54 protein-coding genes and 1 other RNA gene (1 of these 55 only partly in view) are annotated in these 55,839 nt (G+C 62.5%); 42 read left to right on the top strand and 13 right to left on the bottom strand.

Features of this window, described 5'->3' with window-relative positions; genetic code table 11:
* The 3 genes in view from lptC to N5J71_RS03400 are tightly spaced (at most 8 nt apart) and all read right to left on the bottom strand, a layout consistent with a single transcriptional unit that may run on beyond the window.
* A protein-coding gene (gene lptC, locus N5J71_RS03410; protein ID WP_003459241.1) for an LPS export ABC transporter periplasmic protein LptC crosses the window boundary here: on the bottom strand, positions 1–301 show its 5' portion. 266 nt of this gene lie to the left of the window's left edge; the window shows 301 of its 567 coding nt (coding positions 1–301); it begins with the start codon at positions 299–301; its stop codon lies off the left edge, out of view.
* A gap of 8 nt (positions 302–309) precedes the next feature.
* Complete coding sequence (locus N5J71_RS03405) at positions 310–831, bottom strand: KdsC family phosphatase (protein WP_278618948.1); 522 nt, start codon at positions 829–831, stop codon at positions 310–312.
* A complete protein-coding gene (locus N5J71_RS03400; RefSeq protein WP_279916292.1) occupies positions 831–1,805 on the bottom strand; it encodes a KpsF/GutQ family sugar-phosphate isomerase in 975 nt (324 codons plus the stop codon). Before N5J71_RS03400 ends, N5J71_RS03405 begins: the two co-directional genes overlap by 1 nt.
* 296 nt (positions 1,806–2,101) lie before the next feature.
* On the opposite strand from N5J71_RS03400, the gene N5J71_RS03395 reads away from it, so the two are divergent.
* The 10 genes from N5J71_RS03395 (at position 2,102) to hisC (ending at position 10,076) form a co-directional block, all read left to right on the top strand.
* On the top strand, positions 2,102–2,911 hold the full coding sequence (locus N5J71_RS03395) for an ATP-binding cassette domain-containing protein (protein ID WP_279916291.1): 810 nt from the start codon (positions 2,102–2,104) through the stop codon (positions 2,909–2,911).
* On the top strand, positions 2,911–3,708 hold the full coding sequence (gene mlaE, locus N5J71_RS03390; RefSeq protein WP_003459255.1) for a lipid asymmetry maintenance ABC transporter permease subunit MlaE: 798 nt from the start codon (positions 2,911–2,913) through the stop codon (positions 3,706–3,708). The genes N5J71_RS03395 and mlaE overlap by 1 nt, the downstream gene beginning before the upstream one ends.
* A complete protein-coding gene (gene mlaD, locus N5J71_RS03385) occupies positions 3,708–4,178 on the top strand; it encodes an outer membrane lipid asymmetry maintenance protein MlaD (RefSeq protein WP_017678927.1) in 471 nt (156 codons plus the stop codon). Before mlaE ends, mlaD begins: the two co-directional genes overlap by 1 nt.
* Positions 4,179–4,192: 14 nt before the next feature.
* Positions 4,193–4,825 carry an MlaC/ttg2D family ABC transporter substrate-binding protein gene (locus tag N5J71_RS03380; protein WP_279916289.1) on the top strand — a complete coding sequence of 211 codons (633 nt, stop codon included), beginning with the start codon at positions 4,193–4,195 and terminating at the stop codon, positions 4,823–4,825.
* On the top strand, positions 4,822–5,130 hold the full coding sequence (locus N5J71_RS03375; RefSeq protein WP_003459265.1) for an STAS domain-containing protein: 309 nt from the start codon (positions 4,822–4,824) through the stop codon (positions 5,128–5,130). The genes N5J71_RS03380 and N5J71_RS03375 overlap by 4 nt, the downstream gene beginning before the upstream one ends.
* 118 nt (positions 5,131–5,248) lie before the next feature.
* Positions 5,249–5,488, top strand: a complete 240-nt coding sequence (locus N5J71_RS03370; RefSeq protein WP_003459267.1) for a BolA family protein — start codon at positions 5,249–5,251, stop codon at positions 5,486–5,488.
* A 22-nt stretch (positions 5,489–5,510) separates the two neighbouring features.
* Positions 5,511–6,776 carry a UDP-N-acetylglucosamine 1-carboxyvinyltransferase gene (gene murA, locus N5J71_RS03365; RefSeq protein ID WP_279916288.1) on the top strand — a complete coding sequence of 422 codons (1,266 nt, stop codon included), beginning with the start codon at positions 5,511–5,513 and terminating at the stop codon, positions 6,774–6,776.
* Positions 6,777–6,838: 62 nt separating this feature from the next.
* A complete protein-coding gene (hisG, locus tag N5J71_RS03360) occupies positions 6,839–7,474 on the top strand; it encodes an ATP phosphoribosyltransferase (protein WP_061240588.1) in 636 nt (211 codons plus the stop codon).
* Between the two features lie 126 nt (positions 7,475–7,600).
* The gene (gene hisD, locus N5J71_RS03355) at positions 7,601–8,911 is read left to right on the top strand and encodes a histidinol dehydrogenase (RefSeq protein ID WP_074675872.1); all 1,311 of its coding nucleotides are present in this window, start codon (positions 7,601–7,603) and stop codon (positions 8,909–8,911) included.
* A 112-nt stretch (positions 8,912–9,023) separates the two neighbouring features.
* Positions 9,024–10,076, top strand: coding sequence for a histidinol-phosphate transaminase (gene hisC / locus N5J71_RS03350; RefSeq protein WP_279916287.1), 1,053 nt, complete (start codon positions 9,024–9,026; stop codon positions 10,074–10,076).
* Between the two features lie 324 nt (positions 10,077–10,400).
* On the opposite strand, the gene algW is transcribed toward hisC, so the two are convergent.
* A complete protein-coding gene (gene algW, locus N5J71_RS03345; RefSeq protein WP_279916286.1) occupies positions 10,401–11,543 on the bottom strand; it encodes a Do family serine endopeptidase AlgW in 1,143 nt (380 codons plus the stop codon).
* A gap of 110 nt (positions 11,544–11,653) precedes the next feature.
* On the opposite strand from algW, the gene N5J71_RS03340 reads away from it, so the two are divergent.
* On the top strand, positions 11,654–12,412 hold the full coding sequence (locus N5J71_RS03340) for a Nif3-like dinuclear metal center hexameric protein (RefSeq protein ID WP_125873829.1): 759 nt from the start codon (positions 11,654–11,656) through the stop codon (positions 12,410–12,412).
* A 31-nt stretch (positions 12,413–12,443) separates the two neighbouring features.
* On the opposite strand, the gene N5J71_RS03335 is transcribed toward N5J71_RS03340, so the two are convergent.
* Positions 12,444–13,244 carry an alpha/beta hydrolase gene (locus tag N5J71_RS03335; RefSeq protein ID WP_279916285.1) on the bottom strand — a complete coding sequence of 267 codons (801 nt, stop codon included), beginning with the start codon at positions 13,242–13,244 and terminating at the stop codon, positions 12,444–12,446.
* A gap of 118 nt (positions 13,245–13,362) precedes the next feature.
* The gene (locus N5J71_RS03330) at positions 13,363–16,602 is read right to left on the bottom strand and encodes an autotransporter family protein (RefSeq protein WP_279916284.1); all 3,240 of its coding nucleotides are present in this window, start codon (positions 16,600–16,602) and stop codon (positions 13,363–13,365) included.
* A gap of 433 nt (positions 16,603–17,035) precedes the next feature.
* On the opposite strand from N5J71_RS03330, the gene cysD reads away from it, so the two are divergent.
* Positions 17,036–17,953, top strand: a complete 918-nt coding sequence (cysD, locus tag N5J71_RS03325) for a sulfate adenylyltransferase subunit CysD (protein ID WP_279916283.1) — start codon at positions 17,036–17,038, stop codon at positions 17,951–17,953.
* Positions 17,954–17,965: 12 nt separating this feature from the next.
* Entirely contained in the window at positions 17,966–19,861 is a 1,896-nt protein-coding gene (gene cysN, locus N5J71_RS03320; RefSeq protein ID WP_279916282.1) for a sulfate adenylyltransferase subunit CysN, read from the top strand.
* 199 nt (positions 19,862–20,060) lie between these two features.
* Here the strand turns inward: cysN and N5J71_RS03315 are convergent, their stop codons facing one another.
* Entirely contained in the window at positions 20,061–20,492 is a 432-nt protein-coding gene (locus tag N5J71_RS03315) for a Z-ring associated ZapG family protein (protein WP_003459282.1), read from the bottom strand.
* A gap of 121 nt (positions 20,493–20,613) precedes the next feature.
* On the opposite strand from N5J71_RS03315, the gene N5J71_RS03310 reads away from it, so the two are divergent.
* The 3 genes from N5J71_RS03310 to zapE all read left to right on the top strand — a co-directional run bounded on the left by N5J71_RS03310 (position 20,614) and on the right by zapE (position 24,007).
* Entirely contained in the window at positions 20,614–21,243 is a 630-nt protein-coding gene (locus tag N5J71_RS03310; RefSeq protein WP_108233531.1) for an alpha/beta hydrolase, read from the top strand.
* Between the two features lie 121 nt (positions 21,244–21,364).
* Positions 21,365–22,711, top strand: coding sequence for a tryptophan--tRNA ligase (locus tag N5J71_RS03305; RefSeq protein ID WP_279916281.1), 1,347 nt, complete (start codon positions 21,365–21,367; stop codon positions 22,709–22,711).
* 201 nt (positions 22,712–22,912) lie between these two features.
* Complete coding sequence (zapE, locus tag N5J71_RS03300) at positions 22,913–24,007, top strand: cell division protein ZapE (RefSeq protein ID WP_099522468.1); 1,095 nt, start codon at positions 22,913–22,915, stop codon at positions 24,005–24,007.
* 78 nt (positions 24,008–24,085) lie between these two features.
* Here zapE and N5J71_RS03295 read toward each other — a convergent pair whose 3' ends face one another.
* Complete coding sequence (locus N5J71_RS03295) at positions 24,086–25,093, bottom strand: GlxA family transcriptional regulator (RefSeq protein ID WP_003459287.1); 1,008 nt, start codon at positions 25,091–25,093, stop codon at positions 24,086–24,088.
* Between the two features lie 142 nt (positions 25,094–25,235).
* Between N5J71_RS03295 and N5J71_RS03290 the strand changes: the two genes are divergently transcribed.
* Positions 25,236–26,375 (top strand): acyl-CoA dehydrogenase family protein, encoded by a 1,140-nt coding sequence (locus N5J71_RS03290; protein ID WP_279916280.1) that lies wholly within the window; start codon positions 25,236–25,238, stop codon positions 26,373–26,375.
* A gap of 247 nt (positions 26,376–26,622) precedes the next feature.
* On the opposite strand, the gene N5J71_RS03285 is transcribed toward N5J71_RS03290, so the two are convergent.
* The gene (locus N5J71_RS03285; protein ID WP_279916279.1) at positions 26,623–27,660 is read right to left on the bottom strand and encodes an NADP(H)-dependent aldo-keto reductase; all 1,038 of its coding nucleotides are present in this window, start codon (positions 27,658–27,660) and stop codon (positions 26,623–26,625) included.
* A gap of 247 nt (positions 27,661–27,907) precedes the next feature.
* Between N5J71_RS03285 and rplM the strand changes: the two genes are divergently transcribed.
* From rplM to N5J71_RS03250, 7 genes are all read left to right on the top strand, one after another.
* Positions 27,908–28,336 carry a 50S ribosomal protein L13 gene (gene rplM / locus N5J71_RS03280; RefSeq protein ID WP_017678951.1) on the top strand — a complete coding sequence of 143 codons (429 nt, stop codon included), beginning with the start codon at positions 27,908–27,910 and terminating at the stop codon, positions 28,334–28,336.
* 14 nt (positions 28,337–28,350) lie between these two features.
* Entirely contained in the window at positions 28,351–28,743 is a 393-nt protein-coding gene (gene rpsI, locus N5J71_RS03275) for a 30S ribosomal protein S9 (RefSeq protein WP_003459292.1), read from the top strand.
* Positions 28,744–28,997: 254 nt separating this feature from the next.
* Positions 28,998–29,591 carry a ubiquinol-cytochrome c reductase iron-sulfur subunit gene (petA, locus tag N5J71_RS03270; protein WP_074855467.1) on the top strand — a complete coding sequence of 198 codons (594 nt, stop codon included), beginning with the start codon at positions 28,998–29,000 and terminating at the stop codon, positions 29,589–29,591.
* Positions 29,591–30,802, top strand: a complete 1,212-nt coding sequence (locus tag N5J71_RS03265; protein WP_003459296.1) for a cytochrome b — start codon at positions 29,591–29,593, stop codon at positions 30,800–30,802. The genes petA and N5J71_RS03265 overlap by 1 nt, the downstream gene beginning before the upstream one ends.
* Complete coding sequence (locus N5J71_RS03260; RefSeq protein WP_003459299.1) at positions 30,802–31,581, top strand: cytochrome c1; 780 nt, start codon at positions 30,802–30,804, stop codon at positions 31,579–31,581. Before N5J71_RS03265 ends, N5J71_RS03260 begins: the two co-directional genes overlap by 1 nt.
* Positions 31,582–31,740: 159 nt before the next feature.
* Positions 31,741–32,358: a glutathione S-transferase N-terminal domain-containing protein gene (locus tag N5J71_RS03255; RefSeq protein ID WP_003459301.1), complete on the top strand. Its 618-nt coding sequence runs from the start codon at positions 31,741–31,743 to the stop codon at positions 32,356–32,358.
* Positions 32,359–32,371: 13 nt separating this feature from the next.
* A complete protein-coding gene (locus N5J71_RS03250) occupies positions 32,372–32,785 on the top strand; it encodes a ClpXP protease specificity-enhancing factor (protein ID WP_003459302.1) in 414 nt (137 codons plus the stop codon).
* A 64-nt stretch (positions 32,786–32,849) separates the two neighbouring features.
* Here the strand turns inward: N5J71_RS03250 and N5J71_RS03245 are convergent, their stop codons facing one another.
* From N5J71_RS03245 to N5J71_RS03230, 4 genes are read right to left on the bottom strand one after another with little or no spacing between them, the layout of a single operon-like run.
* Positions 32,850–33,383, bottom strand: coding sequence for a BON domain-containing protein (locus N5J71_RS03245; protein ID WP_003459305.1), 534 nt, complete (start codon positions 33,381–33,383; stop codon positions 32,850–32,852).
* A complete protein-coding gene (locus N5J71_RS03240; protein WP_003459307.1) occupies positions 33,380–33,973 on the bottom strand; it encodes a phosphoheptose isomerase in 594 nt (197 codons plus the stop codon). The genes N5J71_RS03245 and N5J71_RS03240 overlap by 4 nt, the downstream gene beginning before the upstream one ends.
* Before the next feature lie 25 nt (positions 33,974–33,998).
* Positions 33,999–34,358, bottom strand: a complete 360-nt coding sequence (locus N5J71_RS03235) for a YraN family protein (protein WP_003459309.1) — start codon at positions 34,356–34,358, stop codon at positions 33,999–34,001.
* Positions 34,355–36,163 (bottom strand): penicillin-binding protein activator, encoded by a 1,809-nt coding sequence (locus N5J71_RS03230; RefSeq protein ID WP_279916278.1) that lies wholly within the window; start codon positions 36,161–36,163, stop codon positions 34,355–34,357. Before N5J71_RS03230 ends, N5J71_RS03235 begins: the two co-directional genes overlap by 4 nt.
* A gap of 89 nt (positions 36,164–36,252) precedes the next feature.
* On the opposite strand from N5J71_RS03230, the gene rsmI reads away from it, so the two are divergent.
* From rsmI to lpxC, 18 genes are all read left to right on the top strand, one after another.
* Positions 36,253–37,152, top strand: a complete 900-nt coding sequence (rsmI, locus tag N5J71_RS03225; protein ID WP_104728256.1) for a 16S rRNA (cytidine(1402)-2'-O)-methyltransferase — start codon at positions 36,253–36,255, stop codon at positions 37,150–37,152.
* A 255-nt stretch (positions 37,153–37,407) separates the two neighbouring features.
* An RNA gene (rnpB, locus tag N5J71_RS03220) (RNase P RNA component class A) lies at positions 37,408–37,755 on the top strand.
* A gap of 308 nt (positions 37,756–38,063) precedes the next feature.
* Entirely contained in the window at positions 38,064–38,519 is a 456-nt protein-coding gene (gene mraZ, locus N5J71_RS03215) for a division/cell wall cluster transcriptional repressor MraZ (protein ID WP_003459315.1), read from the top strand.
* A gap of 2 nt (positions 38,520–38,521) precedes the next feature.
* Entirely contained in the window at positions 38,522–39,466 is a 945-nt protein-coding gene (gene rsmH / locus N5J71_RS03210) for a 16S rRNA (cytosine(1402)-N(4))-methyltransferase RsmH (RefSeq protein ID WP_003459317.1), read from the top strand.
* Positions 39,463–39,756 (top strand): cell division protein FtsL, encoded by a 294-nt coding sequence (gene ftsL, locus N5J71_RS03205; protein ID WP_003459318.1) that lies wholly within the window; start codon positions 39,463–39,465, stop codon positions 39,754–39,756. Before rsmH ends, ftsL begins: the two co-directional genes overlap by 4 nt.
* Positions 39,753–41,480 (top strand): peptidoglycan D,D-transpeptidase FtsI family protein, encoded by a 1,728-nt coding sequence (locus N5J71_RS03200; protein ID WP_003459319.1) that lies wholly within the window; start codon positions 39,753–39,755, stop codon positions 41,478–41,480. The genes ftsL and N5J71_RS03200 overlap by 4 nt, the downstream gene beginning before the upstream one ends.
* Positions 41,480–42,943 carry a UDP-N-acetylmuramoyl-L-alanyl-D-glutamate--2,6-diaminopimelate ligase gene (murE, locus tag N5J71_RS03195; RefSeq protein WP_003459320.1) on the top strand — a complete coding sequence of 488 codons (1,464 nt, stop codon included), beginning with the start codon at positions 41,480–41,482 and terminating at the stop codon, positions 42,941–42,943. Before N5J71_RS03200 ends, murE begins: the two co-directional genes overlap by 1 nt.
* On the top strand, positions 42,936–44,306 hold the full coding sequence (locus N5J71_RS03190; RefSeq protein WP_003459321.1) for a UDP-N-acetylmuramoyl-tripeptide--D-alanyl-D-alanine ligase: 1,371 nt from the start codon (positions 42,936–42,938) through the stop codon (positions 44,304–44,306). Before murE ends, N5J71_RS03190 begins: the two co-directional genes overlap by 8 nt.
* A complete protein-coding gene (mraY, locus tag N5J71_RS03185) occupies positions 44,307–45,389 on the top strand; it encodes a phospho-N-acetylmuramoyl-pentapeptide-transferase (protein ID WP_003459322.1) in 1,083 nt (360 codons plus the stop codon). It begins immediately after the preceding gene.
* Between the two features lie 6 nt (positions 45,390–45,395).
* Positions 45,396–46,745, top strand: coding sequence for a UDP-N-acetylmuramoyl-L-alanine--D-glutamate ligase (gene murD, locus N5J71_RS03180; RefSeq protein ID WP_206408398.1), 1,350 nt, complete (start codon positions 45,396–45,398; stop codon positions 46,743–46,745).
* Entirely contained in the window at positions 46,739–47,959 is a 1,221-nt protein-coding gene (gene ftsW / locus N5J71_RS03175) for a putative lipid II flippase FtsW (protein ID WP_084341762.1), read from the top strand. The genes murD and ftsW overlap by 7 nt, the downstream gene beginning before the upstream one ends.
* Positions 47,949–49,019 carry an undecaprenyldiphospho-muramoylpentapeptide beta-N-acetylglucosaminyltransferase gene (gene murG, locus N5J71_RS03170; RefSeq protein WP_279916277.1) on the top strand — a complete coding sequence of 357 codons (1,071 nt, stop codon included), beginning with the start codon at positions 47,949–47,951 and terminating at the stop codon, positions 49,017–49,019. Before ftsW ends, murG begins: the two co-directional genes overlap by 11 nt.
* Positions 49,020–49,053: 34 nt before the next feature.
* On the top strand, positions 49,054–50,454 hold the full coding sequence (murC, locus tag N5J71_RS03165; protein ID WP_279916340.1) for a UDP-N-acetylmuramate--L-alanine ligase: 1,401 nt from the start codon (positions 49,054–49,056) through the stop codon (positions 50,452–50,454).
* Positions 50,451–51,392: a D-alanine--D-alanine ligase gene (locus N5J71_RS03160; protein WP_279916276.1), complete on the top strand. Its 942-nt coding sequence runs from the start codon at positions 50,451–50,453 to the stop codon at positions 51,390–51,392. Before murC ends, N5J71_RS03160 begins: the two co-directional genes overlap by 4 nt.
* Positions 51,393–51,395: 3 nt before the next feature.
* Positions 51,396–52,262, top strand: a complete 867-nt coding sequence (locus N5J71_RS03155; RefSeq protein WP_084341759.1) for a cell division protein FtsQ/DivIB — start codon at positions 51,396–51,398, stop codon at positions 52,260–52,262.
* A 15-nt stretch (positions 52,263–52,277) separates the two neighbouring features.
* Positions 52,278–53,525 (top strand): cell division protein FtsA, encoded by a 1,248-nt coding sequence (ftsA, locus tag N5J71_RS03150; RefSeq protein ID WP_003459336.1) that lies wholly within the window; start codon positions 52,278–52,280, stop codon positions 53,523–53,525.
* A gap of 45 nt (positions 53,526–53,570) precedes the next feature.
* Entirely contained in the window at positions 53,571–54,764 is a 1,194-nt protein-coding gene (ftsZ, locus tag N5J71_RS03145; protein ID WP_003459339.1) for a cell division protein FtsZ, read from the top strand.
* Between the two features lie 111 nt (positions 54,765–54,875).
* Entirely contained in the window at positions 54,876–55,787 is a 912-nt protein-coding gene (gene lpxC / locus N5J71_RS03140) for a UDP-3-O-acyl-N-acetylglucosamine deacetylase (protein ID WP_108233555.1), read from the top strand.
* Positions 55,788–55,839 lie beyond the last annotated feature (52 nt).

The raw sequence follows: 55,839 nt of genomic DNA, 5'->3' as shown, positions 1-55,839 counted from the left end.
GGCTGGTGACTTCCCAGGGCAGCTCGGTGCCGCGATAGAGCTCCAGCTTGGGGGCGTCGATCAGGGTGATGTCGGTGCTTTTGATGTGCTCGAGCTTGTCCGCGGTCATGCGGTAGTGCAGTTTGCCGTCATCCTGGAACTGCACGGTGCGCGCGCCCACTGCATAGAAGTCAACGACGTTGTTGTCGCTGGCCCGCTGGGCTTGGCGTGCGCTGTCCGGGGCAAGGTTCCAGTAGCCGAGTGCGGCCACGACGACTGCAATCAGAGCAAAGATCAGAGTGTTGAGGATTTTACGCGGCATGCTGTTCTCTACAGGTAGGCGGCCTGGGCCGCATCCAGTGTGCCCTGGGCACGCATGATCAGTTCGCAGAATTCCCGTGCCGCGCCGTCGCCGCCGCGCGCCTGGGTGACGCCATGGGCGTGCTGACGCACGAAGCTGGCGGCGCTGGCTACGGCCATGCCCAATCCGACCCGGCGAATCACCGGAAGGTCTGGTAGGTCGTCACCAAGATAGGCGACCTGTTCATAGCTTAGGCCGAGTTCGGCGAGCAGGCCGTCGAGTACCACGAGTTTGTCTTCACGACCCTGGAACAGGTGCTGGATACCCAGGTTATTGGCGCGGCGCTCGACCACCGGGGTTTTGCGCCCGCTGATGATGGCGGTGCGCACACCTGAGTTGATCAGCATTTTGATGCCGTGACCGTCGAGTGTGTTGAAGGTCTTGAACTCGCTGCCGTCTTCGAGAAAGTACAGGCGGCCGTCGGTCAACACACCATCGACGTCGAAGATCGCCAGTTTCACGGCGCGTGCGCGTTGCAGCAGTTCGTTCATCACATCACTCCCGCACGCAGCAGATCGCCGAGGTTGAACGCGCCGATCGGGCGATCATTGCCGTCGACTACCACCAGGGCGCTGATCTTGTTGTCTTCCATGATCTTCAGGGCTTCGGCGGCGAGCATCTCGGCGCGAATGGTCTTGCCGTGCGGCGTCATCACGTCGTCGATCCGGGCATCGCGTACATCGATGCCCTTGTCCAGTGCGCGGCGCAGGTCGCCATCGGTGAAGATCCCGGCCAGATGGCCATCAGCCTCCAGGACGGTGGTCATGCCCAGGCCCTTCTGGGTCATTTCCAGCAGGGCGTCACGCAGGCTGGTGCCGCGGGTGACTTGAGGCAGGCTCTCGCCGCTGTGCATCACGTTCTCTACCTTGAGCAGCAGGCGCCGGCCAAGGGCGCCGCCCGGATGGGAAAACGCGAAGTCTTCGGCGGTGAAGCCGCGCGCTTCCAGCAGGGCGATGGCCAGTGCGTCGCCCAGTACCAGGCTGGCGGTGGTCGAGGAGGTCGGCGCCAGGTTGAGTGGGCAGGCTTCCTGCGAGACGCGCGCATCGAGATTGACATCGGCGGCCTTGGCCAATGGAGAATCCGGGTTGCCGGTCATGCTGATCAGGCCGATGCCGAGGCGTTTGATCAGCGGCAGCAGGGTGATGATCTCGGCGGTCGAGCCCGAGTTCGACAGCGCCAGGACGATGTCGTCCTTGGTGATCATGCCCATGTCGCCATGGCTGGCTTCTGCCGGGTGGACGAAGAAAGAGGGGGTGCCGGTGCTGGCCAGGGTCGCAGCGATTTTGTTGCCGATATGCCCGGACTTGCCCATGCCGACTACTACCACGCGTCCCTTGCAACTGAGAATCAGCTCGCAGGCCTTGATGAAATCGGCATTGATGCGGGGCAATAGCTCCTGTACCGCTTCAAGTTCGAGGCGGATGGTGCGCTGCGCGGAATCAATCAGGTCACGGGTCTGGTTCATGCTGGGCAAGGCTGTCGGGCGAAAAAAGACGAGGATTATAACGGGAAAAGCTTGTCGTGCTCACCTTTGCCGTATGCAGGGCAGTGCCGAAGCTGTCGCAAGTCTGAACGCTGCGCCGTGGTGCTATTGGGCGAGATGTTCGGCAAATGCTATAGTTCGCGGCCATTTTGGCCCGATAGGGTCTGTTCCCGTTTCGCTCGCGGCTCGCGATGAAGCGGGAGCAGACCCTAACTGGCGCGTGTCCTCGCTTCTGGAGGCGGCGTCTGCCAGGAAGGCCTGATTTTCAAGGAGTTCAGATGAGCGCCGAGCACGAGTACGCGATCGAGTTGCAGGGCGTGAGCTTTCAGCGCGGCGCGCGGTCGATTTTCGACCAGGTCGATATCCGCATACCGCGCGGCAAGGTGACCGGCATCATGGGGCCGTCCGGCTGCGGCAAGACCACGCTGCTGCGTCTGATCGCTGCCGAGCTGCGTCCTTCGGCCGGTGATGTTCGTGTAGCGGGCGTCAGCCTGCCGAAGCTGTCGCGCGACGAGCTGTTCGACATGCGCAAGCAGATGGGCGTGCTGTTTCAGAGCGGTGCACTGTTCATCGACCTCGATGTGTTCGAGAACGTGGCCTTTCCCCTGCGTGTGCATACCCAACTGCCGGAAGAAATGATCCGCGACATCGTCCTGATGAAGTTGCAGGCCGTTGGCCTGCGCGGAGCGCTGGAGCTGATGCCGGACGAGTTGTCTGGCGGCATGAAGCGCCGTGTCGCGCTGGCCCGAGCCATTGCGCTCGATCCGCAGATTCTGCTGTATGACGAGCCTTTCGTCGGTCAGGACCCCATCGCCATGGGCGTCCTGGTGCGCCTGATCCGCCTGCTCAACGATGCGCTGGGGATCACCAGTGTGGTGGTTTCTCACGATCTTGCAGAAACCGCCAGTATCGCCGACTACATCTATGTCGTCGGTGATGCACAGGTGCTGGGGCAGGGCACACCGGCCGAGTTGATGGAGTCGGATAACCCGCGCATTCGCCAGTTCATGAAGGGCATTCCGGATGGGCCGGTGCCGTTTCATTTTCCGGCGCCGGACTACCGCGAAGATCTGTTGGGGAGAGGTTGATGCGCAGAATTTCACCGCTCGAACGGCTGCGCCTGTTCGGTCGTGCGGGTATCGATGTGGTCGCGACCCTGGGGCGCTCTGTCCTGTTTCTGGTCAACGCTCTGTTCGGGCGCAGCCGCGCCGGCAAGCCTTTTCAACTGTTGATCAAGCAATTGTTCGCGGTTGGCGTGATGTCGCTGGCGATCATCGTCGTGTCCGGCATTTTCATCGGTATGGTGTTGGCCCTGCAGGGCTACAACATTCTGGTCAGCTATGGCTCCGAGCAGGCTGTGGGGCAGATGGTCGCCCTGACCCTGCTGCGTGAACTTGGCCCGGTGGTGACCGCGCTGCTGTTCGCCGGTCGCGCCGGTTCCGCGTTGACCGCCGAAATCGGCAACATGAAGTCCACCGAGCAGCTCTCCAGTCTGGAGATGATCGGCGTCGACCCGCTCAAGTACATCGTCGCGCCGCGGCTGTGGGCCGGCTTCATCTCCATGCCGCTGCTGGCGATGATCTTCTGCGTGGTCGGTATCTGGGGTGCGGCCATGGTCGCCGTGGATTGGCTGGGCGTCTACGAGGGCTCGTTCTGGGCCAACATGCAGAACAGTGTTTCCTTTTATGACGACGTGCTCAATGGCGTGATCAAGAGCATCGTCTTCGCCTTCGTGGTGACCTGGATCGCCGTGTTCCAGGGCTACGACTGTGAACCCACTTCCGAAGGCATCAGCCGTGCGACCACGCGCACCGTGGTGTACGCCTCGCTGGCCGTGCTTGGCCTGGATTTCATTCTGACCGCTTTGATGTTTGGAGATTTCTGATGCAAAACCGCACGCTGGAGATTGGTGTCGGCCTGTTCCTCATGGCCGGTGTGCTGGCCCTGCTGTTGCTGGCCCTGCGCGTCAGCGGCCTGAGCGTCGGCAGTGCTGGCGATACCTACAAGGTCTACGCCTATTTCGACAACATCGCCGGGCTGACCGTGCGCGCCAAGGTCACCATGGCCGGCGTGAGCATCGGCAAGGTCACTGCGATCGATCTGGATCGTGACAGCTACATGGGCCGGGTGACCCTGGAGCTCGATGGCGGCGTCAATAACCTGCCTGAGGATTCCACTGCGTCGATCCTGACTGCGGGGCTGCTCGGTGAGAAATACATCGGCATCAGCGTTGGTGGTGACGAGGAGGTGCTCAAGGACGGCAGCACCATCCACGACACGCAGTCCTCGCTGGTGCTGGAAGACCTGATTGGCAAATTCCTGCTCAATTCGGTCAATAAAGATGAGGCCAATTGATGAGGGCTCCTGACATGTTCAAAACCGTGCGTAATTCCCTGCTGGTGTTGCTGGCTGCCATGCCGCTGCTGGCCATCGCTGCACCAAGCGCCCATGAAGTGGTGCAGCAAACCACCGAAACCCTGCTGGCGGACCTCAAGACCAATAAGGAGCGGTACCGCAACAATCCCAATGCCTTCTACGACTCGCTCAACGAGATTCTCGGCCCGGTGGTGGATGTCGAGGGCATCGCCCGTGGCGTGATGACCGTGCGCTATTCGCGTCAGGCTTCGCCTGAGCAGATGAGCCGCTTTCAGGAGAACTTCAAGCGCAGCCTGATGCAGTTCTATGGCAACGCCCTGCTCGAGTACAACAACCAGGACATTCGTGTGCTGCCAGCCAGCGGCGGGGCCGAGGGCGAGCGCACCTCGGTCGGCATGGAAATTCGTGATGGCAAGGGCGTGGTCTACCCGCTGTCCTACACCATGGTGTTGATCGATGGTCGCTGGAAGTTGCGTAACGTGGTGATCAACGGCATCAACGTCGGCAAGCTGTTCCGCGATCAGTTCGCCCAGTCGATGCAGAACAACCGCAACGATCTCGACAAGGTCATCGACACCTGGGCTGACACAGTCGCCAGGGCGCGTCAGGCTCGAGGCGAATCGTGAGTCAGGCGAGCATTGGCGAGCGCGCTGCTGGGCAATTGCAGCTCAGCGGTGTGCTCGATTACAGCACCGGTCCGCTGCTGCGTGAGCAGGGCGCGCGCCTGATCGCCGCCAGCAGCGCGACGCGTCTGACGCTCGACTGCAGCGCGGTGGAAAAGTCCAGCAGCGTCGGCCTGGCGCTGTTGCTGGCGTTCATGCGCGATGCGCGCAAGGCCGGGCGTGAGCTGACCATCAGCGCGCTGCCCGACGACATGCGCGAGATCGCTCAGGTCAGCGGCTTGCTGGAGTTGCTGCCGCTGCAAGCGTGAAGCGTTTCCCGTCGTTGCGTCTGTGCCGGTGCTGGCGGGGTTCGCAGGCGGGAGGCTTTTTTGTATGATGGCCGACCCGCGGGCGCTGGTAGCCCGAATGCGTCAGTCGAGGTCGAGCATGCAGGCTGCAGAAGTAAAAAGCCTCCTAGAGGAAAAACTCCCGAATACCCAGGTGGAAGTCGAAGGCGAAGGCTGTAACTTCCAGCTCAACCTGATCAGCGACGAACTGGCCGCCCTCAGTCCGGTCAAGCGTCAGCAGCAGATCTATGCTCACCTCAATGCCTGGATCGCCGATGGCAGCATCCATGCGGTGACTATGAAATTCTTCAGCCAGGCCGATTGGGCCGCGCGTTCCTGAGCCTGCGGGCGACGAGATTCCTATGGATAAACTGATCATTACCGGCGGCGTTCGCCTCGATGGCGAAATCCGCATTTCCGGTGCGAAGAACTCTGCGCTGCCGATTCTGGCGGCCACTTTGCTGGGCGACGAGCCCGTCACCATCTGCAACCTGCCGCACCTGCACGACATCACCACCATGATCGAACTGTTCGGTCGCATGGGCATCGAGCCGGTGATCGACGAGAAGCTGGCAGTCGAGGTCGACGCGCGCGCCATCAAGACCCTGGTCGCGCCTTACGAGCTGGTAAAAACCATGCGCGCCTCGATTCTGGTGCTTGGCCCCATGGTTGCGCGTTTCGGTGAGGCCGAGGTGGCGCTGCCGGGCGGCTGCGCCATTGGTTCGCGTCCGGTCGATCTGCACATCCGTGGCCTCGAGGCCATGGGGGCGATCATCGATGTCGAGGGTGGTTACATCAAGGCCAAGGCGCCGGAAGGTGGCCTGCGTGGCGCGCATTTCTTCTTCGATGTGGTCAGCGTGACCGGCACCGAGAACATCATGATGGCCGCGACCCTGGCCAAGGGCCGCAGCGTGCTGGAAAACGCCGCGCGCGAGCCTGAGGTGGTCGACCTGGCCAACTGCCTGATCGCCATGGGTGCGAAGATCCAGGGCGCCGGTACCGACACCATCATCATCGATGGCGTCGAGCGCCTGCACGGTGCGCGTTTCAACGTCATGCCCGACCGTATCGAAACCGGTACCTACCTGGTCGCCGCTGCCGTTACCGGTGGTCGGGTCAAGGTCAAGGATGCCGATCCTTCGACGCTGGAGGCCGTGCTGGCCAAGCTGCAGGAAGCTGGCGCCGAAATCACCACCGGTCCGGACTGGATCGAGCTGGACATGAAGGGCAAGCGCCCGAAGGCCGTCAACCTGCGCACCGCTCCATACCCGGCGTTCCCCACCGACATGCAGGCGCAGTTCATCGCCCTGAATGCCGTAGCCGAAGGCACCGGCACCATCATCGAAACCGTGTTCGAAAACCGCTTCATGCACGTCTACGAGATGCTGCGCATGGGTGCCAACATCCTGGTCGAAGGCAACACCGCGGTGGTTACCGGGGTCGACAAGCTCAAGGGCGCGCCGGTGATGGCGACCGACCTGCGTGCATCGGCGAGCCTGGTGCTGGCCGCACTGGTGGCCGAGGGCGACACGCTGATCGACCGCATTTACCACATCGACCGTGGTTACGAGTGCATCGAGGAAAAACTGCAGCTGCTCGGTGCCAAGATCCGCCGCGTTCCGGGTTAAGTCTCCACTGCCCTATGGCCGTCTCCCTTGGGGCGGCCGCTTCCGTTCAAGGAAACCGTTTCATGCTGACCATTGCCCTGTCCAAAGGCCGCATTCTCGATGACACCCTGCCGTTGCTGGCAGCGGCGGGCATCGAGCCGACCGAGAACCCGGACAAGAGCCGCAAGCTGATCATTCCGACCACTCAGGATGATGTGCGCCTGCTGATCGTGCGGGCCACCGATGTGCCGACCTATGTCGAGCATGGCGCGGCCGACCTCGGCGTGGCGGGCAAGGACGTGCTGATGGAATACGGCGGCCAGGGCATCTACGAGCCGCTGGATCTGCAGATCGCCAAGTGCAAGCTGATGACGGCTGGCAAGGTCGGCGCGCCGGAGCCGAAAGGGCGCCTGCGCGTGGCCACCAAGTTCGTCAACGTCGCCAAGCGTTACTACGCCGAGCAGGGCCGTCAGGTCGACATCATCAAGCTGTACGGCTCGATGGAACTGGCGCCGCTGGTGGGGCTGGCCGACAAGATCATCGACGTGGTCGACACCGGCAATACCCTGCGTGCCAACGGCCTGGAACCGCAGGAAATGATCGCCACCATCAGCTCGCGGCTGATCGTCAACAAGGCGTCGATGAAGATGCAGCACGCGCGCATCCAGGCCCTGATCGAGACCCTGCGTGGCGCCGTCGAGGCGCGACACCAAGGCTGACTCCTTTGCGCGGCCTCTGGCCGCGGCAGCCTATCCGTGTCATAGCCATTTTTCTTGGGTGCCCGCACGGTGGGCTTGCTACATTACGGGCGCCCGAGAAAATGCCATTTAGATGAGGCTTTCGCTATGACCGCACCCGTTGCCATCCGCCGACTCAACGCTGCCGACACGGACTTCGCGCGTCATCTGGATCATCTGCTGTCCTGGGAAAGCGTCTCCGACGATGGCGTCAACCAGCGCGTGCTGGAAATCATCCAGGCCGTGCGCGAGCGCGGCGATGCTGCCCTGGTCGAATACACCCAGCGTTTCGATGGTCTGGAGGTCGCCTCCATGGCCGACCTGATCCTGCCGCGCGAGCGCCTGGAGCTGGCCTTGACCCGCATCAGTCCGGCCCAGCGCGAGGCGCTGGAAGTCGCAGCCGAGCGTGTGCGCAGCTACCACGAAAAGCAGAAGCAGGATTCCTGGCGCTACACCGAAGCCGACGGCACCGTGCTGGGGCAGAAGGTCACCCCGCTGGATCGCGCAGGCCTCTATGTGCCGGGCGGCAAGGCGTCCTATCCGTCCTCGGTATTGATGAACGCGATTCCGGCCAAGGTCGCCGGCGTGCCCGAGGTGGTGATGGTGGTGCCGACCCCACGCGGTGAGATCAACGAACTGGTGCTGGCTGCTGCCGCCATCGCCGGGGTCGACCGCGTGTTCACCATCGGCGGCGCCCAGGCCGTGGCTGCGCTGGCCTATGGCACCGAGAGCGTGCCGCCTGTGGACAAGATCGTCGGTCCCGGCAACATCTATGTGGCCACCGCCAAGCGCCATGTGTTCGGCAAGGTGGGCATCGACATGATCGCCGGGCCGTCGGAGATTCTCGTGGTCTGTGACGGCCAGACCGACCCGGACTGGATCGCCATGGACCTGTTCTCCCAGGCCGAGCACGACGAGGACGCCCAGTCGATCCTGGTCAGCCCGGATGCCGCCTTCCTCGACCGCGTCGCCGAGAGCATCGCCAAGCTGCTGCCGACCATGGAACGTGCCGAGATCATCCGCACCTCGCTGGAAGGCCGTGGCGCATTGATCCAGGTGGCCGACATGGCCCAGGCCATCGAGGTGGCCAACCACATTGCGCCGGAGCACCTGGAGCTGTCGGTGGCCGACCCGGAAGCCTGGTTGCCGCAGATCCGCCATGCTGGCGCGATCTTCATGGGCCGTTACACCGCAGAAGCCCTGGGCGATTACGTGGCCGGCCCCAACCACGTGCTGCCGACCTCCGGTACCGCGCGCTTTTCCTCGCCGCTGGGGGTGTACGACTTCCAGAAGCGCTCGTCGATCATCTTCTGCTCGCCGGATGGCGCGTCGGAGCTGGGCAAGAGCGCGTCCGTGCTGGCCCGTGGCGAGTCGCTGACTGCCCACGCGCGCAGCGCCGAGTACCGGATCAAGCCATAGGCCAGACCGAACCTGTAGGAGCCAGCTTGCTGGCGAGCCGCGGCTAAAGGCATCGCCGGCAAGCCGGCTCCTACACAAAACAGATCGAACCATTTCGAGGAGAGAAGGGCAGATGAGCAAATTCTGGAGCCCCTTCGTCAAGGACCTGGTGCCCTATGTACCGGGTGAGCAACCCAAGCTGAGCAAGCTGGTCAAGCTCAACACCAACGAGAACCCCTACGGCCCGTCGCCCAAGGCCATCGCGGCGATGCAGCTCGAGCTGAACGACGACCTGCGCCTGTATCCCGACCCTAATGGTGACCGCCTGAAGCAGGCCGTGGCCGAGTATTACGGCGTCCAACCGGCCCAGGTGTTCGTCGGCAACGGCTCCGATGAGGTGTTGGCGCACGCTTTCCATGGTCTGTTCCAGCATGAGGCGCCGCTGTTGTTCCCGGATATCAGCTACAGCTTCTATCCGGTCTATTGCGGCCTGTACGGCATCGAGTACCAACAGCTGGCGCTGGACGAGCAGTTCCAGATCCGCGTCGAGGACTATGCCCGGCCCAACGGCGGCATCATCTTCCCCAACCCCAATGCGCCGACCGGCTGCCTGCTGCCGCTCGAGGCCATCGAGCGCCTGCTGCAGGGCAGCCCGGATTCGGTGGTGCTGGTAGACGAGGCCTATATCGACTTCGGCGGCCAGACGGCCATCGCTCTGGTCGACAAGTACCCGAACCTGCTGGTCACCCAGACACTGTCCAAATCACGTTCGCTGGCGGGGCTGCGTGTCGGTATCGCGGTTGGTCACCCGGATCTGATCGAGGCGCTGGAGCGGATCAAGAACAGCTTCAACTCCTATCCGCTCGACCGTATGGCCATCGCCGGCGCAGCAGCGGCTTTCGCGGACCGTGATTATTTCGAGAAAACCTGCCAGCAGGTGATCGAAAGTCGTGAGGCAGTGGTCGCCGGTCTGCAGGGGCTGGGTTTCGAGGTGCTGCCCTCGGCGGCGAACTTCGTCTTCGCCCGTCATCCAGGCAAGGATGCTGCCACGCTGGCGGCCGGGCTGCGCGAGCAGGGGGTGATCGTGCGCCACTTCAAGCAACAGCGCATCGCGCAGTTCCTGCGTATCACCATCGGTACCCCGGAGCAGAACCAGGCCCTGCTGGACGTGTTGCGGGGGCTCTGAAGGCGCCCGACTGTTAGCTGCAGTGCACGAAAAAGCCGGCGTGATGCCTAGGGTCTGTTGCCGTTTCGACGCGGCCGTGCGCGAAACGGCAACAGACCCTGATGTCGATCAGATAAGGTTTTTGGCTTTTGTAGGGTGGCCCGGGCGGCGCTCCGCTTCAGTCCTCCAACGGCGGCCAATGTGGGCTGAAGCCCACCCTACAAGTCGAACCGCCGGGCAACAGTTAAATTCGTTCCTATACGATTGCAGCGCCCGTAAACCAAGCGTTTAGGCACTTAACTGACTGGCATTAGGCGTGATGCCGGCTATTTCGTTGCGTAGAACTCAGTTGTCGTTGACTGGCGGGCGGATGCCGATCTCGGCGGTCAGGCTCAGTGTCTTGCCGTTGCGTAGCACCTCGATGCGAATCTTGTCGCCGGGCTTGGTGCGTGCGACCTGATTCATCGAGCGTCGGCCGTCGCTGGCCGCTTCGCCATCGATGCTGAGGATCAGATCGCCCGGCTGCAGGCCGGCTTTCTGTGCCGGACCATCGCGATAGACACCCGCCACGACGATGCCGGGGCGTCCATCGAGACCGAAGGATTCGGCCAGCTCCGGCGTCAGCGGCTGCACCTCGACACCGAGGTAGCCGCGAATTACCTGGCCGTGCTCGATGATCGCGCGCATCACCTCCAGCGCCAGTTTGACCGGGATGGCGAAGCCGATGCCCTGTGAGCCGCCGGACTTGGAGAAGATCGCGGTATTGATGCCCACCAGATTGCCATGCGCATCGACCAACGCGCCGCCGGAGTTGCCGGGGTTGATCGCGGCATCGGTCTGGATGAAGTCTTCGTAGGTGTTGAGGCCCAGCTGGTTGCGCCCGGTGGCACTGATGATGCCCATGGTCACGGTCTGGCCGACGCCGAAGGGGTTGCCGATGGCCAGGCTGACGTCGCCGATGCGAATGTTGTCTGAGCGCCCGAGGGTAATCGCCGGCAGGTTGGGCAGGTCGATCTTCAAGACGGCCAGGTCGGTTTCCGGGTCGCTGCCAATCACCCGTGCCAGGGTTTCACGGCCGTCCTTGAGGGCTACGACGATCTGGTCGGCACCACTGACCACGTGGTTGTTGGTCAGCAGGTAGCCTTCCTTGCTCATCAGTACCGCCGAGCCGAGGCTGGACTCCATGCGCTGCTGGCGCGGCAGGTTGTCACCGAAGAAACGGCGGAAGGCGGGGTCTTCGAACAGCGGATGGGCGGGCTTGCTCACCAGTTTGGTGGTGTACAGGTTGGCCACTGCGGGGGAGGCGGTATCGACAGCCTCGGCATAGGATACCGGGCCTTCCTGCAGGCGACTGTAGATCGGCGCCTGCACCAGCTGCACGTCCTGGCGTGGCAAACCGACCCATTCCGGGTAGCGCTGGATCAGCAGGAGTGCGAGCAGCACGCCAACCAGCAGCGGCCAACCGAGAAAACGCAGTGCCTGGGGCATCGAGACAATCCTGAGGGTTGCGGGGGCCAATTCCGGCCCTTAAGGTGGCGCATTATAGTGAGGTGCTCGCCAATTAGGCAGCGGCCCGCAACAGCTTGTGAGGAATCTTCATGGCCATTGCCCTGACCACCCTAGTGGAAGAAGCTGACGCCTTTCTTAATGCGTCGCGAATCAGTGATTACTGCCCCAATGGCCTGCAGGTCGAGGGGCGCCCGCAGGTCAGCCGTATCGTCAGCGGCGTTACCGCGAGCCAGACATTGATCGAGGCCGCCATCGACGCCAAGGCCGATGTGCTGCTGGTGCATCACGGCTACTTCTGGAAGGGCGAAAACCCCTGCGTCACCGGCATGAAGCAGCGTCGCCTGAAAGCGCTGCTGGCGCACGACATCAGCCTGCTGGCCTATCACCTGCCGCTGGATGTGCACCCCGAGGTGGGCAACAACGTGCAGCTTGCACGTCAACTCGGCATCGTCGTCGAAGGCCCGCTGGAGCCGGAAAACCCGCGTACCGTTGGCCTTGTCGGCTCACTGGCCGAGCCGATGAGCGCCGCCGATTTTGCCCGGCACATCCAGCAGGTGCTCGGGCGCGAGCCGCTGCTGGTTGCGGGCGACGGGCTGATCCGCCGCGTTGGCTGGTGCACGGGCGGCGGCCAGGGCTATATCGACCAGGCGATTGCCGCCGGGGTCGACCTGTACCTGACCGGCGAAGCCTCCGAGCAGACCTTCCACAGCGCGCGTGAGAATGGCGTGAGCTTCATCGCGGCCGGTCATCACGCCACCGAGCGCTACGGCGTGCAGGCGCTGGGTGATTATCTGGCACGGCGTTTCGCCCTCGAACACCTGTTCATCGACTGCCCGAATCCGATCTGAGCGCAGCGCATTTGGCGCTGAGCAGATTGCTCTAGGGCGAGCTACAAGTCGGCGTCATGCCACGCCGTGCGCGCCATGCATCCGTCCAACCGTTGTAGTGATCGAGGCCGGCAAGCTGCTCGATCTCGATGCACGATGAGTCGCCCAGGTATTGCTGCCAGCGCTCGGCCAGATTGGCCGGAACGTTGCGGTCCTGCATGCCGACCAAATGGCGCTGCGGCAGCTTTTGCAGGCGTTGCCTGTAATCGAGTGGCTCAAGTGAGCCATGCAAGGGACTGAATCGCTGTTGAGCCGCCCAGAGTCTTGGCGAAAGGTTGCCAGCCAGGCTTTGCACCGCCGATACGTCATCGCGCCGTGCGGCCAGTAGCAAGGCCAGCGCGGCGCCGCCAGAGTAGCCGATCAACTCCAACTGCTTGCTGCCGTATCGTTGTTTGAGCATGTCGAGCGCTTGATCGAGTGCGACGAGGACCTCGGGGGAGAAGCGCGCATCCGTCCATAATCCGATATGGCAACTTGCATTGCGGATGTACTGGCAGGGGCGCGCCAGCCAGGCGGCAGGTTGCGGGTCGCTGAGGGCCAGTAAAGCGAACCAGTCACCGCTGGGCGTGGGGTCGAGGCTGGGCTGGCCAGGGGTGATCCAGGCGCGACCATCGCCTTCGATGTAGACCCTTAAATGGGGACTGGCCTTGGGGTTGCGAGCCACCGCGGCCAGCAGCGGGAAGGGCTGGCTGTCTAGCACGAGTAGCTGGTGTCTGACCGAAAGTTGTTCTTCCAGGCGTTGTTTGGCTGGCGCGGCGCAACCGGCCATTGTGAGTATGAGCGACAGCGTCATGAGCGGGTAAAGTCTGCTAGTTGTTTTCATGGCTGCTCGTCATTCGAGAAAATCTTCATGCAAAAGCGAACGCCCGGCTCAGGCCGGGCGTTCGGGTACAGCGGACAGGCTGGGCGGCTTAGAAGTCGTAGCGCACCTTGGCCTGGAACACGTCGGCATCGAAGTCCGACTTGCCGATGCGATCATAGCTGCCGCCCAGGGTTAATGCCCCGATACGGTAGTTCAGACCGATACCTGCCTCGTAGCTATCGCGCGAGGGCTTGGCGCCACTGGTCACGAAGGGCGTACCGCCCAGTACGTAGGAGGAGGTGCTGCGTGCCTGGTCGGCGGCGAAATCATGATAGGCCATCAGGCGCAGTTCCGGCTCCAGGGAGCCCTGACCGACGCGAATCTGGCTTGCCAGGCGAGCGCCTGCTCCCAGTTCGATGACTTCGTAACGCTGATCTTCCGTACGCAGGGCGGCGGACGAGCCCTTCTCCCGGTAGCCATCGATGTCGACGCGACTGTAGCGGCCGGCGACGCGTGGCTCCAGAGTGATGTTGCCTGCGTGCAGGCCGTAACCGGCCGTGACATTCAGACCAAGCAGCGAGCTGTCGTAGTTGCCTTTGGCCTGAGTGCCGGCGATGTAGCGTTTGCTGCTGTTGTCGTTGATGCCGTAGCTCAGGCTGGCATCGACGAACAGATTACCCTGCTCGAAGCCCGAATACAGGGTCAGCAACTGGCTGTCGACATCGGTCTTGTTACCAGTGTCGCTTTTCACGTCGGTGCGTAGGTTGCTGTACGCGACGCCGAGGGTCAGGTTGTCGCTCAGCTTGCCGTCGATACCAATGGAAATCCCCTTGCTGTCCGCATCGTAGCCGGCGATGCCGTCGCGACGGCCCTGGTCGGCGCTGCTGCTCAGCCCCTGCACCCAGACGCCAGCCTGGCTGAACGACGAGCCCGAGGAGCCGCCGCGCAGGGACGAGGTGCGGGAGCCGACCGCGCTGCTGGTCAGGCCCTGAGCGCCAGTGGCTGCCCGGCTGGCAGCACCATCGACTTGCGGGGTGAGTTGCTGGGCAAGTTTGGCCAGCTCGGCTTCACCGGCATTGGCGAAGGCCTGGGCGACGGCATCGTTGCTGTCGATGTTGCCCTGCTTCAACACGCCGCTATAGAACGGCGCGAAAGCGGCCTGGGCGTTACCGCTGGCACCGGCACCAGCAAGGATGTCCTCGGCCTGACTTGCGGCCTTGCCGCTGACGGTGGCCACTATCTGATTGTCGCCCACATTGAATTGATCGACATTGAGCAGCGCGGAGCTGCTGCTGACCTGCAGGCCCTGGTTGTCGATGGCTTCGGCGGCGAGCAGCAGATATTGCTTGCCGTCGGCGCTGAAGTCGCTGCCTACCGGTGTCAGCAGAAGCCGGCTGCCGTTGGCGAAGTAGGCGGTGCCGTTGACATCGAGAATTGCCTGGTTGTCGTTGGTGGCCTGGCTCAGGCTCAGCTCCACAGTGGCGCCGGTATTGACTTCCAGTGCACCATTGAGCGTGGTGTGCGGCCGTAGCAGAACCAGGTAGCCGGCTGTACCGTTGGGGCTGTCGCTGCTGTTGTACAGGTCGACCCAGCCCTTGCCTGCTTCACCGGTGCTAGGTGCGACCGTGCTGATGCTGTCGCCATCGAAGATACCCTTGCCGGTTACATCCAGCTTGAAGATACCCGCCAGGTTGCCGCCTATGGTGCCGCCGGCCAGCTCGACGCTGACCTGATTGCCGCTGCCGCCTTGAACGGCGTACTGGCCGCCCTGGAGCAGGCCGGCGCTTTGGGTTACGTGCACCGGTGCGACGCTGTTGTCGCCGATCCAGATGCCGAAATCGTTACCTTTGATCGTACCGCTGTTGTGGATACCGCCGGCGATGCTGGCTTGTTCCAGGCGGATGGCGCGAGCGTCATTGCCGGTGGCGATGATCGAGCCACTGTTGTTCAGGCTACCGCTGGCTTCGACGTGGTCGAGATAGAGGCCATGGCTGCGCTCGCTGGCGCTCACGGCAATGGTGCCGCTGTTGGTGATCGATTGCACCGTGGCGGGTTTAACGCCCGATAGGTCGAGACCGAAAGCGATCTTGCCGTCTGCCTCAATCTTTCCGGTGTTGACGATGTCGGCCTCGGCCAGATCGCTATTGAGGATCTGGATACCCGCCACCTTGTTGCCGGATACCTTGATCGAACCGTCGTTGCGCACTTCGCCATCGGCATCGGAGCCGAACAGCAGGATGCCTCGGGTATCAGCCTCGCTGCTCGCTGTGACAGCGGCATTGCTGGTGTTGGTGACGGTGATGCTGCCTTCGTTGGTCAGACCGTCGACATTGCTGTTGAACAGCTCTATGCCAATGGCTTCATCGCCGCTCTGCACATCGATGCTGCCGAGATTGACCAGGCTGCCCTCGATATCGCTATCGTCGATCTGAATGCCGACGGCTTCGCCGGCAGGAGCGGAAGCGCTGATGGTGCCTGTGTTGCTCAGGCTGGCCAGCTCGCTATCGTCGACCTTGATACCTGTCGCATCACTGCCTGCCTGGGTGGTCGCTGTAATGTCGCCCGAGTTGCTGACCGCGCCCGCAGTGACGTCCTCCAGCCAGATACCCAGAGCCTCGGTAAGGGCGGTAGCCTTGATGCTGCCTGCATTGAGCAGCGATTGGATGCTGACCTGAGAAATATCGTATCCGCGCGCTTCTTTACCGCTGACTTCGATGCTGCCGGTGGCGCTATTGATGATGTCCGCTTCGGCCAGGTCGCTGTCGAGAATCTGGATACCGGTGGCGTCCGCTTCATCGTTGCCATTGACCTTGATCTGGCCATTGTTGCGCACATGACCGTCGATATTGGCGTACTGGATGAAGATGCCGGAGGGATTGCCTTCCTGAATGCTGTCGTTGACGTCGATGCCATCGGTAATGGTGATGCTGCCGTCGTTGACCACGCCGCCTTCGATATCGGCATATTCGATGGTGATGCCCTGGGCCATCAGACCGGAGGCGTTCAGGCTGCCTTTGTTGATCACCTGGCCGTCGATCTGTACCGCGTCGCCCCAGCCGTCGCCGCTGATATCCAGCGCGCTGGCGTAGTTGCCGACCTTTGCCTGCGGGCCGGTCACGGTAATCTGCGCATCGAGGATCAAATCCCCCTGCAGATCGGTGCCGTCAGCCAGTTCCACGGCATCTTCTTCAGTCGTCAGGCTACCGGTGATGGTCAGGGATTCGGTGAAGGTTTTACCTTCGAATTTTATTGGGCCGTTGCTGACGTCGTAAATGACGGCATGGGCTTGCAGGCTGCTGGTGGCGATGGCCAAGGCGAGCAGGGACTTTGCAAGATTCGGGTATTGCATGGGCGCTCTCCTTGAGCAGCAATAATCAATGACCGCGGTCTGGCGGCGGACGGGATGGTAATAAAAATAATGGCTAGATGCCACTTAAAGCGGCATGTCAAACGGCAGCTTTGTGCTGTGGGCTGGAACGGGCGGTTCCGGTTCTGGCGCAGTTAGCCGAGTTTCTCCCAGGTGAGGGCGTCTGTAGAAAGCGGCGTGATGTGATTCGCTTTCATCGAGATCGATGAATACGCGGGCCAGGAGATTGCGCCTGTTTCATCCGCGCCGGTTGCCGCCTCGTGGGGCTTTATGCGATAGCCTCGCGTAGACTTTTTTCGGATATAAAACTAGATCGTTTCGATCTAACCGGCGTTCTGAGTATAAGCAGACGCTGTGATAGAGTACGTGCTCGTCCACGGCCCGCCGGCCCCATAACAGCAAACCGTGAGTAGCCATGCTCGACAAACTGACCCATCTGAAGCAGCTGGAGGCGGAAAGCATCCACATCATTCGTGAAGTGGCCGCCGAATTCGATAACCCGGTGATGCTCTATTCCATCGGCAAGGACTCCGCCGTGATGTTGCATCTGGCGCGCAAGGCCTTCTTCCCTGGCAAGCTGCCGTTCCCGGTGCTGCACGTCGATACCCGCTGGAAGTTCCAGGAAATGTATCGCTTCCGCGAGAAGATGGTCAGTGAGTATGGCCTGGAGTTGCTGACCCACATCAACCCCGACGGTGTGGCGCAGGACATGAACCCCTTCACCTACGGCAGTGCCAAGCACACCGACGTGATGAAGACCGAAGGTCTCAAACAGGCACTGGACAAGTACGGCTTCGATGCCGCCTTCGGTGGTGCCCGTCGTGATGAAGAAAAATCCCGCGCCAAGGAGCGCGTGTATTCCTTCCGCGACAGCAAGCACCGCTGGGACCCCAAGAACCAGCGTCCCGAGCTGTGGAACGTGTACAACGGCAAGGTCAAGAAGGGTGAGTCGATCCGCGTCTTCCCGCTGTCCAACTGGACCGAGCTGGACATCTGGCAGTACATCTACCTCGAGCAGATTCCAATCGTGCCGCTGTACTTCGCCGCCGAGCGCGAAGTGATCGAGAAGAATGGCACGCTGATCATGATCGATGACGAGCGCATCCTCGAACACCTGTCCGATGAAGAGAAGGCGCGCATCACCAAGAAAATGGTGCGTTTCCGTACCCTCGGCTGCTATCCGCTGACCGGCGCGGTGGAGTCCACGGCACTGACCCTGCCCGAAATCATCCAGGAGATGCTCCTGACCAAGACCAGCGAACGTCAGGGCCGGGTCATCGACCACGACCAGGCTGGTTCGATGGAAGAGAAGAAACGTCAGGGCTATTTCTGAGGATCGCGCACCATGAGTCACCAATCCGATTTGATCAGCCAGGACATTCTCGCCTACCTGGCCCAGCACGAGCGCAAGGAACTGCTGCGCTTCCTTACCTGCGGCAACGTCGACGACGGCAAGAGCACGCTGATCGGCCGCCTGCTGCACGACTCCAAGATGATCTACGAGGATCATCTGGAAGCCATCACCAAGGATTCCAAGAAGGTCGGCACCACCGGCGATGACATCGACCTGGCGCTGCTGGTCGACGGCCTGCAGGCTGAGCGCGAGCAGGGCATCACCATCGACGTGGCCTACCGTTACTTCAGCACCGCCAAGCGCAAGTTCATCATCGCCGATACCCCCGGCCATGAGCAGTACACGCGCAACATGGCCACCGGCGCTTCGACCTGCGACCTGGCGATCATCCTGATCGACGCCCGTTACGGTGTGCAGACCCAGACCAAGCGCCACAGCTTCATCGCCTCCCTGCTGGGCATCAAGCACATCGTCGTCGCCGTCAACAAGATGGACCTGAAGGACTTCGATCAAGGTGTGTTCGAGCAGATCAAGGCCGACTACCTGGCCTTCGCCGAGAAGATCAACCTGCGTCCGACCACCCTCGAGTTTGTGCCGATGTCGGCGCTCAAGGGCGACAACGTGGTCAACAGGTCCGAGCGCTCGCCCTGGTACACCGGCCAGTCGCTGATGGAGATTCTCGAGACCGTCGAGGTCGCTGGCGACCGCAACTTCGATGACCTGCGCTTCCCGGTGCAGTACGTCAACCGTCCGAACCTGAACTTCCGCGGTTTCGCCGGCACCCTGGCCAGCGGCGTCGTGCGCAAGGGCGATGAGGTCATGGCGCTGCCTTCGGGCAAGACCAGCAAGGTCAAGTCCATCGTCACCTTCGAGGGCGAACTGGAACATGCCGGCCCGGGCCAGGCGATCACCCTGACCCTGGAAGACGAGATCGACGTGTCGCGCGGCGACATGCTGGTGCATGCCGACAACCGTCCGCAGGTCACCGACAGCTTCGAGGCCATGCTGGTATGGATGGGCGAAGAACCGATGCTGCCGGGCAAGAAGTACGACATCAAACGTGCGACCAGCTACGTGCCGGGCTCGATCCCGAGCATCGTGCATCGTGTCGACGTGAATACCCTGGAGCAGGGTGCGGCCAGCGAGTTGAGGCTCAACGAAATCGGCCGGGTCAAGGTGGCGCTGGATGCACCGATCGCCCTGGATGGTTACGAGTACAACCGCACCACCGGTGCCTTTATCGTCGTCGACCGCCTGACCAATGGCACCGTCGGCGCCGGCATGATCATCGCCGACCCGGTCGCCCATGGCGGCGGTCAGCATGGCCGCCTGGCCCATGTGTCGACCGAGGAGCGTGCTTCGCGCTTCGGCCAGCAGCCGGCCACCGTGCTGTTCAGTGGCCTGTCTGGCGCGGGCAAGAGCACCCTGGCCTATGCCGTGGAGCGCAAGCTATTCGACATGGGCCGTGCCGTGTACGTGCTCGACGGCCAGAACCTGCGCCATGACCTGAACAAGGGCCTGCCGCAGGATCGCGCCGGCCGCGCCGAGAACTGGCGCCGCGCCGCCCATGTGGCGCGTCAGTTCAACGAGGCCGGCATGATCGCCCTGGCCGCCTTTGTCGCTCCGGATGCCGAAGGTCGCGAGCAGGCCAAGGCGCTGATCGGTGCCGAACGCCTGGTTACCGTCTACGTCCAGGCCTCGCCGCAGATCTGCCGCGAGCGTGACCCGCAGGGGCTGTACGCCGCTGGTGGTGACAATATCCCGGGCGAAGGCTTCCCCTACGACGTGCCGCTGGATGCCGATCTGGTGATCGACACCCAGACGCAGTCGGTCGAGGAGGGCGTCAAGGCGGTGCTGGATCTGCTGCGTAGCCGCGGCGCGATCTGACGTTCTTGCGCTGAACGAGAAGCCCTGCAGTGATGCGGGGCTTTTTCATTCCCGGCCAGGCAAGGCGCCGACCGGTTGTAGGAGCGAGCGCTGCTCGCGAAACTCTATGCCCTTGGTTTCGCGAGCGGCGCTCACTCCTGCAATGTTTGCCCAATAAAAAGCCCCGCAATCGCGGGGCTCGGTATTTCTGGCTGGCGGGTTACTTCTTCAGCCCGTAGCTCTCGTCGAGCATGCCGGGGCCGTCGCTTTTCGGCGCGTAGTCCTTGGGCATCTCGTGGTTCTTCGGCGGAGTCAGGCGCTCGCGCTTTTCGCCGGCTTCTGTGCTGTTCAGGGTGGCCAGCAGGCGCTGACGGGTCAGCTCATCCAGGGCCAGGCGGTTGGCGCCGTCGGACAGGTGCTCCTGCACGTCCTGGTAGCTCTGGGTGAGTTTCTTCACCAGGCTGGCGGTGGTGTTGAAGTGGGTCACCACTTCGTTCTGGTAGGCCTCGAAGCGTGCCTGCATCTCATCCATCTGCCGCTGCGTACGGCCCGGTGCAGCATTGGGGGCCAGGCGGGCGAGCAGAAAGCCCACGGCGATGCCGACCACCAGGGTCAGGGCGGGTATCAACCAGGCTGTAACGGTCTGTTCCACGAGTCCTTCCTCTCAAAACGGCTTTGCTTTACGTTAGCGGCTCGAACCTGCGCTGTATACGTTTACCTCGCAGGCAGTTTGCTAGACGAGTCGACCCGTTGCGGGGTCACGGAGTTCAGTGTTGCTCAGTCGCGAAACCCCTCTTTTCATTCAAGGCCCGGTGGGGCAACTCGAAGCCCTTCTGCTGGAAGTAGCGGACGCCCGAGGCGTGGCGCTGGTCTGTCATCCCAACCCGGTACAGGGCGGCACCATGCTCAACAAGGTGGTGAGCACTTTGCAGCGTACCGCGCGTGACTGTGGTTATCACACATTGCGTTTCAATTATCGCGGTGTTGGCGCCAGTGCCGGCAGCCACGATATGGGTACCGGCGAGGTGGACGACGCCGAAGCGGTGGCTGCTTGGCTCAAGGAGGAGTACCCGAATCTGCCCATCACCTTGCTCGGCTTTTCCTTCGGCGGTTTCGTCGCCGCGGCGCTGGGTGCCCGCTTGGAAGCGCAGGGCCAGGTGCCGAGCAAGTTGTTCATGGTGGCGCCGGCGGTGCATCGCCTGACCGCCGAGACGCCGCCGGCCAGCCAGTGCCCGCTGGTGGTGATCCAGCCTGATGCCGACGAAGTGGTCGAGCCACAGGCCGTATATGACTGGTCGGCCAATCTCGGGCGTGCCCATGAGCTGCTGAAAGTGGCAGAATGCGGTCACTTTTTTCACGGCAAGCTGACGGACTTGAAGGACATCCTTCTGCCGCGTTTATAAAAAACCGTCATTCCCGCGCAGGCGGGAACCCAGAAGGCCGCAGCACCTAGGCTCCCGCCTTCGCGGGAGTGACGGCAAATGAAGGCCTACCACGTCATTGCAGCAAGACAAGCGAATTACTATGACCACCCGTATCCTTACCGGTATCACCACCACCGGCACACCGCACCTGGGTAACTACGCTGGCGCCATCCGCCCGGCCATCGTTGCCAGTCGCGACCCGCAGATGGACTCCTTCTACTTCCTCGCCGACTACCACGCGCTGATCAAGTGCGATGATCCGGCGCGCATTCAGCGCTCGCGCCTGGAAATCGCAGCCACCTGGCTGGCGCTGGGCCTGGATACCGACAAGGCGACCTTCTACCGCCAGTCCGACATCCCCGAGATTCCCGAGCTGTGCTGGCTGCTCACCTGCGTCGCCGGCAAGGGCCTGCTCAACCGTGCCCACGCCTACAAGGCTTCGGTGGACAAGAACGTCGAACAGGGCGAAGACCCGGATGCCGGCGTGACCATGGGCCTGTTCAGCTATCCGGTGTTGATGGCGGCGGACATCCTGATGTTCAACGCGCAGAAGGTGCCGGTCGGTCGTGACCAGATCCAGCACGTGGAGATGGCTCGCGATATCGGCCAGCGCTTCAACCATCTGTTCGGCAAGGGCAAGGATCTGTTCGTCCTGCCCGAGGTGGTGATCGAGGAGGAAGTGGCGACTCTGCCTGGCCTCGACGGGCGCAAGATGAGCAAGAGCTACGACAACACCATCCCGCTGTTCGGCACAGCCAAGCAGCTCAAGGACGCCGTGGCGCGCATCGTCACCGACTCCAAGCTACCCGGTGAGCCCAAGGATGCCGAGGGTTCGCACCTGTTCACCCTGTACCAGGCCTTCGCCAGCCACGCGCAGCAGGCCGAATTCCGGGCCGAGCTGGAAGGCGGCCTGGCCTGGGGCGAGGCGAAGAATCGCCTGTACCAACTGCTCGAAGACACCCTGGGCGAGGCGCGCGAGCGCTACAACGCGCTGATCGCTCGGCCGGCCGACCTGGAAGATATTCTCCTTGCCGGCGCCGCCAAGGCGCGCAAGATCGCCACGCCGTTCCTTGGCGAGCTGCGCGAGGCGGTGGGCCTGCGTTCGTTCCGCGAGCAGGTGCAAGTCGCTACTGGCGAGAAGAAGAAAGCCGCCAAGAGCGCCCGCTTCGTCAGCTTCCGCGATGAAGATGGCAGCTTCCGCTTCCGTCTGCTGGATGCCGATGGCGAGCAACTGCTGCTGTCGAAATCCTTCGCCGATGGCAAGTCGGCCGGCATGATCAACAAACGCCTGCAATCCGGCGAGCCGCTGGATGTGCGCGTCGAAGGCCAGGTTTTCGCGGTATGGATCGATGGCGAGAGCGTGGCCAGCAGCCCCGAGTTCGCTGACGGTCAGGCGCTGGAAGATGCCATCGCCCGTCTGCGTGAGGCGCTGGCGCCGCAGGAATGAAGAGGCTTTTGCTCCCCTCTCCCGCTTGCGGGAGAGGGGCTGGGGGAGAGGGTTGTCCGGTGCACCGCGTCGTCGGCCTGCCCTCTCCCCGACCCTTTCCCATAAATGGGAGAGGGAGTGTGCCTAGCTTGCACCGATTGCCAATCAACGGGGGCGTCGCTAAAGTGACGCCCCCGTTTTTACTTGCCCGGCTAACGAATCATGACCCCCTTAGAGCGTTATCAGGCCGATCTCAAGCGGCCCGACTTCTTCCATGATGCGGCCCAGGAAAATGCTGTCCGCCATCTGCAGCGTCTGTACGACGAGCTGATTGCGCGCGACCAGAGCAAATCCGGGTTGATGGGCAAGCTGTTCGGCAAGAAGCCGCAGGGGCCGGTCAAGGGCCTGTATTTCTGGGGTGGTGTCGGGCGCGGCAAGACCTACCTGGTCGACACCTTCTTCGATGCGCTGCCGTTCGAGCAGAAGATGCGCACCCACTTCCACCGCTTCATGAAGCGCGTGCACGAGGAAATGAAGACCCTCAAGGGCGAGAAGAACCCGCTGACCATCATCGGCAAGCGTTTCGCCGACGAGGCGCGGGTGATCTGCTTCGATGAGTTCTTCGTCAGCGATATCACCGATGCCATGATTCTCGCCACACTGATGGAAGAGCTGTTCAAGAACGGCGTTTCCCTGGTGGCCACTTCCAACATCGTGCCGGACGGCCTGTACAAGGATGGTCTGCAGCGCGCGCGCTTCCTGCCGGCCATCGCCCTACTCAAGCAGCATACCGACATCGTCAACGTCGACAGCGGCGTCGACTACCGTCTGCGCGCGCTGGAGCAGGCTGAGTTGTTCCACTTCCCGCTCGGCCCGGCTGCCGAGGAGAGTCTGCTGACCAGCTTCCGCAGCCTGCTACCGGACTGCACCCACATGGTGGAGAACGAGGCGCTGATGATCGAGAACCGCGCGATCCACGCCGTGCGGGTGTGCGAGGACGTGGCCTGGTTTGAGTTCCGTGAACTCTGCGATGGCCCGCGCAGCCAGAACGACTACATCGAGCTGGGCAAGATCTTCCATGCGGTGATCCTGGCCAATGTCGAGCAGATGAGTGTGGCCAAGGACGACATGGCGCGGCGCTTCATCAATCTGGTGGACGAGTTCTACGATCGTAACGTCAAGCTGATCATCTCCGCTGAGGTGGAGCTCAAGGATCTGTATACCGGCGGTCGTCTGAGCTTTGAGTTCCAGCGTACGCTAAGCCGTCTGCTGGAGATGCAATCACACGAGTTCCTCTCGCGCCCACACCGGCCTTGACGGTGCAGTGATACGCACAAGTTGACCTGCGAGGTCGCCTTGTGCGTTTCCGGGGGGAGTCAGCCCGGCGCGTTGCGCTCAGCCCTGGTAATCCTTCTGCTGGAACTGCCGGCGGTACTGGTTCGGCGACAGCTCGGTGTGCTGGCGGAACAGGCGGGCGAAGAAGCTGGCGTCGTCGTAACCGACTTCGTAGCTGATGGTCTTGATGCTCTTGCGCGTGGAGGAGAGCAGGCTCTTTGCCGTCTCGATGCGCAGGCGCTGCAGATAGTGCAGCGGTTTGTCGCCGGTCGCCCCCTGGAAACGGCGCATGAAATTGCGAATGCTCATGCCATGTTCGCGCGCCACGTCCTCGAAACGGAACTTGTCGGCATAGTGCTCCTCCAGCCAATGCTGGATCTGCAGCACGGTAACGTCCTGATGCAGTTTCTGGCCGCCGAAGCCGATGCGCCCCGGCGTATAGCTGCGCTGCACTTCGTAGAGAATGTCGCGTGCCACGCCCTGGGCTACGCCAGTGCCGCAATAACGCTCGATCAGATAGATATAGAGGTCGCAGGCCGAGGTGACGCCGCCTGCGCAGTACAGATTGTCGGCATCGGACAGGTGCTTGTCCTGATTGAGCAGTACCTTGGGGAAGCGCTCGGCAAACTCGCGGAAGAAGCGCCAGTAGGTGGTCGCTTCCTTGCCGTCGAGCAGGCCGGCTTCGGCCATCCAGAATACGCCGCTGGCCTCGCCGCAGATCGCCGTACCGCTGGCGTGCTGGCGCCTGAGCCAGTCCAGTACTTGTGGATAGCGGCGGCTGAGGGCATCGAAGTCGTCCCAGAAAGCCGGCAGGATGATTACGTCGCAGCTATCCAGCCCGCCGTCTACCGGCAGGCGTACATTGCTGAAGCTGTTGACTGGCTGGCCGTTGGGGCTGACCAGGTGGATCTCGAACGGCGGCTCAAGGTCCAGGCCCTGCTGTTTGGCATAGCGAATGCCGGCCATGTGGAAGAAGTCCTTGGCCTGCAGCAGGGTGGATGCGAACACGCCATCGGTGGCGAGAATGCTGACGCGGCGCAACGCCGTGCGCGGCTCAGGAATAACCATAAGTATTTATTCTTGTTCAAGGCTAAGTGGTCATGCAGCGGCTGGATCGTCTTATTTTTTGGCGCTTGTGTCCAGTGCGACCAAGCGTTTGCTTGGCTAAAGTCGGAGTCTGCTTTTTCGACCATCAGACACAGGTAGCGCCATGATTCCCAGGACCCTATTCAGCTCCGACCATGAACTGTTTCGCGACAGCGTGCGCAAGTTTCTCGAGCAGGAAGCTGTGCCTCATCACCATCAGTGGGAAAAGGACGGGCATATCGATCGCACGCTATGGAACAAGGCAGGCGAGGCGGGAATGTTGTGTTCGCATATCCCCGAAGAGTACGGCGGCATGGCGGCCGACTTTCTCTACAGCACCGTGGTGATCGAAGAGATCGGGCGCCTGGGGCTGACCGGCATCGGTTTCTCGCTGCATTCGGACATCGTCGCGCCCTACATCCTGCATTACGGCAGCGAGGCGCAGAAGCAGCACTACCTGCCCAAGCTGGTCAGCGGTGAAATGGTCGCGGCCATCGCCATGACCGAACCGGGCGCCGGCTCCGACCTGCAGGGCGTGAAAACCACCGCCGTGCTCGATGGCGACGAATACGTGATCAATGGCTCGAAGACCTTCATCACCAATGGTTGGCTGGCCGATCTGGTGATCGTGGTGGCCAAGACCGATCCCAAGGCGGGTGCCAAGGGCACCAGCCTGTTCCTGGTCGAGGCCAATACCCCCGGATTTTCCAAGGGCAAGCGCCTGGAAAAGGTCGGCATGAAGGCGCAGGACACCTCCGAGCTGTTCTTCCAGGACGTGCGCGTGCCCAAAGAAAATCTGCTGGGGCAGCCCGGGATGGGCTTCGCCTACCTGATGCAGGAGTTGCCGCAGGAGCGTCTGACCGTGGGCATCGGTGCCCTGGCTTCGGCCGAAGCGGCGCTGCAGTGGACGCTCGACTACACCCGCGAGCGCAAGGCCTTTGGCAAGGCCGTGGCGGATTTCCAGAACACCCGCTTCAAACTGGCCGAGATGGCGACGGAGATTCAGGTCGGTCGGGTGTTCATCGACCGCTGCCTGGCGCTGCACCTGCAAGGCAAGCTGGATGTGCCGACGGCGGCGATGCTCAAGTACTGGAGCACCGATCTGCAGTGCAGGGTGCTCGACGAGTGCGTGCAGCTGCATGGCGGCTACGGCTACATGTGGGAATATCCGGTGGCGCGGGCCTGGGCCGATGCGCGGGTGCAACGCATCTACGCCGGCACCAACGAGATCATGAAGGAGATCATCGCTCGTTCGCTGGTCTGAGGGCGGCTGATGGCAAGAAAAAGCCCGGCATTGCCGTAATGCTGTTCACATAAGCAATGGTCGGACGCGATTAGTCCCCTCGCCCCTTTGGGGAGAGGGTTAGGGAGAGGGGAAAACTGGCAGTTTTGCGGTGTTTTCAGCCCTCTCCCCCAGCCCCTCTCCCATAAATGGGAGAGGGGAGTCAAGCGTGTGCAACCTTAAGTGAACAGCATTCCGGCATTGCCGGGCTTTCTCGTTGCGTGGCGGGTCAAGGGGCCGGGTTGGGCTGCCCCTTGTGGATCGCTTCGATACCCGCGAGCACTTCCTCGGAGAGCTTCAGCTCGGCGCTGGCCAGGTTGCTGTCCAGTTGCTCCAGGCTAGTGGCGCCGATGATGTTGCTGGTCACGAAAGGCTGCGCGGTGACGAAGGCCAGGGCCATCTGCGCGGGATCCAGGCCGTGTTCGCGGGCCAGGGCCACGTAGCGTGAACAGGCTGCTTCGGCCTGCGGGTTGGTGTAGCGGACGAAGCGGCTGAACAGGCTGATGCGTGCGCCAGCCGGACGGGCACCACCTTCGTATTTGCCGCTGAGCATGCCGAAGGCCAGCGGTGAGTAGGCCAGCAGGCCACACTGCTCGCGAATCGCCACTTCCGCCAGGCCCACTTCGAAGCTGCGGTTGAGCAGGTTGTAAGGGTTCTGGATCGACACGGCGCGCGGCCAGCTACGGCTTTCGGCCAGCTGCAGGAATTTCATGGTGCCCCACGGGGTTTCGTTGGACAGGCCGATATGGCGGATCTTGCCGGCCTTGACCTGCTCGTCGAGCACTTCCAGGGTTTCTTCCAGCGGCGTGAACTCAACGTCCTGGTGCTTGTAGTCGAGCTGGCCAAAGAAGTTGGTCGGGCGTTCCGGCCAGTGCAGTTGGTACAGGTCGATCCAGTCGGTTTGCAGGCGTTTGAGGCTGGCATCCAGGGCGGCGACGATGTGCTGGCGATTGAATTTCAGCTGGCCGTCGCGGATGTGGCTGATGCCGTTGCCGGGGCCGGCGATCTTGCTGGCCAGAATCCAGTCGACGCGGTCGCCACGCTGCTTGAAATAGCTGCCGATGATCTGCTCGGTCTTGCTGTAGGTTTCGGTGCGCGGCGGCACCGGGTACATCTCGGCGGTATCGATGAAGTTGATGCCGCTGGCCTTGGCTCGTTCGATCTGAGCATGGCCTTCGCTCTCGCTGTTCTGCTCGCCCCAGGTCATGGTGCCCAGGCACAGTGCGCTGACATTGAGATCGGTTAGGCCCAGCTTGCGGTATTCCATGGAGTACTCCCTTGGCAAAAGAGTCATACAAGCAGGTTGAATTTTTTTTCGCAATCAGGATAATCCGGCACCTCTTTCTGCGGTGGAAGTGATGCGCCGCCCGCCGAAGAATCTTGCCGTATTGTGGACGCGCTGACCCGAGCCCCCGATAGCGTCCGTATGCGGCTGCCTTTGACTTGTCAAAGTACGCACTATCCAGTAAGATCCGCCGTCTATTTTTGCTGGGCGGCCCCTGAGGCTATAAAGAATGAAAACTTTTACTGCTAAACCGGAAACAGTAAAACGCGACTGGTTCGTCGTTGATGCTGCTGGCAAGACCCTGGGTCGTCTGGCCACCGAAATCGCGAGCCGTCTGCGTGGCAAGCACAAGCCTGAGTACACCCCGCACGTTGATACCGGCGACTATATCGTCGTGATCAATGCCGAGCAGGTGCGTGTAACTGGTGCCAAAGCCAGCGACAAGAAGTACTACTCCCACTCCGGTTTCCCGGGCGGCATCAAAGAGATCAACTTCGAGAAGCTGATCGCTCGTGCTCCTGAGCGCGTGATCGAGACTGCGGTCAAAGGCATGCTGCCGAAGAACCCGCTGGGTCGCGACATGTACCGTAAGCTGAAGGTGTACAAGGGTGCAGTTCACCCGCACACTGCTCAGCAGCCCCAAGAACTGAAGATTTAACGGAATAGTTCATTATGTCGGCGACTCAAAACTACGGCACTGGCCGTCGCAAGACCGCAACCGCGCGCGTTTTCCTGCGCCCGGGTACTGGTAACATCTCGATCAACAATCGCACCCTGGATACCTTCTTCGGTCGCGAAACTGCTCGCATGGTCGTGCGTCAGCCGCTGGAGCTGACCGAGACCGTCGAGAAGTTCGACATCTTCGTCACCGTTGCTGGTGGTGGTGTCAGTGGTCAAGCTGGTGCCATCCGTCACGGCATCACTCGCGCTCTGATCGAGTACGACGAAACCCTGCGCAGCCCGCTGCGTAAAGCCGGTTACGTCACTCGCGACGCCCGTGAAGTCGAGCGTAAGAAAGTCGGTCTGCGTAAAGCGCGTAAGCGTCCGCAGTACTCGAAGCGTTAATCGCGACTACGCTTGCCAAAGCGCCCAGTTTCCTTACGGAGCTGGGCGTTTTTTATGGGCGTGGCAAAGTGCTGCGACAACGTGCCGCAGACGCGCAAGCTGCACGTGTCAAGGCTTTCGCCAGTCTCTTCGAGGGTAATTACCTTGTCAGAAAAGGGGCTTTTCTTTACCATTTGGCGAATTTTTTGCGCGGCCCGATTTTTACTTAGTAGAGGCCTGAACAACAGGCCACAAAGCTGATGGGAGACGACTGAATGAGCAATGACGGCGTGAATGCAGGCCGGCGTCGCTTCCTGGTTGCAGCCACCTCCGTGGTGGGTGCAGCAGGGGCGGTAGGTGCTGCGACTCCGTTCGTGGGGTCATGGTTCCCCAGTGCCAGGGCCAAGGCGGCCGGTGCACCGGTGAAGGTGAACGTCAGCAAGATCGAAGCAGGTCAGCAGATGGTTGCTGAGTGGCGCGGTCAGCCGGTGTTCATCGTGCGCCGTACTGAGGAAATTCTTGCCAATCTGGCCAAGATCGAAGGTAGTGTTGCCGATCCTGAGTCTGCTGCCTCGGTGCAGCCGGAGTACGTGGACAAGAAAACTCGCTCGATCAAGCCCGAGTTGCTGGTACTGGTAGGCCTGTGTACCCACCTGGGTTGTGCGCCGTCCTTCCGTCCGGAAGTGGCGCCTGCCGATCTGGGGCCGGACTGGGTAGGTGGCTACTTCTGCCCTTGCCACGGTTCGCGCTACGACATGGCAGGGCGTGTCTACAAGGCCCAGCCGGCGCCGCTGAACCTGCCAGTGCCGCCGCACACCTACGAGACGGATGATGTGATCATCATCGGTGTGGACCAGGAGAACGCCTGATGAGCAAATTCATGGAATGGGTGGATGCGCGCTTCCCCGCCACCAAGATGTGGGAAGACCATCTCTCCAAGTACTACGCCCCGAAGAACTTCAACTTCTTCTATTTCTTCGGCTCGCTGGCTCTGCTGGTGCTGGTCAACCAGATCGTTACCGGTATCTGGCTGACCATGAGCTTCGAGCCTTCGGCTGAAGGCGCGTTCGCCTCCGTCGAATACATCATGCGTGACGTCGAGTACGGCTGGATCCTGCGCTACCTGCACTCCACCGGCGCCTCTGCGTTCTTCGTGGTGGTCTACCTGCACATGTTCCGCGGTCTGCTCTACGGCTCCTATCAGAAGCCGCGCGAACTGGTGTGGATCTTCGGCATGCTGATCTACCTGGTGCTGATGGCCGAAGCCTTCATGGGCTACCTGTTGCCGTGGGGCCAGATGTCCTACTGGGGTGCCCAGGTGATCATCTCGCTGTTCGGTGCCATTCCGGTCATCGGTGATGACCTGACCCAGTGGATCCGTGGTGACTACCTGATCTCCGGTATCACCCTGAACCGCTTCTTCGCCCTGCACGTGATCGCCCTGCCGATCGTTCTGCTCGGCCTGGTCGTGCTGCACATCCTGGCGCTGCATGAAGTCGGCTCGAACAACCCTGATGGCGTCGATATCAAGAAGTACAAGGACGAAAACGGCGTACCGCTGGACGGTATCGCGTTCCATCCGTACTACACCGTGAAAGACATCGTCGGTGTCGTGGTGTTCCTGTTCGTGTTCTGCTTCGTGGTGTTCTTCTTCCCGGAAATGGGCGGTTACTTCCTCGAGAAGCCGAACTTCGAAGCGGCCAACCCGTTCAAGACACCTGATCACATTGCCCCGGTTTGGTACTTCACCCCGTTTTACGCGATTCTGCGTGCGGTGCCGGACAAGCTGCTGGGCGTCGTGGCCATGGGGGCTGCCATCGCCGTGCTGTTTGTGCTGCCGTGGCTCGACCGTAGCCCGGTCAGGTCGATGCGCTACAAGGGTTGGATGAGCAAGATCTGGCTGGTGATCTTCTGTATCTCCTTCGTCATCTTGGGTGTGCTGGGTGTGCTGGCGCCGACCCCGGGTCGTACCTTGCTGTCGCAGGTGTGCACCTTCCTGTACTTCGCGTACTTCATTCTGATGCCGTTCTACACCAGGATGGAGAAGACCAAACCGGTTCCGGAAAGGGTGACTGGCTGATGAAAAAGCTCTTTGCTGCATTTGTTTTCGCTGCGCTGCCGGCTCTGGCCATGGGCGCTGTGAGCAATTATCCGCTGGATAAAGTGGACATCGATCTACGCGACAAGGCTGCTCTGCAGGACGGCGCGCGTACCTTCGCCAACTACTGCATGGGCTGCCATGCTGCCCAGTACCAGCGTTACGAGCGCGTTGCCGATGACCTCGGCATCCCGCACGAAATCATGCTCGACAATCTGGTGTTCAACGACGCCAAGATTGGCGATCACATGAAGATCGGCATGCGTCCTGACGACGCCAAGGCCTGGTTCGGTGCGGCTCCGCCCGATCTGACCCTGGTTGCTCGTGTGCGTGGTAACGACTGGCTGTATACCTATCTGCGTACCTTCTACGATGATCCTTCGCGTCCGCTGGGGGCCAACAACAAGGTCTTCCCCAACGTGGGTATGCCGAACGTGCTGGTCGCTCTGCAGGGTAAGCAGGTTATCGGCTGCAAGCAGGTCCAGGTGGTGGAGAACGGCAAGAAGCAGTTCGATCCGCTCACTGGCACGCCGATCACGCATGAAGCCTGTGATCAGCTGACCATCGAACCGAACACCGGCACGCTGAGCGAGGCCGAGTTCGACGAGAAGATCAAGAACCTGGTGACCTTCCTGGCCTACTCGGCCAACCCGGTCAAGCTGAAGTCCCAGCGCATCGGCACCTACGTGCTGCTGTACCTGGCGTTCTTCTTCGTGTTCGCCTACCTGCTCAAGCGTGAGTACTGGAAGGACGTTCACTAAGTCGTCAACGCTGCTGCAACCTGCGCGCCCTGAGGGGCGCGCAGGTGCTTCAGGCCTGCCATTTCCGGCGATTGCCCTGAGCGTCGTCGTCTGTGACGAAAGAATTGCTCCGGCAATTTTTCCTGTTTCCGGATAATCAAAAAAGCGAGGAGGATCGCCATGGCGGTGACCAACCGGTTGACCTGCTACTCCGACCCCGCCGACCACTATTCCCATCGCGTGCGTCTGGTGCTCGCCGAGAAAGGTGTCAGCGTCGAGATCGTCGATGTCGAGCAGGGGCGTTGTCCGCCCAAGCTGGCCGAAGCCAATCCCTATGGCAGCGTGCCGACGCTGGTTGATCGCGATCTGGCGTTGTACGAATCGACCGTGGTCATGGAGTACCTGGATGAGCGCTATCCGCATCCGCCCCTGTTGCCCGTGTATCCGGTGGCGCGTGCCAACAGCCGTCTGCTGATGCACCGTATTCAGCGTGACTGGTGCGCGCTGGTTGATCGCATACTCGACAAGCGCAGCAAGGAAGCCGAGCGTCAGCTGGCGCGCAAGGAGCTGCGCGAAAGCCTGACGGGTGTGTCGCCGCTGTTCGCTGACAAGGCATTCTTTCTCAGCGATGAATTGAGCCTGGTCGATTGCTGTCTATTGCCCATACTCTGGCGTTTGCCGGTATTGGCTATCGAGCTGCCGCGTCCGGCCAAGCCCCTGATCGACTACATGGAACGCCAGTTCGCCCGAGAGGCCTTTCAGGCCAGTCTTTCCGCTGCCGAGCGCGCGATGCGCTGAGAAGGAGGAAGTCATGAATTCCAGTCGTCCCTACCTGGTGCGTGCCCTTTACGAATGGATCGTCGACAACGACTGCACCCCGCATTTGCTGGTCAATGCCGAGTATCCCGGGGTGCAGGTGCCGCCGGGTTTCGCCAGTGACGGCCAGATCGTGCTCAATACCTCGCCCAGCGCCGTGCGTCACCTGCATATGGATAACCAGGCGGTGAGCTTCGAAGGGCGCTTCGGTGGCGTCGCGCACAGCCTGTACATTCCGGTCGCGGCTATCCTGGCGATCTACGCGCGGGAAAATGGCCAGGGCATGGTTTTTGACATGGAGCCTTCCGTGGCCAGCGGCCCTGAAGAACCGGGGCCGGATGATGACGGGCCTGGCGGCGGTGAGTCGTCGCGACCCAGCGGTCGGCCGAGTCTGAAAGTGGTCAAATAGGCATCGGCAGCAGCACAAAAGAAAACGGGCGCCCAGGGCGCCCGTTTTGCTTATAGCTTGTGGCTTAGTTCGTGTATTCGAACAGGCGTATGACCTTCTGTACCCCCGATACACTCTGTACCACGCGAGTGGCAGCGTTGGCTTCCTCGCGGGTGACCAGGCCGAGCAGGTAGACGATACCGTTTTCGGTGACGACCTTGATCCGTGCGCTCGGTACGCTGCTATCGGCAATCATCTGTGTCTTGATCTTGGTGGTCAGTAGCGAGTCGTTGCTGCGTGCCAGCAGGGACGCCGGCCGTTGCACCTGCAGTTCGTTGTAGACCTTCTTTACGCCCTGTACCGCGCGCGCGGTTTGCGCCGCGAGATCCTTGAGCTCGCTGCGCGGGGTCTGTCCGGCGAGCAGGATCACACCGTTATAGCTGGTGACCACGATGCGCGAAGTCGGGCTGGACAGGTCGGCGTGCGCATTACTGATGCGCGACGCAACCTCCGGGCCAAGGAACTGGTCATCGATCTTGTTGCCGATGCTGCGGCTGCCGCAGCCTGCCAGAGTCAGGGTAACGGCCAGGGCGGCCAGAATCAGGGCGGAACGCTTCATTCTTCACTCCCAAACAATTGACTGTCGATCAGGTCGCACAGGCAGTGGATGGTCAGCAGGTGGACCTCCTGAATGCGTGCGGTAACTTTGGCTGGAACGCGGATCTCGACATCTTCCGGTAGCAGCAGCGAGGCCATGCCGCCGCCGTCACGGCCGCTGAGGGCGACGACGGTCATCTCGCGATCATGTGCAGCCTGAATGGCCTGGATGACATTCGCTGAGTTGCCGCTGGTGGAAATGGCCAGTAGCACGTCGCCAGGCTGGCCCAGTGCGCGGATCTGCTTGGAGAAGATTTCGTTGTAGCTGTAGTCGTTGGCAATCGAGGTAATGGTCGAGCTGTCGGTGGTCAGGGCGATGGCCGGCAGGCTCGGGCGCTCGCGCTCGAAGCGGTTGAGCAGTTCGGAGGAGAAGTGCTGGGCATCCCCGGCAGAGCCACCGTTGCCGCAGGAAAGAATCTTGCCCTCGTTGAGCAGAGCCTGCACCATCACCAGGCTGGCGTGCTCGATGTAGGGGGCCAGAACTTCCATGGCCTGCTGCTTGGTGTCGATGCTGGCTTGGAACAGCTGGTGGATTCGGGATTGCATGTCCATCGGTTAAACCTTGAATGTACGGCCGTCAGGCATCGAAGGCGTTCTTGATCCAGTCGAGGCGAGCGTCGCCGTCAGTGCTGATGGCGACCACATCGAAGCGGCAGGGGTGGCGGGTCCAGCGCGAGTGCTGCTGGAGGAAGAGCTCGGCGGCGATCACCAGCTTGCCACGCTTGCGTGCATCGATGCTCTCCAGGGCACCGCCCCAGGCGCTGTGGCGACGGGCGCGGACTTCGACGAATACTACTGTATCGCCGTCGAGCATGACCAGATCGAGCTCGCCACGGCGACAGCTCCAGTTCTGTTCGATCAGGCGCAGGCCGTTACGTTCCAGATGCTGGCGAGCCGCCTGTTCGGCGGCTCGCCCCAGATCGTTGTGTGCGCTCAATTGATGCTGTCAGGAAGGCGCTGAACCTGGCCGCCACGGAACTCGGCCCAGGGCAGCTGGCGCTCGATCCGCTGTGTGGCATTGAGGCTGAGGCTGCCCGACAGGCCGTCGATGCGCGAGTCCGGCAGGGCCTTGAGCTGGCCCAGGCGTGGCGCCAGGCGGTAGGCGTCGACTCCCATGGCATACAGACGGCCGAGGCTGCCGCCGGCCTGCGGCCACTGATTGCTGACTTCCTGGCGCAATGGCGCGTGGGCATCCAGCAGCCAGGGCGTTTCGCAGAAGCGGATGCCTTCCAGGTCCTGATACTGGGCCTGGCTATGGGCGCCGGTGAACAGGTGCGAGGTGGCGTAGACCGGCACGTCGCCGGCGTACTGGAAGGCCAGGGTCGGCTTGATCTGCTGGGCCTGTTGCGGGGTGGCCGCAAGGAAGATGAAGTCGATGTCCTGACGGCGCGCCGGTTGGGCATCCAGGCTGGTGCCCAGGGTGTTTTGCAGGCGGCGCGCGCGGGCCTCGCTTTCGCGCAGTTGGAACAAGTCGGCGATCTGCCGCGCCAGCTCCACCGGCTGGTCGACATGTTCGGCCGCGATCAGGGTGCCGCCCTGGGCCTGCCAGCTCTGACGGAAGGCATCCAGTACGCGGTCGCCCCAGTCGCCACGCGGCACCAGGGCCACGGCGCGGCGCATGCCGTCATTCCAGGCGCGGCGAGCCACTTCGCGGGCTTCATCCTCGGCGGCCAGGCCGAACTGGAACAGTTGCGCCGGGCCTTCCTGACCTGCGTCGCTGTAATTCAGGGCGAGGGTGGTGATTGGCAGTTGCTCGCGGTCGCTGAGCTGCTTGACCAGTGGTTTCTCCAGCGGCCCGACCACCAGCTGTACGCCATCGGCCTGTGCCTGTTGGTAGAAAGCATCCAGCGAGCCAATCCGGGAGCTGTCGTAGAGCTTGATTTCCGGTGGGTTCTGCCCGGCCTGCTGAGCTTCGTAGTGAGCGGCGAGGAAGCCGTCACGCAGGGCACGGGCAACGCTGGCCAGCTGACCTTCCTGGGGGAGCAGCAGGGCGACGCGGGTCAGCGGCTGGCTGGCCAGTTCGCGCAGTTTTCCCAGTGCCTCCGGCAGTTGTTCGGCGGCCGGATGCTGCGGATTTTGCGCAATCCATTGATCGATGGCGGCCTGCTGCTGTTCGAGTGTGGCGCTGCTTTTGGTCCGGCGGGCCAAATCCAGCCAGCCGGCCAGGTCGCTGTCGGCGCCTGCCGAGGTTTGCGCGGGCAGGCTGGATACCAGTGCCCAGATGTTTTCGTGGTTGTCGGCCGCGACCTGGCCGCTCAGCAGTGGGGCGATGAATACGCGCTCGCGTGCGGCGGCGAGGGTCTGACCATCGGCCTCCAGGGCGCGCGCGCGGACCAGTTGGGTGCGAATCTGTTGCTCGATCGGCAGCTCAGCCAGGCGTTCGAAGCTGGGGTGCTGCAGGGCCTTCAGGGCGCTCTTGGGTTGCTTGCGGGCCATTGCCAGCTCGGCCTTCAGGGTGCTGGCGAAGATCTGTTGGGCGGGTTGCAGGCTGGCAATGTCGATCTGCTCGAGAATGCGGGTGGCGCGGGCCACATCGTTCTGCTGATAGCTCTGGTCGGCAGCGGACAGGCGCAGCAGGGCAGCCTGCTCCGGCTTGCTCTCGTCAGCTTGCTGGAGCATCTGCTCGATGCTGGCTTGTGGCGTGCGCGGCAGTTGGCCCAGGTTGTTGGAGGGCGAGCTGGCGCAGGCGGCGAGCAGGCCGGCCAGGAAAAGAGCAGAAAGAGGGCGCAGGCTAGCGATCATCGGGTCATCCTGATACTTGAGCAAAACGAGCGGCGATTGTACCCAAGGGGCGACATCCGTGCGATGGCGCTGGGGCGGAACCGGCTAGAATGAGCGCTCTTTCAATTAACGAGGTGTTTCCAGTGAGTCAGCCCGCCGTCGCAAGTGTCCAGCCAGGCAGCCTTTATGTGGTCGCCACGCCCATTGGCAACCTGGATGACATCAGCGCGCGGGCCTTGCGGATTCTGCGCGAGGTGGCGCTGATCGCCGCTGAAGACACCCGGCATTCGGCGCGACTGCTGCAGCACTTTGGCATCCAGACGCCGCTGGCTGCCTGTCACGAACACAATGAGCGCGATCAGGGCGGGCGCTTTCTGGCGCGCCTTCAGGCCGGAGAGGATGTTGCGCTGATTTCCGATGCGGGCACGCCGCTGATTTCCGACCCGGGTTACCACCTGGTGCGCCAGGCGCGTGCGGCCGGCTTCGCCGTGGTGCCGGTGCCGGGGGCCTGCGCACTGATCGCGGCGCTCTCGGCTGCTGGCTTGCCATCGGATCGATTCATCTTCGAAGGTTTTCTGCCGGCCAAGGCGGCGGGGCGCCGTGCGCGTCTGGAGCAGGTGCGCGAAGAGCCGCGCACGCTGATTTTCTACGAAGCGCCGCACCGGATTCTCGAATGCCTGCAGGACATGCGCGAAGTCTTTGGCGATGATCGCCCTGCCTTGTTGGCGCGTGAGCTGACCAAGACCTTCGAGACCCTGCAAGGGTTACCGTTGGCCGAGCTGTGCGAGTGGGTCGCGGCAGACAGTAATCAGCAGCGCGGCGAGTGCGTGGTGCTGGTGGCAGGCTGGCAGGCGCCGGAAGGTGAGGAGGCGGTCAGCGCCGAGGCGTTGCGCGTACTCGATCTGTTGCTGTCGGAAATGCCGCTCAGGCGTGCGGCAGCCTTGGCTGCAGAGATCACCGGGGTGCGCAAGAATGTGCTTTATCAGGTGGCTCTGGAACGCAAGGGATGAGGTTGTCGCAGGAGCGAGCCCTGCAGAGGGCGCGCTAGGCTAATGCCAGCCAGTTAAGCGTCGGCGCTGTCAGTGCGTAGGAGCGGCGCCTCGCCGCGAACCAGGGCGATGCGAAATTGACAAGCTTCGCCCCGGGGCGGGGCTCTTACGAAAGGCCGCTTTGGTGGCCTTATCTGATCGGCATTAGGCGCGTCAGGCTGCTTTTTCTTGCCGCCGGTAGCTTGCGGCTTGCGGCTTTGTTAACCTTGCTGGCGGAGAGTCGATCGGACAGTCGCTGCCTTCGCAAGAAGGGGGAGGAAAGTCCGGGCTCCATAGGGCGGAGTGCCAGGTAACGCCTGGGAGGCGTGAGCCTACGGAAAGTGCCACAGAAAATAACCGCCTAAGCGTTTCGGCGCCGGTAAGGGTGAAAAGGTGCGGTAAGAGCGCACCGCACGGCTGGCAACAGTCCGTGGCTAGGTAAACCCCACTCGGAGCAAGACCAAATAGGGTTCCATCGGCGTGGCCCGCGCTGGAACCGGGTAGGTTGCTAAAGGCGTGCAGTGATGTACGTCGTAGAGGAATGACTGTCCTCGACAGAACCCGGCTTACAGATCGACTCTCCTCCTTTTTTCCTCGCTATACCCTTCTATTCCCCGCTCGTCTGATACCAAAAAAATCTTACTCTTAACAAATCACTTTAAGTTCGGATTTCAGCTCGCTGCAATGGCTCGAATTTGTCCGATGAAAGTCGCCCCAGACATCTCTTTTCCCCTCGCTTTTGTGCGCTAAATCTCCGTCCTGTAAGGGTTTTTCCCTTTCCGAGCGCCTTGACGGTGGGGCGCATGCGTTTCTATAGTGTGCGCAAGTGGTAAGAAGTGGCACAAAGTGGGTTTTTTTGGGCATGGAAAGCTAATTACAGGGGAAGCGCAGCCGTGTTTCGCGGAGCTAACGCCATCAGTCTCGACGCCAAAGGGCGCCTCGCGATGCCGAGTCGGTATCGTGACGAGCTCGTTGCGCGTTGCAGTGGCCAGCTCATCGTGACCATCGACGCCGTCGACCCCTGTCTTTGCGTTTACCCCCTGGCCGAGTGGGAACTGATCGAGAACAAGCTGCGTGAGCTGGCCTCCTTTCGTGAAGAGAACCGCCGCCTGCAGCGTCTGCTGATCGGTAATGCCGTCGATCTCGAGCTGGACGCCAGTGGCCGCTTTCTGGTGCCGCCGCGTTTGCGCGAATACGCCAAGCTGGACAAGCGAGCGATGCTCGTCGGTCAGCTGAACAAGTTTCAACTCTGGGATGAAGATTCCTGGAATGCCGTAGCCGAAGCCGACCTCGCTGCCATCAAGCAGCCCGGCGCCCTTTCCGATGACCTGCGTGACCTGATCCTGTGACCATGACCGATAGCAACTTGCGCCATATCACCGTGCTGCTCGACGAAGCCGTCGAGGGGCTGGCTGTGCGCGGTGATGGTCGTTATATGGACGGCACCTTCGGGCGTGGCGGACACAGTCGGCTGATCCTGCAGAAACTCGGGCCAGATGGGCGGCTCTTGGGGTTCGACAAGGATCCCCTGGCGATAGCCACCGGGGAAGCATTGGCGGCCGAAGACGGCCGCTTTGTCGTTGTGCAGCGCAGTTTTGCGGAACTTGGCGATGAGGCTGTTGTCCGCGGTATTTCCGGTCAGGTCGCCGGCATTCTGCTGGATCTTGGTGTGTCCTCGCCGCAACTGGACGACCCCGAGCGTGGCTTCAGCTTCCTCAATGACGGCCCGCTGGACATGCGCATGAATCCTGATGCCGGCGTGAGTGCCGCTGACTGGATTGCCTCGGCGGACGAAGATGAAATCGCCCGGGTGATGAAGGATTACGGCGAAGAGCGTTTCGCCAAGCGTATGGCGCGCGCCGTGGTGCAGCGCCGTGCCGAGCAGCCTTTTACTCGCACCGCTGATCTGGCCAAGGTGCTGACCGAGGCCAACCCGGCCTGGGAAAAGGGTAAGAATCCGGCGACCCGTGCTTTCCAGGGTATTCGCATCTTTATCAATAACGAGCTGGGTGATCTCGAGCGCGGCCTCGAAGCGGCGCTGGAAACGCTGGAAGTCGGTGGCCGCCTGGTAGTGATCAGCTTCCACTCGCTGGAAGACCGTATCGTCAAACAGTTCATGAAGCGTCAGGCCAAGGGCGAGGCGGACAAGCTGCCACGTGACCTGCCGATCATCCCGAAAGCCTTCGAGCCGCGCCTGAAGCTGATTGGCAAGCCGGTCTACGCTGGCGACGCCGAACTCAAGGCCAATCCGCGCTCGCGCAGCGCGGTGATGCGCATCGCGGAGAAGTTGCGGTGAGCCGTCGGCTGATCAAATCCATGCCCAGCGGCAGCTTTCTGATGCTGCTGCTGTTTATTGCCATTCTGGTTTCTGCGCTGGCGGTGTCCTACAGCGCGCACTGGAACCGTCAGCTGCTCAATGAGCTGTACGGCGAGCTGAGCGTGCGCGACAAGGCGCAGGCCGAGTGGGGTCGGTTGATTCTCGAGCAGAGCACCTGGACCGCGCACAATCGCATCGAAGCGTTGGCCAGCGAACAGCTGAAGATGCACATCCCCGACCCGGCCGCCGTGCGCATGGTGCGTCCATGATCGGCCTCGAAGGCGCACTCTATCCCTGGCGCTTCCGCCTGGTGCTGGTGCTGCTGGCGCTGATGGTCGGCGCCATTGCCTGGCGCATGCTCGATCTGCAGGTGCTCGACCATGACTTCCTCAAGGCCCACGGTGATGCGCGCAGCGTGCGGCATATCCCGATTCCTGCGCACCGTGGCCTGATCACCGACCGCAATGGCGAGCCGCTGGCCGTCAGCACGCCGGTCACTACGCTGTGGGCCAATGGCAAGGAGCTGCAGGCGGGGCGTCAGCAGTGGCCGGCACTGGCTGCGGCGCTCGGCCAGGATCCCGCTAGCTTCGCCGCCCGCCTGGAGCAGAACAAGGAACGCGAGTTCATGTATCTGGTGCGTGGTCTGACCCCCGACAAGGGGCAGAGCGTGCTGGATCTCAAGGTACCGGGCGTTTATGCCATCGAAGAATTCCGTCGTTTCTATCCGGCCGGCGAAGTGGCGGCCCATGTGGTGGGCTTCACCGACATCGACGACCGCGGTCGCGAAGGTATGGAGCTGGCCTATGAAGACTGGCTGGCCGGCGTGCCGGGCAAGCGCCAGGTGCTCAAGGATCGGCGTGGCAAGCTGATCAAGGATGTACAGGTTGCGCAGAACGCCAAGGCCGGCAAGGCCTTGGCGTTGTCCATTGATCTGCGCCTGCAGTACCTGGCCCATCGCGAGCTGCGCAATGCGCTGCTGGAGAACGATGCCAAGGCCGGCAGCCTGGTGATGGTCGACGTGAAGACCGGCGAGGTGCTGGCGATGGTCAACCATCCCACCTACAACCCGAACAACCGTCGCAGCCTGACCCCGGCGGCCATGCGCAACCGTGCCATGATCGACGTATTCGAGCCGGGCTCGACCATCAAGCCGCTGTCGATGGCCGCTGCGCTGGAGACCGGACGCTGGAAGCCCAGCGATATCGTTCAGGTCGGCAACGGTACGCTGCAGATTGGCCGTTACAGCATTCGCGACGTATCCCGTACGCAAGGTCCCGCGCTGGATCTGACCGGCATTCTGATCAACTCCAGCAACGTCGGCATGAGCAAGATTGCTTTCGACGTAGGCGGAGAGAGCATCTACCACGTCCTGAGCAATCTGGGCTTCGGGCGTGACACCGGTCTCGGTTTCCCGGGCGAGCGGGTTGGCAATCTGCCCAACCATCGTCAGTGGCGACAGGCGGAAACCGCCACGCTGTCCTACGGCTACGGCCTCTCGGTGACTGCCGTGCAGCTGGCGCATGCCTATGCGGCGCTGGCCAATGGCGGCGGCATGACGCCGCTGTCGATGATTCGTGTGGACGGCAAGCCAGGCGCCATGCAGGTCATGTCGGCCGATGTAGCCAAGACCCTGCAGGGCATGTTGCAGCAGGTGGTCGAGGCGCCGCGCGGGGTGTTCCGCGCCCAGGTGCCGGGTTACCACGTCGCCGGCAAGAGTGGCACCGCGCGCAAGACCAATGCTGGCGCCAAGGGCTACCAGACCAACTCCTATCGCTCGCTGTTCGCCGGCTTCGCCCCGGCGCAGGATCCGCGTATCGCGCTGGTGGTGGTGATCGACGAGCCAGGCAAGGGGGCCTACTACGGCGGCCTGATTTCCGCACCGGTGTTCAGCCGGGTGATGGCCGGCTCGCTGCGTTTGATGAACATTGCGCCTGACAATCTGCCGCCGCCCGAGCAGAAGATGGCCGCCGTTGGCCAGGGAGGGCGTAACTGATGCCCATGCCGCTCAATCAACTGTTGCCCGCTGCCGAGAGCGGTGTACTGATTCGGGAGCTGACTCTGGACAGCCGCAAGGTGCGTCCGGGTGATCTGTTCCTGGCCGTGCCGGGTACCCAGCAGGATGGTCGCGTACATATCGCCGATGCCGTGGCCCGTGGCGCTGCGGCGGTGGCCTTTGAGGCCGAAGGCGCTGCAGCCATGCATGCGGAGAGTGCTGTGCTGGTTCCGGTCAAGGGGCTGGCCGGCCAGCTTTCAGCCATTGCCGGGCGCTTCTACGGTGAGCCAAGCCGCGCGATGCATCTGATCGGTGTCACCGGCACCAACGGCAAGACCAGTGTCAGCCAGTTACTGGCGCAGGCACTGGATCTGCTCGGCCAGCGCTGCGGTATCGTCGGCACATTGGGTAATGGCTTCCACGGTGCCCTGGAGCAGGGCAAGCACACCACGCCTGATCCGGTCGGGGTGCAGGCCACCCTGGCCTCGCTCAAGCAGGCCGGTGCGCGCGCCGTGGCCATGGAGGTGTCCTCCCATGGCTTGGATCAGGGGCGTGTCGCCGCCCTGGAGTTCGACGTGGCGGTGTTCACTAACCTGTCGCGCGATCACCTCGATTACCACGGCAGCATGCAGGCCTATGGCGCAGCCAAGGCCAAGCTGTTCGCCTGGCCGAACCTGCGTTGCCGAGTGATCAACCTCGATGATGCCTTTGGTTGTGAGCTAGCCGCGCAAACGCACGAGTCACGCCTGATCGGCTATAGCCTCAGCGATGCCAGCGCCTTCGTTTATTGCAGCGAAGCACACTTCGACGATCACGGCGTGCGTGCACGCCTGGTAACACCGCGCGGCGAAGGCATGCTGCGCAGCAATCTGCTCGGTCGTTTCAACCTGAGCAACCTGCTGGCGGTGGTCGGCGCGCTGCTGGGGCTGGACTACGGCCTCGACGAGATTCTCAAGGTCTTGCCGCAACTGCAGGGGCCAGCGGGCCGCATGCAGCGTCTCGGTGGCGGCGACAAGCCACTGGTGGTGGTCGACTACGCGCACACCCCGGATGCGCTGGAGAAAGTGCTCGAAGCCATGCGTCCGCACGTCGAAGGGCGTCTGGTCTGCCTGTTCGGTTGCGGTGGTGATCGTGACCGCGGCAAGCGCCCGCTGATGGCCGCAGTTGCCGAGCGCCTGGCCGATGCGGTGTGGGTGACCGATGACAATCCGCGTACGGAAGAGCCGGCACAGATCGTTGCCGATATTCGCGCTGGTTTCAAAGCGCCGGAGCAGGTGCAGTTCATTCACGGCCGTGGCGATGCCATCGCGCGGCTGATTGCCCAGGCTGAAGCCGCCGATGTGCTGGTACTGGCTGGCAAGGGGCACGAGGATTATCAGGAAATCATGGGCGTGCGTCAGCCGTTCTCCGATCTGATCGAAGCGAACAAGGCCCTGGCGGCCTGGGAGGCAGCGCATGCTTAAGCCCTGGTTGCTCAGCGACGTCGCCACCGACCTGAACGCTCGCGTGATTGGCGGCGATGTAGCGTTCTCCGCCGTTGGCACCGACAGCCGCACCATCGCTGCGGGTCAGCTTTTCGTGGCACTGACCGGCCCGCGCTTCGACGGCCATGATTATCTGGCCGACGTCGCCGTCAAGGGTGCAGTCGCCGCGCTGGTCGAGCGTGAGGTGGCGAATGCAGCGTTGCCGCAATTGCTGGTGGCCGACACGCGTCTGGCGCTCGGTCAACTGGGTGCGCTGAACCGCCAGGCCTTTACCGGCCCGCTGGCTGCCGTGACCGGTTCCAGTGGCAAGACCAGCGTCAAGGAAATGCTCGCGTCCATTCTGCGTGCCGGCCTAGGCGGCGCAGTACTGGCCACTCGTGGCAATCTCAATAACGACCTTGGTGCGCCACTGACCCTGCTGGAGCTGGCGCCGCAGCATCGCGCCGGGGTGATCGAGCTGGGCGCCAACCATGTCGGCGAGATCGCCTACACCGTCAGCCTGACCCGGCCGCAGGTGGCGATCATCACCAATGCCGGCAATGCCCATGTGGGTGAGTTCGGCGGTCCGGAAAAGATCGTCGAGGCCAAGGGCGAGATTCTCGAAGGCCTGCCGAACGATGGCGTGGCCGTGCTCAATCTGGATGACAAGGCGTTCATCACCTGGCAGCGCCGCGCTGCCGGACGCAAGGTGCTGAGCTTTGCCTTGCGCGACACCCGCGCCGACTTCCACGGCAGCGATCTGGCCCGCGACAAGCGTGGCTGCCAGGGTTTCACCCTGCGTAGCCCGGTCGGTAGCGCGCGCATTCAGCTCAACCTGCTCGGTGAGCACAACGTCGCCAATGCCCTGGCGGCCTGCGCTGCCGCTCATGCGCTGGGCATATCGCTGGGTGCCATGGTCGAAGGCTTGCAAAATCTGCAACCGGTCAAGGGCCGTGCTGTCGCGCAACTGGCGCCAAATGGCGTGCGGGTGATCGATGACAGTTACAACGCCAACCCTGTAGCCATGTGCGCTGCGGTGGATATACTCGCCGGCTTTTCCGGGCGCACCGTTCTGGTGCTCGGAGACATGGGCGAGTTGGGCGAGTGGGCCGAGCAGGGCCATCGCGATGTCGGTCGGCATGCCGCTGGCAAAGTCGACGCACTGTATGCCGTTGGCCCGCTGATGCGCTTCGCAGTCGAGGAGTTTGGCGCCAAAGGGCGTCATTTCGCCGACCACGCCGAGCTGATCGAAACGCTTCGCGCCGAACAGGCCGGCAGCACACTACTAATCAAGGGTTCACGCAGCGCAGCCATGGACAAGGTCGTGGCAGCGCTGTGCGACGTAGCTGGGGAGAATCACTAAATGCTGCTGCTGCTGGCGGAGTACCTGCAACAGTTCCACAAGGGCTTCGCGGTCTTTCAGTACCTGACCCTGCGCGGCATCCTCGGCGTGCTGACCGCCCTGGCGCTGTCGCTGTGGCTCGGCCCGTGGATGATCCGCACCCTGCAGGTGCGTCAGATCGGCCAGGCCGTGCGCAACGATGGCCCGCAATCGCACCTGTCGAAGAAGGGCACGCCGACCATGGGCGGTGCGCTGATTCTGACCGCCATCGCCGTCAGCACCCTGCTCTGGGCTGATCTGTCCAACCGCTACGTGTGGGTGGTGCTGGCCGTGACTCTGCTGTTCGGTGCCATTGGCTGGGTCGATGACTACCGCAAGGTGATCGAGAAGAACTCGCGCGGCCTGCCGAGTCGCTGGAAATATTTCTGGCAGTCGGTGTTCGGCCTGGCGGCGGCCATCTTCCTTTATATGACGGCGCAGAGCCCGGTGGAGACCACCCTGATCGTGCCGTTGCTGAAAGACGTCGCCATTCCCCTGGGCATCGCCTTCGTGGTGCTGACCTACTTCGTCATCGTCGGCACCAGCAATGCGGTGAACCTCACTGACGGCCTCGACGGCCTGGCCATTCTGCCCACCGTCATGGTCGGCGGCGCGCTGGGTATCTTCTGTTACCTGTCGGGCAACGTGAACTTCGCCGAATACCTGCTGATTCCCTACGTGCCGGGCGCTGGCGAGCTGATCGTGTTCTGCGCCGCGCTGGTCGGTGCCGGCTTGGGCTTTCTGTGGTTCAACACCTACCCGGCGCAGGTGTTTATGGGTGACGTCGGCGCGCTGGCGCTCGGTGCCGCGCTGGGCACCATTGCGGTGATCGTTCGTCAGGAAATCGTTCTGTTCATCATGGGCGGCGTGTTCGTCATGGAAACCCTGTCGGTGATCATCCAGGTCGTCAGCTTCAAGCTGACCGGCAAGCGCGTGTTCCGCATGGCGCCGATCCACCACCATTTCGAACTCAGGGGCTGGCCTGAGCCGCGCGTGATCGTCCGTTTCTGGATCATCACCGTGATTCTCGTGCTGATCGGCCTGGCCACCCTGAAACTGAGGTAATAGAGCGTGTCATTGATTGCTTCCGACCAGTTCCGCATCGTTGTCGGCCTCGGCAAGAGCGGCATGTCCCTGGTGCGCTTCCTGGCGCAGCAGGGCGTGCGCTTTGCCGTGGCCGACACGCGAGCGAACCCGCCGGAGCTGGAGACGCTCAAGCGTGATTACCCGCAGGTGGAAGTACGTTGCGGCGAGCTGGACGTGGACTTCCTCTGCCGCGCCTCGGAACTGTACGTGAGCCCGGGCCTGGCCGTGGCCACTCCAGCGTTGGCCGCAGCGGCTGCACGCGGGGTGAAACTGTCTGGCGATATCGACCTGTTCGCCCGCCACGCCAAGGCACCGATCATCGCCATCACCGGCTCCAACGCCAAGAGCACCGTCACCACCCTGGTGGGTGAAATGGCCGCTGCCTCGGGCAAGCGCGTCGCCGTCGGCGGCAACCTCGGTACCCCGGCGCTGGATCTGTTGGCCGACGATGTCGAGCTGTACGTGCTGGAGCTGTCCAGCTTCCAACTGGAGACCACCGATCAGCTCAACGCCGAAGTGGCTACCTGCCTGAACATCAGTGAAGACCACATGGACCGTTACAGCGGTCTGCCGGCCTATCACCTGGCCAAGCATCGGATCTTCCGTGGTGCCCGTCAGGTGGTGATCAACCGCGACGACGCACTGTCGCGCCCGCTGATCGCCGACCAGGTGAGCTGCTGGGAATTCGGTCTGGGCAAACCTGATTTCAAACGCTTTGGCCTGCTCGAAGAGAATGGCGAAAAATCCCTGGCGTTTCGCTTCGAAGCGCTGCTGCCGGTGAGTGAACTGAAAATCCGTGGCGCGCACAACCATTCCAACGCCCTGGCGGCGCTGGCGCTCGGTCATGCCGTAGGCCTGCCGATGGAGGCCATGCTGGCCACCTTGCGCCAATTCGCCGGTTTGCCGCACCGCTGCCAGTGGGTTGGCGAGCGTGCCGGGGTGAGTTACTACGACGACTCCAAGGCCACCAACGTCGGTGCCGCGCTGGCGGCCATCGATGGTCTGGGTGGCGATATTGCCGGCAAGCTGGTACTGATCGCCGGTGGCGATGGCAAGGGTGCCGACTTCTCCGCACTGAAGGCGCCGGTAGCACGCTTCTGCCGTGCCGTGGTGCTGCTCGGTCGTGATGCCGAGCGCCTGGCCGAGGCCCTGGGTGATGTGGCGCCGCTGGTGCGCGTGCAAACCCTGGACGAGGCGGTGCAGCGCTGCAGCGAGCTGGCCGAGGCTGGTGATGCCGTGCTGCTGTCGCCGGCCTGCGCCAGTCTCGACATGTTCAAGAACTTCGAAGAGCGCGGGCGTCTGTTCGCCCAGGCGGTGGGAGGCTTGTCATGTTGACGGACTTCCTCCACGTTCGGCCTTCGCCGCTGCTCGGGCGCGGCTTCGATGTCGATTTCCCGATGCTGGCCGGCTGCCTCGCTCTGCTCGGCCTGGGCCTGGTGATGATCACCTCGGCTTCCTCGGAAGTGGCGGCGGCGTTGTCCGGTAATTCGCTGTACCACATGATTCGCCATCTGATTTATCTGGTCATCGGCCTGGGTGCTGCCGGTGTCGTGCTGATGATCCCGATGAGCTTCTGGCAGCGTTATGGCTGGATGCTCCTGCTGGCGGCGTTCGGTCTGCTGGTGTTGGTGCTGATCCCTGGTATTGGCCGCGAGGTCAACGGTGCGCGGCGCTGGATCGGTTTCGGCGCGTTCAACGTGCAGCCGTCGGAAATCGCCAAGGTGTTCGTCGTGGTCTACCTGGCCGGCTATCTGGTGCGCCGCCAGGAAGAGGTGCGCGAAAGCTGGATGGGCTTCTTCAAACCCTTTGTGGTGTTGCTGCCGATGTCCGGTCTGCTGCTGCTGGAGCCGGACTTCGGTGCCACCGTGGTGATGATGGGCTCGGCCATAGCCATGCTGTTCCTCGGCGGCGTCGGCATGTTGCGCTTCGGTTTGATGGTGGCGCTGGCGGTTGGCGCGGTGTTCGTCCTGGTACAGACCCAGGAGTATCGCCTGCAGCGTCTGATCACCTTTACCGACCCCTGGGCCGATCAATATGGCGCAGGTTACCAACTGACCCAGGCGCTGATTGCCTTTGGTCGCGGCGAATGGTTTGGCGTTGGCCTGGGCAACAGCATCCAGAAGCAGTTCTACCTGCCGGAAGCACACACCGACTTCGTCTTTTCGGTGCTGGCCGAGGAGCTGGGGCTGGTCGGTGCGCTGACCACTCTGGGGCTGTTCGTTTTCGTCTGCGTGCGTGGTCTGTATATCGGCCTGTGGGCGGAAAAGGCCAAGCAGTTCTTCTCCGCCTACGTCGCCTATGGCCTGTCCTTCCTGTGGATCGGCCAGTTCCTGATCAATATCGGCGTGAACACCGGCCTGCTGCCGACCAAGGGCCTGACACTGCCGTTCCTCAGCTACGGAGGCTCGTCGCTGGTGATCTGCTGCGTGAGTCTGGCGCTGCTGCTGCGTATTGAGTGGGAGCGGCGCAACGTGTTGGGTAACGAGGATATCGAGTTCAGTGAAGCGGACTTCGCCGAGCCGAGCAAGGAGGTCGCCCATGCGCGGTAATGTGCTGATCATGGCCGGCGGCACCGGTGGTCACGTATTCCCGGCGTTGGCCTGTGCACGCGAGTTCCAGGCGCGTGGTTACGCCGTGCACTGGCTGGGCACGCCGCGTGGCATCGAGAACGAGCTGGTGCCACAGGCCGGTTTGCCGCTGCATCTGATCAACGTCAGCGGCCTGCGTGGCAAGAGCAAACTGGCACTGCTCAAGGCGCCGTTCCAGTTGCTGCGTTCGCTGCTGCAGGCGCGGCGTATCGTGCGTGAGCTGCATCCGGTGTGCGTGCTGGGCATGGGTGGTTATGTCACCGGGCCTGGCGGCCTGGCTGCGCGCCTGGCTGGTGTGCCGTTGATCATCCATGAACAAAACGCCGTGGCCGGCACTGCCAATCGCCTGTTGTCGCGTATCGCCAATCGTATCTGCGAGGCCTTCCCGAACACCTTCGCAGCGACTGACAAGCGACGCACCACCGGTAACCCCGTGCGTGAAGAGCTGTTCCTGGAAACACCGCGTGAGCCGCTGGCCGGGCGCAAGCTGAAATTGCTGGTGCTGGGCGGCAGCTTGGGCGCCGAGCCGCTGAACAAATTGCTGCCGGCGGCGCTGGAGAAAATCCCTGCCGACCTACGTCCGCAGGTGTTCCACCAGGCCGGTAAACAACATGCCGACATCACTGCGGAGCGTTATCGCGATGCCGCGGTCGAAGCCGAGGTCGCGCCGTTCATCAAGGATATGGCGCGTGCTTATGGCTGGGCCGATCTGGTGGTTTGCCGTGCCGGCGCGCTGACCGTCAGCGAGCTGGCGGCAGCAGGGCTGCCATCGTTTCTGGTGCCGTTGCCGCACGCGATCGACGACCACCAGAGCCGCAATGCCGAATACCTGGCGAAGGAGGGCGCCGCTGTCCTTCTCCCGCAACATGCCACTGACGCGGACACGCTTGCCGCGCAGCTCACCGAGGTTCTGATGCACCTGGAAAAACTCAATGTCATGGGCGCCACCGCGCGTCGCCTGGCCAAGCCCGATGCCACCCGCACGGTGGTCGATATCTGCCAGGAGGTGATGCGTGGCTAAGTCTCCCGCTGCGGTCAAGGCAGAAGTGCGGCGCATGCGCCGTATCCGCCGCATCCATTTCGTCGGTATCGGTGGGGTGGGCATGTGCGGTATCGCCGAGGTGCTGCTCAACCTGGGTTACGAAGTATCCGGCTCCGATCTCAAGGCATCGGCCGTGACTGAGCGCCTGGAAAACTTCGGGGCGACCATTTTCATCGGGCACCGCGCGGAAAACGCCGAGCAGGCTGATGTACTGGTGGTATCCAGCGCTGTCAACACCAGCAACCCGGAGGTCGCCACTGCGCTGGGGCGTCGTATTCCGGTGGTGCCGCGTGCCGAGATGCTCGCCGAGCTGATGCGCTACCGTCACGGCATCGCCGTGGCCGGCACCCATGGCAAGACCACCACCACCAGCCTGCTGGCTTCGGTGTTCGCCGCTGGCGGGCTGGATCCGACCTTCGTCATCGGTGGCCGCCTGAACGCTGCCGGTACCAATGCCCAACTCGGCTCCAGCCGCTTCCTGATCGCCGAAGCCGATGAGAGCGACGCCAGCTTCCTGCACCTGCAGCCGATGGTTTCGGTGGTCACCAATATCGACGCCGACCACATGAGCACCTATGGCGGCGACTTCAACCGACTGAAGAAGACCTTCATCGAGTTCCTCCACAACCTGCCGTTCTACGGCCTGGCCGTGCTCTGTGTGGATGACCCGGTGGTGCGTGAACTGCTGCCGCAGGTTGGTCGTCCGACCGTGACCTACGGCTTTGCCGAAGACGCCGACGTGCGCGCGATCAACGTGCGTCAGGAGGGCATGCGCACTTACTTCACCGTGCTGCGCCCGGACTGCGAGCCGCTCGACGTGTCGGTGAACATGCCGGGCAACCACAACGTCCTCAATGCCCTGGCGACCATCGCCATCGCCACCGACGAAGGCATCGACGATGCCGCCATCGTCAGCGGCCTGTCGGGCTTCCAGGGTGTCGGTCGGCGCTTCCAGGTCTACGGCGAACTGCCGGTAGACGGCGGCAGCGTGATGCTGGTCGACGACTACGGTCATCACCCGCGCGAAGTCGCTGCCGTGATCAAGGCCGTGCGTGGCGGCTGGCCGGAGCGTCGTCTGGTGATGGTCTACCAGCCGCACCGCTACAGCCGCACCCGCGATCTGTACGACGATTTCGTGCAGGTGCTCGGGGAGGCCAATGTGCTGCTGCTGGTGGAGGTCTACCCGGCTGGCGAAGAGCCGATTCCCGGCGCCGACAGCCGCCAGCTGTGCCACAGCATCCGTCAGCGTGGCCAGCTCGATCCGATCTACGTCGAGCGTGGCGCCGACCTGGCGCCGCTGCTCAAACCGCTGCTGCGTGCCGGCGACATCCTGCTGTGCCAGGGCGCGGGCGATATCGGCGCGGTGGCACCGCAACTGATCAAACACCCGCTGTTCGTGGGGGAGTCGAAATGAGTTTGCACAGTACCCTCGATCCCAAGGCCTTCGGTCGCGTCGCCGTGCTGTTCGGCGGCAAGAGCGCCGAGCGCGAGGTGTCACTGAAATCCGGCAACGCGGTGCTCGGCGCCTTGCAGGCAGCGGGCGTGGACGCCTTCGGCATCGACGTGGGTGATGATTTCCTGCAGCGCCTTGCCAGCGAGAAGATCGACCGCGCCTTTATTGTGCTGCACGGCCGTGGTGGCGAGGATGGCTCCATGCAGGGGCTGCTCGAGTGTGCCGGTATTCCCTACACCGGCAGCGGCATTCTCGCCTCGGCGCTGGCGATGGACAAGCTGCGCACCAAACAGGTCTGGCACAGCCTTGGCCTGCCGACGCCGCGTCATGCCGTGCTGACGTCGCAAGCCGACTGCGAAGCGGCAGCTGCCGAATTGGGCTTCCCGCTGATCGTCAAACCGGCGCATGAAGGCTCGAGCATCGGCATGGCCAAGGTCGACAGCGTCGAGGCGCTGCTCAAAGCCTGGCAGGACGCCGCACGCTACGACAGTCAGGTGCTGGTCGAGCAGTGGATCGCCGGCCCGGAATACACCATCGCCGTGCTGCGTGGCCAGGTGCTGCCGCCCATTGGCCTCGGCACCCCGCACACCTTCTACGACTACGACGCCAAGTACCTGGCCGATGACACCCAGTACCGCATTCCCTGCGGCCTCTCGGCCGAGAAAGAGGCAGAACTGAAAGAGCTGACCGCGCGTGCCTGCGAGGCCGTGGGCACTCAGGGCTGGGCGCGTGCCGACGTGATGCAGGATGCCAGCGGCCAGTTCTGGCTGCTGGAAGTGAACACCGTACCGGGCATGACCGATCACAGCCTGGTGCCGATGGCCGCGCGTGCTGCCGGTCTGGATTTCCAGCAACTGGTGCTGGCGATCCTGGCGGACAGCGTCGAGGCGAGGGGTTAAGTCATGACAGCGGCTTTGCGTCACCAGGACACGCTGAGGGCTCCGCTGCGCGGCAAGCCCGCGCCGCGTGGCGCCAGCCGTCTGGTGGCCAAGGAGCCGATGCGCTTGCGCCTGCCCAAGGCGGATTTCTCCTGGGTAGGCCGTTTGCTTTGGCCGTTGCTGCTGGTCGCTCTGGGGTTCGGCGCCTACGAGGGGGCGCAGCGTCTGCTGCCCTATGCCGACCGCCCGATTGCACGCATCAGCGTGCAGGGCGACCTGGCCTATATCAGCCAGCAGGCAGTGCAGCGGCGCATCGCGCCATTCATCGAGGCGAGCTTTTTCAGCGTCGACCTGCGCGGCATGCGCGAGGAGCTCGAGCGCATGCCCTGGATCGCTCATGCCGAAGTGCGTCGCGTATGGCCGGATCAGATCGACGTGCGCCTCGAAGAGCAACTGCCTATCGCCCGGTGGGGTGACGAAGCGCTGCTCAACAATCAGGGTCAGGCGTTTGCGCCGCAGGAACTGGACAACTATCAGCATCTGCCGCAGCTGTCCGGCCCGAAGCGGGCGCAGCCGAAGGTGATGCAGCAGTACCAGATGCTCAGCCAGTTGCTGCGGCCGATGGGCTTTACCGTGGTCGGGCTGCAGTTGCGCGAACGCGGCAGCTGGTTTCTCTCGGCTACCGAGAACACCAGCGGCCAGCGCATCGACATCCTGCTGGGACGTGATCACGTGGTGGAAAAAATGCGTCGTTTCGCCGCCATCTATGAGCGGGAACTGAAAGAACAGAGCGCGAACATCGCGCGCATCGACCTGCGTTATGCCAACGGCCTGGCCGTGGCCTGGCGTGAGCCGGTGGAGCCGGCTGCGGCCGAGCAGAAAGTGAATTGAGGAGAGGCAGGACTAATGAATAGCGCGCAGAGCGGCAAGATGATCGTTGGCCTGGACATCGGCACCTCCAAGGTGGTGGCGCTGGTGGGCGAGGTGACGGCCGACGGCCAGCTGGAAATCGTCGGTATCGGCACCCATCCGTCGCGCGGGCTGAAGAAGGGCGTGGTGGTCAATATCGAGTCCACCGTGGCCTCGATCCAGCGCGCCGTTGAAGAAGCCCAGCTGATGGCCGGCTGCCGCATCCATTCGGCTTTCGTCGGCCTCGCCGGCAATCACATCCGCAGTCTCAACAGTCACGGTATCGTCGCCATCCGTGATCGTGAAGTGAGCCCGGCCGACATTGAGCGCGTGCTCGACGCCGCGCAGGCCGTGGCGATTCCCGCGGACCAGCGCGTGCTGCACACCCTGGCCCAGGATTACGTGATCGATAACCAGGAAGGCGTGCGCGAGCCGCTGGGCATGTCCGGGGTGCGCCTGGAGGCCAAGGTGCACGTGGTCACCTGCGCCGTGAATGCCGCGCAGAACATCGAGAAGTGTGTGCGCCGCTGCGGCCTGGAAGTCGACGACATCATCCTCGAGCAGCTTGCGTCCGCTTATTCGGTACTGACCGAGGACGAGAAGGAACTGGGCGTGTGCCTGGTGGATATCGGCGGTGGCACCACCGATATCGCCATCTTCACCGAAGGCGCGATTCGCCACACCGCGGTGATCCCGATTGCCGGTGACCAGGTGACCAACGACATCGCCATGGCCCTGCGTACGCCGACCCAGTACGCCGAGGAGATCAAGATCCGCTATGCCTGCGCCCTGGCCAAGCTGGCCGGTGCCGGCGAAACCATCAAGGTGCCGAGCGTCGGTGATCGTCCTCCGCGTGACCTCTCGCGTCAGTCCCTGGCCGAAGTGGTCGAGCCACGTTACGACGAGCTGTTCACCCTGGTGCAGGCCGAGCTGCGCCGCAGCGGCTACGAAGACCTGATTCCCGCCGGCATCGTCATGACTGGCGGCACGGCGAAGATGGAAGGCGCGGTGGAGCTGGCCGAGGAAATTTTCCACATGCCGGTTCGACTGGGCGTACCGCACAGCGTCAAGGGTATGGGCGACGTGGTGCGCAACCCGATTTATTCCACCGGTGTGGGCTTGCTGTTGTACGGGCTGCAGAAGCAGAACGACGGCATTTCCATGTCGGTGGGCAGTCCTTATCAGGACGAGAGCAAAACCCCGGTACTCGAACGCATCAAGCGTTGGGTGCAAGGCAATTTCTAAATTTTGCAGTAGGCGTTACACAACTAGAAAGGAAGGAGAGGGATCATGTTCGAACTAGTAGACAACATTCCACAAAGCGCGGTGATCAAGGTCATCGGTGTCGGTGGTGGCGGCGGTAACGCGGTCAATCACATGGCGGTCAGCAACATCGAGGGTGTCGAGTTCATCTGCGCCAACACCGATGCGCAGGCGCTGAAGAACATCGGTGCGCGCACCGTGCTGCAGCTCGGCCCGGGCGTGACCAAGGGCCTGGGCGCTGGCGCCAATCCGGAAGTCGGTCGTCAGGCCGCGCTGGAAGATCGCGAGCGCATCGCCGAAGTGCTGGCCGGCACCGACATGGTGTTCATCACCACCGGCATGGGTGGTGGCACCGGTACCGGCGCTGCTCCGGTGATCGCCGAGGTGGCCAAGGAACTGGGCATTCTCACCGTGGCCGTGGTCACCCGTCCGTTCCCGTTCGAGGGCAAGAAGCGCATGGTCATCGCCGATGAAGGCATCCGCGCGCTGGCCGAGAGCGTCGACTCGCTGATCACCATCCCCAACGAAAAACTGCTGACCATCCTCGGCAAGGACGCCAGCCTGCTGTCCGCCTTCGCCAAGGCTGACGACGTGCTGGCCGGCGCGGTGCGCGGTATCTCCGACATCATCAAGCGTCCGGGCATGATCAACGTCGACTTCGCCGACGTGAAAACCGTGATGAGCGAAATGGGCATGGCGATGATGGGCACTGGCTGTGCCAGCGGTCCGAACCGTGCGCGTGAAGCCACCGAAGCGGCCATCCGCAACCCGCTGCTGGAAGACGTCAATCTGCAGGGCGCTCGCGGCATCCTGGTGAATATCACCGCCGGTCCTGACCTGTCCCTGGGCGAGTACTCCGACGTGGGTAGCATCATCGAGCAGTTCGCTTCCGAGCACGCCACCGTCAAGGTCGGCACCGTGATCGACGCCGACATGCGCGACGAACTGCACGTCACCGTGGTCGCTACCGGCCTCGGCGCGCGCATGGAGAAGCCGGTCAAGGTGGTCGACAACACCGTTCAGGTCGCCGTCAGCCAGCCGGTTGCCCAGCAGCCTGCCGCGCAGCCGCGCAGCGAGCAGTCGGTCAACTACAAGGACTACGAGCGTCCGACTGTGCAGCGCCAGAGCCACGGTGGCGCCGCCACTGCAGCCAAGCTCAATACTCAGGATGATCTCGATTACCTGGATATCCCGGCTTTCCTGCGTCGCCAGGCTGATTGATGGAATTTATCAGGAGCATATGGGTGATTGGTGTTCAGCAAAGGTCGGTTCTGCTATTATTTCCGGCCATTGTTGAAAACAATTCGCAACTAGCGATATAGCGGCCAAGCCATGATCAGACAACGCACCCTGAAAAACATCATCCGTGCCACCGGCGTTGGCCTGCATTCGGGGGAGAAGGTTTACCTGACCCTGAAGCCGGCTCCGGTGGATACCGGTATCGTGTTTCGTCGTACCGACCTCGACCCCGTGGTGGAAATCCGCGCACTGGCCGGGAATGTCGGTGAAACCACCATGTCGACCACATTGATCAATGGTGATGTCAAGGTGGATACGGTAGAGCATCTGCTTTCGGCCATGGCAGGCCTGGGCATCGATAACGCCTACGTCGAGCTCTCCGCGTCCGAAGTACCGATCATGGATGGCAGTGCTGGTCCCTTTGTGTTCCTGATTCAATCCGCTGGCCTGCAGGAGCAGGAAGCGCCGAAGAAGTTCATCCGCATCCTGCGTGAGGTGACTGTGGAGGAGGGCGATAAGCGCGCTACCTTCGTGCCTTTCGACGGTTTCAAGGTGAGCTTCGAGATCGACTTCGATCACCCCGTGTTCCGCAATCGCACGCAGAGCGCCAGTGTGGATTTCTCCAGCACGTCTTTCGTCAAGGAAGTCAGCCGGGCCCGTACCTTCGGTTTCATGCGTGACATCGAGTTCCTGCGTTCGCAGAACCTGGCGCTCGGTGGCAGTGTGGAGAACGCCATCGTGGTCGACGAACATCGTGTGCTCAATGAAGACGGCCTGCGTTACGAGGACGAATTCGTCAAACACAAGATTCTCGATGCCATCGGTGACCTGTACCTGCTGGGTAACAGCCTGATCGGCGAATTCAAGGGCCTCAAGTCTGGTCACGCGCTCAACAATCGTTTGCTGCGCACGTTGATTGAGCAGACTGATGCCTGGGAAATGGTGACCTTCGAGGACGCCAAGCTCGCACCGATCTCTTACATGCGCCCTGTCGCGGCGGTGTAAGCGCACTCTCTTTCCAGCTTCAATTGAGGCCACCTTCGGGTGGCCTTTTTTA

The organism is Ectopseudomonas oleovorans (assembly GCF_029845265.1).
GTDB lineage: Bacteria > Pseudomonadota > Gammaproteobacteria > Pseudomonadales > Pseudomonadaceae > Aquipseudomonas > Aquipseudomonas oleovorans.
This window is presented reverse-complemented; position numbering and strand designations above follow the sequence as displayed.

Excerpts from the sequence above, each read along its gene's own strand:
- rsmI (WP_104728256.1), top strand. The coding sequence starts at position 36,253 with ATGAGCGCTCTTTCAATTAACGAGGTGTTTCCAGTGAGTCAGCCCGCC.
- ftsA (WP_003459336.1), top strand. The coding sequence starts at position 52,278 with ATGAATAGCGCGCAGAGCGGCAAGATGATCGTTGGCCTGGACATCGGC.
- rsmH (WP_003459317.1), top strand. The coding sequence starts at position 38,522 with ATGACCGATAGCAACTTGCGCCATATCACCGTGCTGCTCGACGAAGCC.
- N5J71_RS03305 (WP_279916281.1), top strand. The coding sequence starts at position 21,365 with ATGACCACCCGTATCCTTACCGGTATCACCACCACCGGCACACCGCAC.
- N5J71_RS03295 (WP_003459287.1), bottom strand. The coding sequence starts at position 25,093 with ATGGTTATTCCTGAGCCGCGCACGGCGTTGCGCCGCGTCAGCATTCTC.
- N5J71_RS03380 (WP_279916289.1), top strand. The coding sequence starts at position 4,193 with ATGTTCAAAACCGTGCGTAATTCCCTGCTGGTGTTGCTGGCTGCCATG.
- murE (WP_003459320.1), top strand. The coding sequence starts at position 41,480 with ATGCCCATGCCGCTCAATCAACTGTTGCCCGCTGCCGAGAGCGGTGTA.
- N5J71_RS03395 (WP_279916291.1), top strand. The coding sequence starts at position 2,102 with ATGAGCGCCGAGCACGAGTACGCGATCGAGTTGCAGGGCGTGAGCTTT.
- lpxC (WP_108233555.1), top strand. The coding sequence starts at position 54,876 with ATGATCAGACAACGCACCCTGAAAAACATCATCCGTGCCACCGGCGTT.
- N5J71_RS03160 (WP_279916276.1), top strand. The coding sequence starts at position 50,451 with ATGAGTTTGCACAGTACCCTCGATCCCAAGGCCTTCGGTCGCGTCGCC.
- N5J71_RS03260 (WP_003459299.1), top strand. The coding sequence starts at position 30,802 with ATGAAAAAGCTCTTTGCTGCATTTGTTTTCGCTGCGCTGCCGGCTCTG.
- N5J71_RS03255 (WP_003459301.1), top strand. The coding sequence starts at position 31,741 with ATGGCGGTGACCAACCGGTTGACCTGCTACTCCGACCCCGCCGACCAC.
- hisD (WP_074675872.1), top strand. The coding sequence starts at position 7,601 with ATGACCGCACCCGTTGCCATCCGCCGACTCAACGCTGCCGACACGGAC.
- N5J71_RS03245 (WP_003459305.1), bottom strand. The coding sequence starts at position 33,383 with ATGAAGCGTTCCGCCCTGATTCTGGCCGCCCTGGCCGTTACCCTGACT.
- N5J71_RS03250 (WP_003459302.1), top strand. The coding sequence starts at position 32,372 with ATGAATTCCAGTCGTCCCTACCTGGTGCGTGCCCTTTACGAATGGATC.
- zapE (WP_099522468.1), top strand. The coding sequence starts at position 22,913 with ATGACCCCCTTAGAGCGTTATCAGGCCGATCTCAAGCGGCCCGACTTC.
- cysD (WP_279916283.1), top strand. The coding sequence starts at position 17,036 with ATGCTCGACAAACTGACCCATCTGAAGCAGCTGGAGGCGGAAAGCATC.
- mlaD (WP_017678927.1), top strand. The coding sequence starts at position 3,708 with ATGCAAAACCGCACGCTGGAGATTGGTGTCGGCCTGTTCCTCATGGCC.
- petA (WP_074855467.1), top strand. The coding sequence starts at position 28,998 with ATGAGCAATGACGGCGTGAATGCAGGCCGGCGTCGCTTCCTGGTTGCA.
- rpsI (WP_003459292.1), top strand. The coding sequence starts at position 28,351 with ATGTCGGCGACTCAAAACTACGGCACTGGCCGTCGCAAGACCGCAACC.
- N5J71_RS03335 (WP_279916285.1), bottom strand. The coding sequence starts at position 13,244 with ATGACGCTGTCGCTCATACTCACAATGGCCGGTTGCGCCGCGCCAGCC.
- N5J71_RS03265 (WP_003459296.1), top strand. The coding sequence starts at position 29,591 with ATGAGCAAATTCATGGAATGGGTGGATGCGCGCTTCCCCGCCACCAAG.
- cysN (WP_279916282.1), top strand. The coding sequence starts at position 17,966 with ATGAGTCACCAATCCGATTTGATCAGCCAGGACATTCTCGCCTACCTG.
- N5J71_RS03230 (WP_279916278.1), bottom strand. The coding sequence starts at position 36,163 with ATGATCGCTAGCCTGCGCCCTCTTTCTGCTCTTTTCCTGGCCGGCCTG.
- N5J71_RS03330 (WP_279916284.1), bottom strand. The coding sequence starts at position 16,602 with ATGCAATACCCGAATCTTGCAAAGTCCCTGCTCGCCTTGGCCATCGCC.
- algW (WP_279916286.1), bottom strand. The coding sequence starts at position 11,543 with ATGCCCCAGGCACTGCGTTTTCTCGGTTGGCCGCTGCTGGTTGGCGTG.
- murC (WP_279916340.1), top strand. The coding sequence starts at position 49,054 with ATGCGCCGTATCCGCCGCATCCATTTCGTCGGTATCGGTGGGGTGGGC.
- mlaE (WP_003459255.1), top strand. The coding sequence starts at position 2,911 with ATGCGCAGAATTTCACCGCTCGAACGGCTGCGCCTGTTCGGTCGTGCG.
- murA (WP_279916288.1), top strand. The coding sequence starts at position 5,511 with ATGGATAAACTGATCATTACCGGCGGCGTTCGCCTCGATGGCGAAATC.
- N5J71_RS03285 (WP_279916279.1), bottom strand. The coding sequence starts at position 27,660 with ATGGAATACCGCAAGCTGGGCCTAACCGATCTCAATGTCAGCGCACTG.
- N5J71_RS03240 (WP_003459307.1), bottom strand. The coding sequence starts at position 33,973 with ATGGACATGCAATCCCGAATCCACCAGCTGTTCCAAGCCAGCATCGAC.
- hisC (WP_279916287.1), top strand. The coding sequence starts at position 9,024 with ATGAGCAAATTCTGGAGCCCCTTCGTCAAGGACCTGGTGCCCTATGTA.
- N5J71_RS03290 (WP_279916280.1), top strand. The coding sequence starts at position 25,236 with ATGATTCCCAGGACCCTATTCAGCTCCGACCATGAACTGTTTCGCGAC.
- N5J71_RS03340 (WP_125873829.1), top strand. The coding sequence starts at position 11,654 with ATGGCCATTGCCCTGACCACCCTAGTGGAAGAAGCTGACGCCTTTCTT.
- hisG (WP_061240588.1), top strand. The coding sequence starts at position 6,839 with ATGCTGACCATTGCCCTGTCCAAAGGCCGCATTCTCGATGACACCCTG.
- N5J71_RS03200 (WP_003459319.1), top strand. The coding sequence starts at position 39,753 with ATGATCGGCCTCGAAGGCGCACTCTATCCCTGGCGCTTCCGCCTGGTG.
- ftsZ (WP_003459339.1), top strand. The coding sequence starts at position 53,571 with ATGTTCGAACTAGTAGACAACATTCCACAAAGCGCGGTGATCAAGGTC.
- N5J71_RS03155 (WP_084341759.1), top strand. The coding sequence starts at position 51,396 with ATGACAGCGGCTTTGCGTCACCAGGACACGCTGAGGGCTCCGCTGCGC.
- N5J71_RS03400 (WP_279916292.1), bottom strand. The coding sequence starts at position 1,805 with ATGAACCAGACCCGTGACCTGATTGATTCCGCGCAGCGCACCATCCGC.
- mraY (WP_003459322.1), top strand. The coding sequence starts at position 44,307 with ATGCTGCTGCTGCTGGCGGAGTACCTGCAACAGTTCCACAAGGGCTTC.
- N5J71_RS03370 (WP_003459267.1), top strand. The coding sequence starts at position 5,249 with ATGCAGGCTGCAGAAGTAAAAAGCCTCCTAGAGGAAAAACTCCCGAAT.
- ftsW (WP_084341762.1), top strand. The coding sequence starts at position 46,739 with ATGTTGACGGACTTCCTCCACGTTCGGCCTTCGCCGCTGCTCGGGCGC.
- N5J71_RS03405 (WP_278618948.1), bottom strand. The coding sequence starts at position 831 with ATGAACGAACTGCTGCAACGCGCACGCGCCGTGAAACTGGCGATCTTC.
- murG (WP_279916277.1), top strand. The coding sequence starts at position 47,949 with ATGCGCGGTAATGTGCTGATCATGGCCGGCGGCACCGGTGGTCACGTA.
- N5J71_RS03190 (WP_003459321.1), top strand. The coding sequence starts at position 42,936 with ATGCTTAAGCCCTGGTTGCTCAGCGACGTCGCCACCGACCTGAACGCT.
- rplM (WP_017678951.1), top strand. The coding sequence starts at position 27,908 with ATGAAAACTTTTACTGCTAAACCGGAAACAGTAAAACGCGACTGGTTC.